This window comes from Salipiger aestuarii, assembly GCF_003259905.1.
Taxonomy (GTDB): Bacteria; Pseudomonadota; Alphaproteobacteria; order Rhodobacterales; family Rhodobacteraceae; genus Salipiger; species Salipiger aestuarii.
Map to the genome: position 1 here is coordinate 1 of NZ_QLMG01000024.1, position 55487 is coordinate 55487.

The 55487-nt window shown below is 65.5% G+C and carries 55 protein-coding genes and 5 pseudogenes (1 of these 60 running past the window's edge); 26 read left to right on the top strand and 34 right to left on the bottom strand.

From position 1 onward, the window contains the following. Nucleotides 1–88 precede the first annotated feature (88 nt). Both ATI53_RS13085 and ATI53_RS13090 read right to left on the bottom strand, forming a co-directional pair. Nucleotides 89–481, bottom strand: coding sequence for a hypothetical protein (locus ATI53_RS13085; protein WP_111550591.1), 393 nt, complete (start codon nt 479–481; stop codon nt 89–91). A gap of 534 nt (nt 482–1015) precedes the next feature. Next, the gene (locus tag ATI53_RS13090) at nt 1016–1471 is read right to left on the bottom strand and encodes an NUDIX hydrolase (RefSeq protein WP_009503050.1); all 456 of its coding nucleotides are present in this window, start codon (nt 1469–1471) and stop codon (nt 1016–1018) included. A gap of 174 nt (nt 1472–1645) precedes the next feature. Between ATI53_RS13090 and ATI53_RS13095 the strand changes: the two are divergent. Beyond that, a pseudogene (locus ATI53_RS13095) lies at nt 1646–1974 on the top strand (transposase); the annotation flags it as partial. 91 nt (nt 1975–2065) lie between these two features. Here the strand turns inward: ATI53_RS13095 and ATI53_RS13100 are convergent. After that, nucleotides 2066–2873, bottom strand: a pseudogene (locus tag ATI53_RS13100) (IS5 family transposase); the annotation flags it as partial. Further along, nucleotides 2821–3114 carry a hypothetical protein gene (locus ATI53_RS13105; protein ID WP_111550592.1) on the bottom strand — a complete coding sequence of 98 codons (294 nt, stop codon included), beginning with the start codon at nt 3112–3114 and terminating at the stop codon, nt 2821–2823. The pseudogene ATI53_RS13100 and the gene ATI53_RS13105, both read right to left, overlap by 53 nt. Before the next feature lie 686 nt (nt 3115–3800). Between ATI53_RS13105 and ATI53_RS24400 the strand changes: the two are divergent. The 4 genes and pseudogenes from ATI53_RS24400 to acpS all read left to right on the top strand — a co-directional run. Continuing rightward, nucleotides 3801–4163: pseudogene (locus ATI53_RS24400) on the top strand (phage portal protein); the annotation flags it as partial. A 65-nt stretch (nt 4164–4228) separates the two neighbouring features. Then, nucleotides 4229–4554 (top strand): annotated as a pseudogene (locus tag ATI53_RS13120) (IS5/IS1182 family transposase); the annotation flags it as partial. Nucleotides 4555–5051: 497 nt separating this feature from the next. Continuing rightward, complete coding sequence (locus ATI53_RS13125; protein WP_111550593.1) at nt 5052–5804, top strand: pyridoxine 5'-phosphate synthase; 753 nt, start codon at nt 5052–5054, stop codon at nt 5802–5804. A 19-nt stretch (nt 5805–5823) separates the two neighbouring features. Next, nucleotides 5824–6252 (top strand): holo-ACP synthase, encoded by a 429-nt coding sequence (gene acpS / locus ATI53_RS13130; protein WP_009503042.1) that lies wholly within the window; start codon nt 5824–5826, stop codon nt 6250–6252. On the opposite strand, the gene ATI53_RS13135 is transcribed toward acpS, so the two are convergent. The 4 genes from ATI53_RS13135 to ATI53_RS13150 all read right to left on the bottom strand — a co-directional run bounded on the left by ATI53_RS13135 (nt 6249) and on the right by ATI53_RS13150 (nt 8581). Then, a complete protein-coding gene (locus ATI53_RS13135; RefSeq protein WP_009503041.1) occupies nt 6249–6821 on the bottom strand; it encodes a cob(I)yrinic acid a,c-diamide adenosyltransferase in 573 nt (190 codons plus the stop codon). The two genes, acpS and ATI53_RS13135, sit on opposite strands and share 4 nt — an antisense overlap. Nucleotides 6822–6824: 3 nt before the next feature. Next, a complete protein-coding gene (locus ATI53_RS13140; protein WP_009503040.1) occupies nt 6825–7031 on the bottom strand; it encodes a twin transmembrane helix small protein in 207 nt (68 codons plus the stop codon). 62 nt (nt 7032–7093) lie between these two features. Further along, on the bottom strand, nt 7094–7927 hold the full coding sequence (locus ATI53_RS13145) for an SDR family NAD(P)-dependent oxidoreductase (RefSeq protein WP_111550594.1): 834 nt from the start codon (nt 7925–7927) through the stop codon (nt 7094–7096). Nucleotides 7928–8005: 78 nt separating this feature from the next. Further along, complete coding sequence (locus ATI53_RS13150) at nt 8006–8581, bottom strand: SH3 domain-containing protein (RefSeq protein ID WP_111550595.1); 576 nt, start codon at nt 8579–8581, stop codon at nt 8006–8008. A 183-nt stretch (nt 8582–8764) separates the two neighbouring features. Here ATI53_RS13150 and ATI53_RS13160 point away from each other — a divergent pair, with 183 nt between their 5' ends. From ATI53_RS13160 to ATI53_RS13175, 4 genes are all read left to right on the top strand, one after another. Continuing rightward, nucleotides 8765–11077, top strand: coding sequence for a DNA topoisomerase IV subunit A (locus ATI53_RS13160; RefSeq protein ID WP_111550596.1), 2313 nt, complete (start codon nt 8765–8767; stop codon nt 11075–11077). A 50-nt stretch (nt 11078–11127) separates the two neighbouring features. Next, the gene (locus ATI53_RS13165; RefSeq protein ID WP_111550597.1) at nt 11128–11406 is read left to right on the top strand and encodes a DUF898 family protein; all 279 of its coding nucleotides are present in this window, start codon (nt 11128–11130) and stop codon (nt 11404–11406) included. 271 nt (nt 11407–11677) lie between these two features. Then, nucleotides 11678–12436: an electron transfer flavoprotein subunit beta/FixA family protein gene (locus ATI53_RS13170; RefSeq protein ID WP_009503033.1), complete on the top strand. Its 759-nt coding sequence runs from the start codon at nt 11678–11680 to the stop codon at nt 12434–12436. Continuing rightward, complete coding sequence (locus tag ATI53_RS13175; protein WP_009503032.1) at nt 12436–13362, top strand: electron transfer flavoprotein subunit alpha/FixB family protein; 927 nt, start codon at nt 12436–12438, stop codon at nt 13360–13362. The genes ATI53_RS13170 and ATI53_RS13175 overlap by 1 nt, the downstream gene beginning before the upstream one ends. A gap of 55 nt (nt 13363–13417) precedes the next feature. Here ATI53_RS13175 and ATI53_RS13180 read toward each other — a convergent pair whose 3' ends face one another. After that, a complete protein-coding gene (locus ATI53_RS13180) occupies nt 13418–15028 on the bottom strand; it encodes a BCCT family transporter (RefSeq protein ID WP_009503031.1) in 1611 nt (536 codons plus the stop codon). Nucleotides 15029–15202: 174 nt separating this feature from the next. Between ATI53_RS13180 and ATI53_RS13185 the strand changes: the two genes are divergently transcribed. Then, entirely contained in the window at nt 15203–15766 is a 564-nt protein-coding gene (locus tag ATI53_RS13185; protein WP_009503030.1) for an NADPH-dependent FMN reductase, read from the top strand. A gap of 66 nt (nt 15767–15832) precedes the next feature. On the opposite strand, the gene ATI53_RS13190 is transcribed toward ATI53_RS13185, so the two are convergent. From ATI53_RS13190 to ATI53_RS13205, 4 genes are all read right to left on the bottom strand, one after another. Continuing rightward, on the bottom strand, nt 15833–17599 hold the full coding sequence (locus ATI53_RS13190) for a KpsE/RkpR family capsule polysaccharide export protein (RefSeq protein ID WP_111550598.1): 1767 nt from the start codon (nt 17597–17599) through the stop codon (nt 15833–15835). After that, nucleotides 17577–18236, bottom strand: coding sequence for an ABC transporter ATP-binding protein (locus ATI53_RS13195; protein ID WP_009506496.1), 660 nt, complete (start codon nt 18234–18236; stop codon nt 17577–17579). The genes ATI53_RS13190 and ATI53_RS13195 overlap by 23 nt, the downstream gene beginning before the upstream one ends. A gap of 201 nt (nt 18237–18437) precedes the next feature. Further along, nucleotides 18438–19460, bottom strand: coding sequence for a permease (locus ATI53_RS13200; RefSeq protein WP_009506495.1), 1023 nt, complete (start codon nt 19458–19460; stop codon nt 18438–18440). After that, the gene (locus ATI53_RS13205; RefSeq protein WP_111550599.1) at nt 19453–19809 is read right to left on the bottom strand and encodes an ArsR/SmtB family transcription factor; all 357 of its coding nucleotides are present in this window, start codon (nt 19807–19809) and stop codon (nt 19453–19455) included. The genes ATI53_RS13200 and ATI53_RS13205 overlap by 8 nt, the downstream gene beginning before the upstream one ends. 99 nt (nt 19810–19908) lie before the next feature. Between ATI53_RS13205 and ATI53_RS13210 the strand changes: the two genes are divergently transcribed. Then, nucleotides 19909–20502, top strand: coding sequence for a uracil-DNA glycosylase family protein (locus ATI53_RS13210; RefSeq protein WP_111550600.1), 594 nt, complete (start codon nt 19909–19911; stop codon nt 20500–20502). Continuing rightward, a complete protein-coding gene (locus tag ATI53_RS13215) occupies nt 20499–21293 on the top strand; it encodes an SseB family protein (protein WP_111550601.1) in 795 nt (264 codons plus the stop codon). Before ATI53_RS13210 ends, ATI53_RS13215 begins: the two co-directional genes overlap by 4 nt. A 2-nt stretch (nt 21294–21295) precedes the next feature. Here ATI53_RS13215 and panC read toward each other — a convergent pair whose 3' ends face one another. Both panC and panB read right to left on the bottom strand, forming a co-directional pair. Beyond that, entirely contained in the window at nt 21296–22138 is an 843-nt protein-coding gene (gene panC, locus ATI53_RS13220; protein ID WP_009506491.1) for a pantoate--beta-alanine ligase, read from the bottom strand. Beyond that, nucleotides 22135–22968: a 3-methyl-2-oxobutanoate hydroxymethyltransferase gene (gene panB / locus ATI53_RS13225; RefSeq protein WP_034453370.1), complete on the bottom strand. Its 834-nt coding sequence runs from the start codon at nt 22966–22968 to the stop codon at nt 22135–22137. The genes panC and panB overlap by 4 nt, the downstream gene beginning before the upstream one ends. Nucleotides 22969–23093: 125 nt before the next feature. Here panB and ATI53_RS13230 point away from each other — a divergent pair, with 125 nt between their 5' ends. Further along, nucleotides 23094–24563, top strand: a complete 1470-nt coding sequence (locus ATI53_RS13230; RefSeq protein ID WP_111550602.1) for an ABC transporter substrate-binding protein — start codon at nt 23094–23096, stop codon at nt 24561–24563. On the opposite strand, the gene ATI53_RS13235 is transcribed toward ATI53_RS13230, so the two are convergent. The 5 genes from ATI53_RS13235 to folK form a co-directional block, all read right to left on the bottom strand. Then, nucleotides 24564–25439: a DMT family transporter gene (locus tag ATI53_RS13235; RefSeq protein WP_111550603.1), complete on the bottom strand. Its 876-nt coding sequence runs from the start codon at nt 25437–25439 to the stop codon at nt 24564–24566. A 22-nt stretch (nt 25440–25461) separates the two neighbouring features. Then, on the bottom strand, nt 25462–26106 hold the full coding sequence (locus ATI53_RS13240) for a DUF2062 domain-containing protein (protein WP_009506487.1): 645 nt from the start codon (nt 26104–26106) through the stop codon (nt 25462–25464). A 152-nt stretch (nt 26107–26258) separates the two neighbouring features. Further along, complete coding sequence (locus ATI53_RS13245) at nt 26259–28397, bottom strand: RelA/SpoT family protein (RefSeq protein WP_111550604.1); 2139 nt, start codon at nt 28395–28397, stop codon at nt 26259–26261. Between the two features lie 37 nt (nt 28398–28434). Continuing rightward, complete coding sequence (rpoZ, locus tag ATI53_RS13250) at nt 28435–28788, bottom strand: DNA-directed RNA polymerase subunit omega (protein ID WP_009506485.1); 354 nt, start codon at nt 28786–28788, stop codon at nt 28435–28437. 78 nt (nt 28789–28866) lie between these two features. Next, entirely contained in the window at nt 28867–29433 is a 567-nt protein-coding gene (gene folK, locus ATI53_RS13255; protein WP_111550605.1) for a 2-amino-4-hydroxy-6-hydroxymethyldihydropteridine diphosphokinase, read from the bottom strand. Between the two features lie 134 nt (nt 29434–29567). On the opposite strand from folK, the gene ATI53_RS13260 reads away from it, so the two are divergent. The 6 genes from ATI53_RS13260 (at nt 29568) to ATI53_RS13285 (ending at nt 33417) form a co-directional block, all read left to right on the top strand. Further along, nucleotides 29568–30146 (top strand): LabA-like NYN domain-containing protein, encoded by a 579-nt coding sequence (locus ATI53_RS13260; RefSeq protein ID WP_009506483.1) that lies wholly within the window; start codon nt 29568–29570, stop codon nt 30144–30146. A 50-nt stretch (nt 30147–30196) separates the two neighbouring features. Beyond that, complete coding sequence (locus ATI53_RS13265; RefSeq protein WP_009506482.1) at nt 30197–30643, top strand: YqaA family protein; 447 nt, start codon at nt 30197–30199, stop codon at nt 30641–30643. Nucleotides 30644–30737: 94 nt separating this feature from the next. After that, nucleotides 30738–31688 carry a 4-hydroxy-3-methylbut-2-enyl diphosphate reductase gene (gene ispH, locus ATI53_RS13270; protein WP_009506481.1) on the top strand — a complete coding sequence of 317 codons (951 nt, stop codon included), beginning with the start codon at nt 30738–30740 and terminating at the stop codon, nt 31686–31688. A gap of 19 nt (nt 31689–31707) precedes the next feature. Continuing rightward, nucleotides 31708–32160 (top strand): DUF3429 domain-containing protein, encoded by a 453-nt coding sequence (locus tag ATI53_RS13275; RefSeq protein ID WP_009506480.1) that lies wholly within the window; start codon nt 31708–31710, stop codon nt 32158–32160. 159 nt (nt 32161–32319) lie between these two features. Next, nucleotides 32320–32781: a ribonuclease HI gene (gene rnhA, locus ATI53_RS13280; protein WP_009506479.1), complete on the top strand. Its 462-nt coding sequence runs from the start codon at nt 32320–32322 to the stop codon at nt 32779–32781. Nucleotides 32782–32796: 15 nt separating this feature from the next. Next, nucleotides 32797–33417 (top strand): trimeric intracellular cation channel family protein, encoded by a 621-nt coding sequence (locus ATI53_RS13285; protein WP_009506478.1) that lies wholly within the window; start codon nt 32797–32799, stop codon nt 33415–33417. Nucleotides 33418–33585: 168 nt separating this feature from the next. Here the strand turns inward: ATI53_RS13285 and ATI53_RS13290 are convergent, their stop codons facing one another. Next, nucleotides 33586–34761 carry a MalY/PatB family protein gene (locus tag ATI53_RS13290; protein WP_111550606.1) on the bottom strand — a complete coding sequence of 392 codons (1176 nt, stop codon included), beginning with the start codon at nt 34759–34761 and terminating at the stop codon, nt 33586–33588. Nucleotides 34762–34889: 128 nt separating this feature from the next. On the opposite strand from ATI53_RS13290, the gene def (ATI53_RS13295) reads away from it, so the two are divergent. From def (ATI53_RS13295) to def (ATI53_RS13305), 3 genes are read left to right on the top strand one after another with little or no spacing between them, the layout of a single operon-like run. Then, nucleotides 34890–35411 (top strand): peptide deformylase, encoded by a 522-nt coding sequence (def, locus tag ATI53_RS13295; RefSeq protein ID WP_111550607.1) that lies wholly within the window; start codon nt 34890–34892, stop codon nt 35409–35411. Next, nucleotides 35408–35902 (top strand): peptide deformylase, encoded by a 495-nt coding sequence (def, locus tag ATI53_RS13300; RefSeq protein ID WP_111550608.1) that lies wholly within the window; start codon nt 35408–35410, stop codon nt 35900–35902. Before def (ATI53_RS13295) ends, def (ATI53_RS13300) begins: the two co-directional genes overlap by 4 nt. After that, entirely contained in the window at nt 35899–36396 is a 498-nt protein-coding gene (gene def, locus ATI53_RS13305) for a peptide deformylase (protein ID WP_009506474.1), read from the top strand. The genes def (ATI53_RS13300) and def (ATI53_RS13305) overlap by 4 nt, the downstream gene beginning before the upstream one ends. A gap of 52 nt (nt 36397–36448) precedes the next feature. Here the strand turns inward: def (ATI53_RS13305) and ATI53_RS13310 are convergent, their stop codons facing one another. The 4 genes from ATI53_RS13310 to ATI53_RS23300 all read right to left on the bottom strand — a co-directional run bounded on the left by ATI53_RS13310 (nt 36449) and on the right by ATI53_RS23300 (nt 40674). Further along, nucleotides 36449–37696 (bottom strand): lytic murein transglycosylase, encoded by a 1248-nt coding sequence (locus tag ATI53_RS13310; RefSeq protein ID WP_111550609.1) that lies wholly within the window; start codon nt 37694–37696, stop codon nt 36449–36451. A 245-nt stretch (nt 37697–37941) separates the two neighbouring features. Further along, nucleotides 37942–40146, bottom strand: coding sequence for an NADP-dependent isocitrate dehydrogenase (locus ATI53_RS13315; RefSeq protein WP_111550610.1), 2205 nt, complete (start codon nt 40144–40146; stop codon nt 37942–37944). A gap of 2 nt (nt 40147–40148) precedes the next feature. After that, nucleotides 40149–40439: a hypothetical protein gene (locus tag ATI53_RS13320; RefSeq protein WP_146609919.1), complete on the bottom strand. Its 291-nt coding sequence runs from the start codon at nt 40437–40439 to the stop codon at nt 40149–40151. Nucleotides 40440–40509: 70 nt separating this feature from the next. Beyond that, nucleotides 40510–40674: a hypothetical protein gene (locus ATI53_RS23300; protein ID WP_170134576.1), complete on the bottom strand. Its 165-nt coding sequence runs from the start codon at nt 40672–40674 to the stop codon at nt 40510–40512. 542 nt (nt 40675–41216) lie between these two features. On the opposite strand from ATI53_RS23300, the gene ATI53_RS13325 reads away from it, so the two are divergent. Both ATI53_RS13325 and ATI53_RS13330 read left to right on the top strand, forming a co-directional pair. Further along, nucleotides 41217–41699, top strand: a complete 483-nt coding sequence (locus tag ATI53_RS13325; protein WP_083840706.1) for an acyl-CoA thioesterase — start codon at nt 41217–41219, stop codon at nt 41697–41699. 114 nt (nt 41700–41813) lie between these two features. Beyond that, nucleotides 41814–42014, top strand: coding sequence for a hypothetical protein (locus ATI53_RS13330; protein ID WP_111550612.1), 201 nt, complete (start codon nt 41814–41816; stop codon nt 42012–42014). A gap of 51 nt (nt 42015–42065) precedes the next feature. On the opposite strand, the gene ATI53_RS13335 is transcribed toward ATI53_RS13330, so the two are convergent. The 9 genes and pseudogenes from ATI53_RS13335 to ATI53_RS13375 all read right to left on the bottom strand — a co-directional run bounded on the left by ATI53_RS13335 (nt 42066) and on the right by ATI53_RS13375 (nt 54282). After that, nucleotides 42066–42431, bottom strand: coding sequence for a YbaN family protein (locus ATI53_RS13335; protein WP_240778581.1), 366 nt, complete (start codon nt 42429–42431; stop codon nt 42066–42068). A 68-nt stretch (nt 42432–42499) separates the two neighbouring features. Continuing rightward, entirely contained in the window at nt 42500–44788 is a 2289-nt protein-coding gene (locus ATI53_RS13340; protein WP_111550613.1) for an FdhF/YdeP family oxidoreductase, read from the bottom strand. Nucleotides 44789–46154: 1366 nt separating this feature from the next. Then, the gene (gene fghA / locus ATI53_RS13345; RefSeq protein ID WP_009506463.1) at nt 46155–46979 is read right to left on the bottom strand and encodes an S-formylglutathione hydrolase; all 825 of its coding nucleotides are present in this window, start codon (nt 46977–46979) and stop codon (nt 46155–46157) included. Then, nucleotides 46979–48106, bottom strand: coding sequence for an S-(hydroxymethyl)glutathione dehydrogenase/class III alcohol dehydrogenase (locus ATI53_RS13350; protein ID WP_111550614.1), 1128 nt, complete (start codon nt 48104–48106; stop codon nt 46979–46981). Before ATI53_RS13350 ends, fghA begins: the two co-directional genes overlap by 1 nt. Nucleotides 48107–49147: 1041 nt before the next feature. Next, on the bottom strand, nt 49148–50938 hold the full coding sequence (ggt, locus tag ATI53_RS13360) for a gamma-glutamyltransferase (RefSeq protein WP_111550623.1): 1791 nt from the start codon (nt 50936–50938) through the stop codon (nt 49148–49150). Between the two features lie 1192 nt (nt 50939–52130). Beyond that, a complete protein-coding gene (locus ATI53_RS24405) occupies nt 52131–52556 on the bottom strand; it encodes an efflux RND transporter permease subunit (RefSeq protein ID WP_150281998.1) in 426 nt (141 codons plus the stop codon). 70 nt (nt 52557–52626) lie between these two features. Beyond that, nucleotides 52627–53016 (bottom strand): annotated as a pseudogene (locus ATI53_RS24410) (efflux RND transporter permease subunit); the annotation flags it as partial. After that, nucleotides 53013–53384, bottom strand: a complete 372-nt coding sequence (locus ATI53_RS22985) for a hypothetical protein (RefSeq protein WP_146609921.1) — start codon at nt 53382–53384, stop codon at nt 53013–53015. The gene ATI53_RS22985 and the pseudogene ATI53_RS24410, both read right to left, overlap by 4 nt. Before the next feature lie 25 nt (nt 53385–53409). Then, nucleotides 53410–54282 carry an efflux RND transporter periplasmic adaptor subunit gene (locus ATI53_RS13375; protein ID WP_111550617.1) on the bottom strand — a complete coding sequence of 291 codons (873 nt, stop codon included), beginning with the start codon at nt 54280–54282 and terminating at the stop codon, nt 53410–53412. Between the two features lie 423 nt (nt 54283–54705). On the opposite strand from ATI53_RS13375, the gene ATI53_RS13380 reads away from it, so the two are divergent. Together ATI53_RS13380 and ATI53_RS13385 are read left to right on the top strand one after the other, a co-directional pair. Further along, the gene (locus ATI53_RS13380) at nt 54706–55260 is read left to right on the top strand and encodes a heme oxygenase-like domain-containing protein (protein WP_146609922.1); all 555 of its coding nucleotides are present in this window, start codon (nt 54706–54708) and stop codon (nt 55258–55260) included. A gap of 13 nt (nt 55261–55273) precedes the next feature. Further along, nucleotides 55274–55487, top strand: partial view of an HWE histidine kinase domain-containing protein gene (locus tag ATI53_RS13385; RefSeq protein ID WP_009506451.1) — the 5' portion only. 2378 nt of this gene lie beyond the right edge of the window; 214 of the gene's 2592 nt are visible here — the first part of the coding sequence; it begins with the start codon at nt 55274–55276; its stop codon lies beyond the right edge, outside the window.

Below are 55487 nucleotides of genomic sequence, written 5' to 3' on the forward strand. Positions count from 1 at the left end.
TGGATCAGCAGGGAGCCACGCTTGCGCAGCGCCGCGTTGTCGCTGGACCAGTTCATGGTGCGGTCGCGGGCGGGAGGAGGCTTGCTCATCAGCCCCGTCTAACCGCATGGATTTCCGTTGTGAATCGCCCGCAGTCAGAGGTCTGCAACGACGCCCCGGTGATCGCAAAGCCGGCCTTGGCCTCGTCGGCGTTGACAACGTCGCCGACGTACACGGGGCCTGTCGTGATTTCGATACAGAGCGGGGCGACGTCGACGGTGACGACGACCGAGATGTCATCGTACTGGCCGTCTGCCGGGATGTCACCGCCTTCGATCTCCGTGCCCAAGGTATCGCCGGGATCGTCGGTGGTCGTGGTGATGGGGTCGCCGATGATGATGTCAGCGGTGGAGTCGGGTTCGCCGGTGCCGGTGACCTCGACCACGGGGGTGTCGGTGCCGGCGTTGACGATCGGAACACGCGGGTTATCGGCGGTGGGCACGACGCGTGTATCGGCGCCGCCCGCCGCAGCGTCTCCGCCGGTCGTGTTGTCGTCATCGCTGCCGCCGCTGCTGCGACCCGGCAGTGCGTCCTTCCGATGGTCACAGATAAGTAGACCATCACACGCTGGGACTAAACACCTAAGCACCTTACCCTTGCCACACGCGTCAGCGGCCGATTCACCCGACGAATAATTTTCGCCGGGCGCCCTGCGCCTGTTTTCGAAAAATCACATGAAAATTCACCGCCGGGCATAGCAGGGAACGCACCGTCAAATGGCGCTCCGAGCCCATGAAACAATACCCGGGGCTCGCGCGGAGAGAGGATAGCGCCGGCCGCGCACAGCCCCGCGCGGGACGGCATGGTGACGGCGGCAAACCACGACCGGCAGCCGACGTTAGTTGCGGCGCGACACGTCCGCCCGAGCGTTTTCAATGCCGGTATCTGAGCCGCATCCGGACGCGGCGGCACGGTCCGCCAGGGGCAGGCAGGCCGTCCTATCGCGCGCAGATCGTATCGCCCGACCGCTCAACGCCTAGGATTTCCCGATAAGCTGGCGGATCACCGGCTGCCGCTTGGGTTTGTCGGACAGCCCGCGCAGAAGGTTGGCGAGTTCGGGTTCGTGCACCCGCCTGGCTGCGGCCAAGGGCGAAAACCAGCGCCGTTTTCGTTCGTGCCGTTCCTTCCACTCGCGCAACAGCGTGTCGACGATCATCGGGTAGACACGCACCTGACAGCGCAGCAGCTTGCCACCGTCAAGCACCTTGTCGTAGTGGTAAACGCCCAGCTCATCGCTTGAGATGCGCCCCCTGACGCCAGCTTCTTCAAGCGCCTCGATCTCCGCCGCGGACCAGGGTTTCAGCCCATCCATTTCCCATCCCTTGGGCATCACCCAGCGTCCCGTATCGCGCGACGTCACCATGAGGACCTGAAGTCTGCCCTTCTTGTCCCAGTGAAGGGGCAACGCGGCGATTTGCTCACCCTGCATCATTCTTGAAATACGCAAAATCTGTTACCATTTTCATGCTTTATGCAAATACGATAAACATCCCATGACGATTGTGTTAAAACGTCCAGTGTTGGTGCATTATTTATGCCCACAGCGGTCTTGTTGCGCAAAGCCGAGGGGGGGCATCTCGTGAATCCAGCATGGTAGCTGGTCTGCATGAGCAGACCCATCCCTCCGACCTACACGATCAAGAACTGGCGGTCCTGCAACAAGGCGCTGAAGCGCTGCGGCTCTCTTACGATCCGGTTCGATCCAGGCATGGTGTGGATGCCACCGCCGACAGGCAAGCGAGGCCGACAGCCGCAGTATAGCGATGCCGCGATCCAGACGTGCCTGACGTTGAAAGTCATCTTTGGCATGGCCCTCCGGCAAACCACAGGCTTCGTCGAGAGCCTGCTGCGGCTGACTGGGGCGTGCCGGACTTCAGCGCCCTGAGCCGACGTCCGAAGACCCTGGCCGTAAACATCTCCTATCGCGTCTCAAAGCATGCGTAATTGGGGCAATATTGCACAAATCAGGCGCAGGCGTGGGTCTGGGCTTTCCCGCCGAAATCCACCACCGCATCGCCATCATGAACACCGTCTCGCCGAAGAGCTTCGGGCAATTCATTCTGGCTTCGACGCGCCATTGAACATGAGAGCCGGCGCACGTCTTCCAGAGCGTCCTGGCCAAATGTCGCGTTGCCCGCAAGATATCGTTTCTCGCGATGGCCGCGGGGCAGTCCGTTTTCCAGGCACGCCCGTTGCGGCGGATCGGTATGACCGCATGCACCGCGTTCGATGGTCGCGCGATGACGTCGTCGCGTTTCATAGGCACAGTCGGCGGTCGCCACGCCGGTTTTTTCACCCGGCGGGTTCTGCGCCAGCAACTCTGGCTGCAGGGGGCCGTCGCCCTGCCGGCTCGCCGTGAATTCGCCCGCGCGCACATCGCGCGTGCCTGCATTCAGAGCGATATGGCTTCCTCCATTGCCTCCGGCGCGAGGGGCCATGCTTGCGGGCCAGCCACTCTCGGTCGCCGCGCAACTTGATGCGCGTGCCTTCGATGAGCAGGTTCCGTGGCTTGCCAGATGCCCGATACGGAACCCGAACCGCAATTTCGAAAGAGTGTCGAACGGTCCGGCACCGGCCTAGTCGAGGCCGGCCAGTCGAGGCCGGCCATCTGGTTCAGGCTCTCGACCAGCCCAACCGTCTGGCAAAGCGGACGTCCGAAGAGCACCTTTCGCGTCAGGCATGTCTGGACCGGGGCATCCTCGCTTACCCGATTTCCGTGCATGCCAGACCATGCCGGGATCGAACCAGACCGACAGCGGCCCTCGCTTGCGAAGTGCTGCATCATACTCGGACCAGTTCGCCGTGCGATAGCGAGGAGGTGAGGGTTTCGACATCGGCGTCGGTTACATCACTGGAACCGCAAGGGAAATCCTGCCCGATATTTGCAACAATGCCCGTGTTACTGATCCGCTTCTCGACAATGTCGTGGGGCTTGCCCCGGTCCCGGACGTTGAAGTGGCTGAGCCGCCCGTCGCTGGCGAAGTCCAGAAAACCTTCGGGCACGCGCAACCCGTTCTCAGCCAGCATCATCGCCGTGACGGCATGAGAATGGCTCAGCGGTCTGTCGGCAACCATGCCGACGTGGAAGATGCAGCGGGCAGCCTTCTTGGCAGCTTCGATTTACGTGCAATGGTCCTGCATCGGGTTTCCTCTGGATGGATGTTTGCGGAAACCGCTCACCCCAGAGTTCGCGGCCCCCGCCTTGGGCATGTTCCGCAAACCCTTAACCGGAACACGCCTCATCATATAAGCCAATCTGACCTATCTGTGCGTTGGACCAGATGGAGGCTTTCATGTTCAACATTCGAAACGCGGCCGATGCAATCGCCAAGCTAGATGACATCGACGACACCAAGAAGCTGGATCAATCTCTGCGGCACCTGTCGCAGCGCGCCTGCTTCCCCGCCGAAGGGCGCGGAAGGGCGGGCCGATGTGTATCCGCTGCACCCGATCTGTGCGCTCCGCATTCTTCACGCTGCTAGCTCTGCGGGGTTGGAACGCGCTGAGGTAGGGCGTCTTGCCCGATGGCTCTTAAAGGAACCCGTTGGCCCGTCGATGGACCCGAAGCGCAGGCTTTTGCGAATAGCACCTTCGCAAGCGTCGGTTCGCCCCCCGTAAAAAGCGTTGAACTGGTGCCGATCACGATTCCTGCGTCGATATTAGTTACCGAGCTTTTGGCGGAGCTTGGGGCTTGGGCACGATGGGGCGCATCAACCCGGAAGTCTCCGCCACCGGAGCATCGCTCTGCAGCCGTGCCCGCCATGGGGCCAACAATAACCCGTGGCTGTCTCAGGCTTTCGTCCGCCAACTGGGCTGCGGCGCTGGTGGGGGCGGGCATCGTGCCGACCCCGAAGCACCCGAACCCTGATACCCGGGCAGAGCTGATGGCGTTCTTCCATAACGGGGCCGACGAAGCCGACGCCGATGGCCGAACCGACTTCTGGGGCCTGCAAGGCGACATTGCCCGGGGGCTGGTCATCGACGGCGAAGCTTTCGTGCAGGCGATCACGACTCCGCTGGGGCCGCGCTTGCGCCTCATCCCGCCGGAGATGGTGGACGCGTCGCTCACCCGCGAATTGGCGGACGGGGCTTGCATCGTGCAGGGTGTGGAGTTTGACGCCGATGGCACCCGCGTGGCCTATCAGGTTCGGCCCATCCGCCCCCACGATCAATTCGCCAACTATGCCCCGCCCATGCCATTATCCCTCCCCGCAAGAACGCCAAGCCCTGGAAGCCTTCGTCCGCCGGTGCGATCGCCTGGAACGAAGCACTGCGCGCATCGAAATAACTCGGCCGTGCGATCTGGCGAAAGCGGAGCGGGTACCACCGCCGAAGCCGCGCCGAGACGAGACGAGACGAGACGAGACGAGACGAAGATGCGCTGTATGAAACTGTTGGAACAGCACCTCATGGCACGCGACTTCGATCGTCAGGTCGCCGAAACCCCAGGTCCGCGCCGCCGTGCTGAACGGCGACACCGCGCTTGGCATCCCCGTCACCGAGCCCGTGGGATAAGTGCGTCCGGGGAAAGGGGAACACCGGGCTTTACCTTCTTTGCGCAACAAAGTCCCCCCAGTGGATTTGGTGCACAAAGCTGTCACCGGTCTGACCTTCGCCTTTTCCCCAGGTCACACTTGCCCTGCGGCTTTCAGGCGGGGCGCGCGGCAGATGTTCTTTGCTGTCCGCCATGGTGGTTAACAGGGCCGTCCAGACTTGCCGGGATGAAGAGCCGTCAGGTACTGATCCGTTGGTTCAATTCAGCTCTGAACAAGCGCGGCGGCGGCCCGGCCGCAGATCGCACGGACCCGCGCCGACCGCAGGCCGGCAGCGCCCTCTGCGCGCCTCTGGCCGCGGACGATCCGGCATCCGTGTCCTGTCCACGCCCGGCGTGGCACGCCCTGCCCCGCCACGAAGCCGCCTGACAAACCCCGCCGGGCGCAATTGCGGTTTCCCCCGCCAGGCGTTGCGGTCTAATCTTCGCCCGTCGCCAGTTTCGCGCGCGAGGACCAAGAATGACCGATTTCGCCGGACGCCTGAGGCTGGGCGTCAACATCGACCACGTCGCCACCGTGCGAAATGCCCGTGGCAGCGCCTATCCCGATCCGCTGCGCGCCGCGCAGATCGCCGAAGACGCGGGCGCCGACGGCATCACCGCGCACCTGCGCGAAGATCGCAGGCACATCTCGGACGCGGATATTGACGGGCTGATGGGCAAGCTGACCCTGCCGCTGAATTTCGAAATGGCGGCGACGGATGAAATGCAGGCCATCGCGCTGCGCCACAAGCCGCACGCGGTCTGCATCGTGCCCGAAAAGCGCGAGGAACGCACCACCGAGGGCGGGCTGGACGTGACGCGCGACGAAAACCGTATCGCGCATTTCATCGCTCCGCTGCGCGACGCGGGCTGCCGCGTGTCGCTGTTCATCGGCGCGGACAGGGCCCAGGTCGCCGCTTCGGCCCGGATCGGCGCGCAGGTGGTCGAACTGCACACCGGCCATTACTGCGATCTGCATCACGAAGACCGGTGGGCCGAACGCGACGACGAACTGACGCGCCTGCGCGACATGACCGCCTATGCCCATTCGCTGGGGCTGGAGGTCCACGCCGGACACGGGCTGACCTACGACACCGTCAAGCCCATTGCCGCCTTCCCCGAGCTGGTCGAACTGAACATCGGGCACTTCCTGATCGGCGAGGCGATCTTTCGCGGGCTTGGCCCGTCGATCGCGGAAATGCGCCGCCTGATGGACGAGGCACGGGCGTGATGACGGGGCGCCGCGCGCGATGATTCTGGGAATCGGGACCGACCTTGCGAATATCGACCGCATCTCCGGAACGCTCGACCGCTTCGGTGATCGTTTCCGCAACCGCGTCTTTACGCAAACCGAGCAGCGCAAGGCGGAGGCCCGCGCCGATGTCGCCGGGACCTACGCCAAACGCTGGGCCGCCAAGGAGGCGTGTTCCAAGGCGCTTGGCACCGGGCTGCGGATGGGGATCTCATGGAAGGACATGGCCGTCAGCAACCTACCCTCTGGCCAACCCGTCATGGCATTGACCGGCTGGGCGCAGGAACGCCTGTCGCAGATGACCCCGCCCGGCCACGAAGCCATCGTTCACGTTACCTTGACCGACGATCACCCCTGGGCGCAGGCCTTCGTGCTGATCGAAGCGCGGCCCGTAGCCCCAGACACGGATCAGCGGCACCGCGGCTAGCGGTTGGCGCCCGGAACCCACAGCACATCCGCACGCCCGTCGTCGTTGCAGATGCGCGACGCCACGAAAAACCAGTCGCTCAGGCGGTTGAGATATTTCACCGCGTGCTCGTTCACATCTCCGGCGGCGGCCAGCTCCACCGCGCGGCGTTCGGCGCGCCGCGCGACGGTGCGGCACTGGTGCAGATACGCTGCGGCGGCGGATCCGCCCGGCAGCACGAAACTGCGCAGCGGTTCAAGCCGGGCGTTCATCGCGTCGATCTCGGCTTCCAGCCGGTCGACCTGGGGGGCCACCATGCGCAGAACCGGATAACCGGCCTCGGAATCCTTCGCCATGTCCGGGCGGCCCAGGTCGGACCCCAGATCAAACAGGTCGTTCTGGATGCGCGACAGGTGCTGATCGAGGTCGTCGTCCGAATGCAGCCGGGCAAGGCCGATCACCGCATTCAGTTCGTCGACCGTGCCATAGGCTTCGACGCGGGCGTTGTACTTGGGCACGCGGCTGCCATCGACCAGCGCGGTTTCGCCCGTGTCGCCGGTGCGCGTGTAGATCCTGTTCAGAACGACCATGGGTCAGGCTCCCTTGCGAAGCAGCACGAAGATCACGATGAGCACCACCGCGACGAATTGCGCTATGATGCGCCAGCGCATCGCCTTGTTCGCGTATTTCTTGTTGAATTCCCCCCCGCGGGCGAACGAGCCGATGCCGAACAGCAGAATCGCGACCACGATCAGCATGATCGTTGCGATCACGAGAAACAGCGGATCATCCCTGAGCATCACCTTATCCTCTCCGAAGCTTGCGCCCCTACATAACGCGCCTCGCGCGAAAAGCGAACCGGCTATCGCTGGCTGTCGATCAACAGATCCAGCATCCGCGTCGGCAACAGCCGCCGCAGCGTGCCCATCAGACAGGTCGGCACGGTCACATAATAGCGCGGCGCGGGGGAGCGTTGTTCCAGCGCGCGGACCAGTTTGGCGGTCACCGCCGCGGCGGGCAGTTCGAAGCTGTCGACCGAGGGTGGCGCGTACAACCGCTTGACCAGCCTGGCCTCGTATTGCGCGGCGCGTGCCGAGTTGCGCCAGTCGATCCATTTTTCGAAATGCGGCACGGAATTTTCCCGAATGCGCGAAGTGATCGGACCGGGTTCGATCAGGATCACCTTGATCGGCGTGTCGCGCATTTCCAGCCGCAGCACATCCGTCAGACCTTCGAGCGCGAACTTGGACGCCACATAGGCGCCGCGCCAGTGCAGCGGCACCAGCCCCAGCACGGACGAGCAATTGACGATTCGCCCGTGCCCCTGGGCGCGCATCACCGGAATCACCGCCCGTGTCAGCGTGTGCCAGCCGAACAGGTTGGCCTCGAACACCTCGCGCAGGGCCTGCGTCGGCAGATCCTCGACCGCGCCGGGGCAGGCAAAGGCCCCATTGTTGTAAAGCGCATCCAGCGTGCCGCCGGTCGCGGCCAGCACCTCGGCCAAAGCGGCGTGGATGCTGGCATCGTCGGCATAATCCAGGCGCGGGCTGTCAAAGCTCATCCCGCGCAGGGTCTCGCAATCGGCATCCTTGCGGCACGAAGCGAACACGCGCCAGCCCCGCGCCTGCAATCCCTTTGCGGCGTCCAGCCCGATTCCCGACGAACAGCCTGTCATGAGTATGGATCGTCCGGCCATGCGCGCTGCCTTTCCTGCAAACACCCCCTTTCCGCCTAGGACAGGTGCGGGGGGGTGCGCAAGGCGCGGGCCGCGCGATCAGTTCACGGCGGCGCGCAGGAAATCCCGAGACATCCAGCCGATACGGTCATCGGCGGCGGTGCGCAGCTTGACCCAGCCGTCGTCGGATTCGGCCAGCACCACCACCCTGGCATCCCGGCGCAACTGATCGATCACGGCGTAATCGGTTCCCGGCCCGGTGCGCATGTTGACCACGTTGCCGGTGACCCGCCGCAGGTCGGGTGCGGCGCCTGTGGCGGTATTGTCCGTACCGGAATCCATCACGGCCACCTTGGCGAGAATCGCCTTGGACGGGCGCGCCAGCGGCATCTGCGCGGCAGAGGCCAGCGTCACGCCAAGCTTCGGCGCTGCGACGGCGCCAGCCGCAGGCTGCGCATCGGCCGAGGCAAGCACGATGCCGTCCGGTGCGGTCGGGCGGGCCACCTGGAGCAGGCTGTCGGCGGCGATGTCAGCCCGCGCCACTTCGGGCAGGCGGTTTTCTTCGAACGTATCGGCCCTGGCAAGCTGGTTCGGGTCGTTGAAGTCCGCCCCGCCGGACAGTTCGTACCAGCTCCAGCCCAGAAAGGCGAAGGTAAGGAGAATAAAGCTTTTCATATGGAAACACCGCCCCCCGACGGAAAAAACAACAGGCGTGAAATGACAACAGCAAGCAGACGACGCAGAATTATGTCTGTCTTATAACACAGTTCAGAGCCGCTGATCGCGGTTTCGGAAAAATCGAGTGCCGAAAGGCCGGATCGCTTGTCGGCCCCGCCGCCCGATTGTATCACAACTTCCATGAATGACATCGTCGATGACCCCAATATGAACCCCCGCAACGTGGCCGAGCCTTTGCGCCGCGCCATTGGCGAGCGCTACCTGACCTATGCGCTTTCGACGATCATGAACCGGGCGCTTCCCGATGCCCGCGATGGGCTGAAGCCGGTTCACCGTCGTATCCTTTATGCAATGCGCAGGCTTCGGCTTAGTTCCGCCGGTGGCTTCTTAAAATCGGCAAAAATCAGCGGAGACACGATGGGGGACTTCCACCCCCATGGCGACTCGGCGATCTATGACGCCATGGCGCGGCTGGCGCAGGATTTCACCATCCGCTACCCGCTGGTCAACGGTCAGGGCAATTTCGGCAACATCGACGGCGACAACCCCGCCGCCTCGCGTTATACCGAGGCCCGCATGACCATCATGGCCGAGGCGCTGCTGGACGGTCTGGACGAGAACGCCGTCGATTTCCGCCCCAATTACGATGGGCGCCTCGAAGAACCGGTGGTGCTGCCGGCCTCCTACCCGAACCTGCTGGCGAACGGGTCCAGCGGCATCGCGGTGGGCATGGCCACCAATATTCCGCCGCACAACATCGGTGAGCTTATCAACGCCTGCCTGCATCTCATCAAGCATCCCGACGCGGTGGACGACACCCTGCTGCAACACGTCCCCGGCCCCGATTTTCCCACCGGCGGCGTCATCGTCGAACCCCCCGAGAACATCGCGCAGGCCTACAGCACCGGGCGGGGGTCGATCCGTCTGCGCGCCCGCTGGTATGTCGAGGATCTGGGCCGCGGCCAATGGCAGGTCGTGGTCACCGAGATTCCCTATCAGGTGCAGAAATCCAAGCTGGTCGAACGGCTCGCCGAACTGATCCAGACCCGCAAGGTGCCGATCCTCGCCGATATCCGCGACGAATCCGCCGAAGACATCCGCATGGTGCTGGAACCCAAGTCGCGCAACGTCGACCCCGAGGTTCTGATGAACATGCTGTTCCGCAATTCCGATCTGGAAATCCGGTTCTCGCTGAACATGAACGTGCTGATCGACGGGCTGACGCCCAAGGTCTGCTCGCTCAAGGAAGTGCTGCGCGCGTTTCTGGATTTCCGCCGCGACGTGCTGTGCCGCCGCTCGCAGCACCGGATGGAAAAGATCGACCATCGGCTTGAGGTGCTCGAAGGGCTTATCATCGCCTTCCTCAATCTGGATCGCGTCATCGACATCATCCGCTATGATGACGACCCCAAGGCCGCGTTGATGCGCGAGGACTGGGCGCGCGACTTTACCCGCGCCATGAACGAAAAGGATTACGTCGGTCCCGCCCATGGCGCCGACGCCGAGGTCGCGCTGACCGACGTGCAGGCCGAGGCCATCCTGAACATGCGCCTGCGCAGCTTGCGCCGGCTTGAGGAAATGGAACTGGTGCGCGAACGCGATGCCCTGCGCGACGAACGCGAGGGTCTGGAAACGCTGCTTGCGTCCGGCGATCTGCAATGGAAGCGCATCGCCGAGGAACTGCGCGGGGTCAGGAAAAGCTTTACCAAGGATTACGCGCGCGGCGACCGTCTGACCACGTTCGCCGAAGCGGGCGAAGCCGAAGACGTGCCGATCGAGGCGCTGATCGAACGCGAACCCGTCACCGTGGTCTGTTCGAAAATGGGCTGGATTCGCGCCATGACCGGCCATATCGCGCTGGACCGCGAGCTGAAGTTCAAGGACGGCGACGGGCCTCGGTTCACCTTTCACGCGGAAACCACGGATAAGCTGCTGGTGTTCGCCAGCAACGGGCGGTTCTACACGATCATGGCCGCCAATCTGCCCGGCGGGCGCGGCATGGGCGAACCCCTGCGCCTGATGGTCGATCTCCCCAACGAGGCCGAAATCGTCGATATCTTTATCCACCAGCCGGGGCGCAAGCTGCTGCTCGCCTCGTCGGCGGGCGACGGGTTCGTGGTGCCGGAAAACGACGTGATCGCCCAGACCCGCTCCGGCAAACAGGTCATCAACGTCAAGGATGGCGCCACGGCCAGGGTCTGCAAACCGGTCGATGGCGACGCGGTCGCCGTGGTGGGCCAGAACCGCAAGGTGCTGGTATTCATGCTGGACGAACTGCCCGAGATGGGCCGGGGCAAGGGCGTGCGCTTGCAGAAATACAAGGACGGCGGGCTGTCCGACGCCACCACCTTTACCTTTGCAAACGGTCTTAGCTGGCGAGACCCCGCCGGGCGCACCCGCACCGAAACGGCGCTGGATGAATGGCTTGCCAAACGCGCCACATCGGGGCGCATGGCGCCGCGCGGGTTCCCGCGTGACAACCTGTTTACCTGAACCCGCCCACCGGCGGGGGCAGGCGCCTGCCCCCGCCGAAAGAACCCGGGTTGCACGAGGCCGATTTCGCCGACACCCCGTCTGAAACCCCGCCCAAAACGCCGAACTTTGGCCATGGCGATTATACCGGAGATGGCAAGGCGCTGTTCTGGCACGCACGTCGTACGCCGCTACTAACCCTGCTGAGCTTGGGCATCTACCGGTTCTGGGCCACGACGCGGGTGCGCCGCCATATCCGGTCGTCAGCGCGGGTCGGCGCGTCGCGCCTCTTATGTGGCCCCAGACCGATCTGCGCAGCCTGCCCGCCACCGCCAGCGCCAACCACCTGATCCTCGCACGGCGCGGGGACAGCGGCGATGAACGCCCCGCGCGATCCGTCACGCCCCGACGCTGACCTTGGCCCCGCGCTGGAGGCCGGACAGTGGCAGAGCCTGCGCGCGATCTGCGACGCGCACAGGTGATCCGGCCGGCGACGCGGCGTTCGTTTTACGCGAACATGTCGTATTGGTACTGTTTCGCCCGTCTATCGTTCGTTATCACCCCTGTGAAGAAACGTCCGGGAGTCGCGCCCGTCGCGACGAAATAAGGAGAAACCCGCCGATGAAGGTGCTCGTACCTGTCAAGCGCGTGATCGACTACAACGTGAAAGTCCGCGTCAAAGCGGACGGATCCGGTGTCGATCTGGCCAATGTGAAAATGTCGATGAACCCGTTCGACGAAATCGCCGTCGAGGAAGCCATCCGCCTGAAAGAGGCCGGCAAGGCATCCGACGTGATCGTGGTGTCGATCGGCGTCAAGCAGGCGCAGGAAACCCTGCGCACGGCCCTTGCCATGGGCGCCGACCGGGCGATCCTGGTGGTGGCCGCCGATGACGTTCACACCGACATCGAACCGCTCGCCGTGGCCAAGATCCTTGCCGCCATCGTCAAGGAAGAAGACCCCGGTCTGGTCATCTGCGGCAAGCAGGCCATCGACAACGACCTGAACGCCACCGGCCAGATGCTGGCGGCGCTGACCGGCTTTGCCCAGGCAACCAACGCCAACACGCTGGCGGTCGAGGACGGCGCCGCGGTCGTCGCGCGCGAGGTCGATGGCGGATTGCAGACCATCAAGGTCACGCTGCCCGCGATCGTCACCACCGACCTGCGCCTGAACGAGCCGCGCTATGCCAGCCTTCCCAACATCATGAAGGCCAAGAAAAAGCCGCTGGATGAAAAGACCGCAGCCGATTACGGCGTCGACGTGTCGCCCCGGCTTGACATCGTCAGCACCGCCGAACCTGCCGCGCGTACCGCCGGCATAAAGGTCGAGTCGGTCGATGAACTGGTTTCGAAACTCAAAGATGCGGGGGTCGTGTAATGGCTGTTCTTGTTGTCGCGGAAATCACTGATGGCGCGCTGTCGATGGATGCCACCGCCAAGGCCGTCACCGCCGCCAGGCCGCTGGGCGACGTGACCGTGCTGTGCATCGGGTCCTTGGCCAGGGCGGCGGCTGGCGAAGCCGCGACCATTTCCGGCGTGGCGCGTGTGCTCTGCGCCGAAAATGCGCTTTATGGCCACCGTCTGGCCGAGCCGGTCGCGGCGCTGATCGTATCGCTGGCCGGAGAGTATGCGCATATCGTCGCCCCCGCCACGACCGACGCCAAGAACATCCTGCCCCGCGTTGCCGCGCTGCTGGACGTGATGGTGCTGACCGACGTCACCGCCGTGGTCGATGCCGATACGTTCGTACGCCCGGTCTATGCGGGCAATGCCATGCAAACGGTCCGCTCGAAGGATGAAAAAAAGGTCATCACCTTCCGCACTTCGACGTTTGAGGCCGCCGGTACCGGCGATCCCGTAACGATCGACGACGTTGCCGCGGCCGATGCCCCCGGCCTGTCCGAATGGCTGGAAGACAGGGTTGCCGAATCCGACCGCCCCGAACTCACGAGCGCCAAGATCGTGGTGTCCGGGGGGCGCGGCGTCGGGTCCGAAGAAAACTTTGCCATCATCGAGGCGCTGGCCGACAAGCTGGGGGCCGCCGTCGGAGCGTCTCGCGCGGCGGTGGACAGCGGCTTTGCCCCGAACGACTGGCAGGTCGGCCAGACGGGCAAGGTCGTGGCGCCGGACCTGTACGTCGCCTGCGGCATTTCCGGAGCGATCCAGCACCTTGCGGGTATGAAGGACAGCAAGATCATCGTCGCGATCAACAAGGACGAAGAGGCGCCGATATTCCAGGTCGCCGACTACGGACTGGTCGCGGACCTGTTCCAGGCCGTCCCGGAACTGACCGAAAAGCTCTGAACATCTTCAAAAACGCCGGAAAGGAAGGCCCGCGCGATGCGGGCCTTTCGCGTTTTCAGATGTCTTCCAGGGCCGGATCGTCCTTGATCCGCACATGCGCAATCTCTTCCGCGCCAAGCCCCTTGATCAGTGACGGGATCATCATGAACACCAGCAGAAAGATCGGCAGGCCGATCACCGTAATCACCTGTTGCAGCGCATTCAGCCCCGCGTCCCCCGCCAGCCAGATCAGCATGCCGGCGATGGTGCCTTCGGCGACGCCCCAATAGACGCGCTGATGCACCGGGCCGGGCTTTTCCTCGCCCGTGCACAGCATGTCAACCACCAGCGAGGCGCTGTCGGACGAGGTTGCGAAAAAGATCGCCACGATAACCACTGCGAACCCCTGCACCAGCGTCGTAAAGGGGAAATGTTCAAAAAACGCGAACATTGCAAGCGGCACGGACTCTGCCACCGCGCGGCTCAGCTCGCCTGCGCTGTCGCCCATCGCGGCGCGGGCGGTTTCGCCGATGCCGTCGATCTGCATCGCCTGCCAGCCGAAGATGGCGAACCAGATCAGGGTAAAGCCCGACGGCGCCAACAGCACCCCCATGACAAATTCGCGGATCGTGCGCCCGCGCGAAATGCGCGCGACAAATATCCCGATAAACGGCGACCACGTCACCGTCCACGCCCAGTAGAACACCGTCCAGCTGCCCTGCCAGCCCCAGCCCTCGCCGCTGGGATGGGCATAGGCCAGCATGTCGTTCCAGAACGCCAACTGCGGCAGGTTGCCGAAGTAGATGCCTACCGTCTGCACGATGCCGCGCAGCAGGAACAGCGTGGAGCCGGTGACCAGCACGAACACCATCAGCCCGACCGCCAGACCGATGTTGATGTTCGACAAAAGCTTCACGCCGCTGTCGAGGCCGGCCACGATGGACGCGACCGCGACGCAGGTCAGTACCGCAATGATGCCGATCCGCATCCAGGTGGTGTTTTCCAGCCCCGTCAGTTCCGACAGACCCGCGGCGATCTGGCTGGATCCAAGGCCCAGCGACACCGCGACGCCGAACAGCGTGCCAAGGATCGCCGCCACGTCGATGGCTTTGCCGGCGGGCCCGTGAATACCCTCTTTCAGCAGCGGATAGAACACCGAACTGACCCGCACCGGCAGATCGTAACGGTGGATGAAATAGGCAAAGGCCAGCCCCGGCAGCGTGAAAATCGTCCAGGTGTGCAGGCCAAGGTGATACAGCGCAAAGGCCATCGCGTCCTGCGACGCCTCGATGGAATAGGGCTCGACCCCTTCGCGCGGCGGTGCGCTGAAATGCGAAATCGGCTCGGCGACGCCCCAGAACATCAGCACGGTGCCGATGCCCCCCGCGAACAGCATGGTAAACCACGACAGGTTGCCGAAATCCGGCTTCATGCCCGTTCGCCCCAGGACGATATGCCCGTGCCGGGAACAGGCCACCCAGATCAGGAACCCCAACCAGACGTTCACGCCCAGAATGAAAAACCAGCCCAGATTGGTCACCACCCAGGCCCGCCCGGTTTCGAAAAACGCCCCGATGGCGGTGGGCGCGATCACCAGCGCCGCGAGGAAAAGCACCATCAGGCCAGAGGCGCTGAAGAAAATCGTCGTGTCGGTGCGCAGGCGTAGCGCGCGTGCCAATCCGGTCATGACTGTCCCTGTTTTTTTTATGCGATTTCACTTCAACGCGAGGTTGCGGATGCCGTTCCAAAACTTTTGGCTGTGCGCCGCCGCATGGCGGCTGTGCGGCACCAGAGATTGCCGCGGTGCGGCAGGGGGTTAGGATGCCGAACAATCAAACGTCATCATACCAAGGATATTCTCATGGTTCTCAAGCTCAAGATCGTCACCGCCTCGACCCGCCCCGGCCGCATCGGGCCGATCATCTCGAACTGGGTGGCCGAGCAGGCCAAGCGGCATGGCAAATTCGACGCTGAGATCCTCGACATCGACACCTTCAACCTGCCGCTGCTGGATGAACCGAACCACCCCGCGATGCAGACCTATTCGCAGGATCACACCAAGGCGCTAAGCGCCGCCGTGGCCGAGGCGGACGCCTTTGTGTTCGTGACCCCGGAATACAATGGCTTTCCGCCCGCTGCAGTCGTCAACGCGATTCAGGCGCTGGTGGTGGAATGGGACCGCAAGGTCGCGGGCGTGGTGTCCTATGGCGGCATCTCGGGCGGTCTGCGGTCCGCTCAGGAACTGCGTATCCTGCTGGCGAACATGGGGGTCATGCCGTTGAAACAGGCGGTGCCGATGCCGATGGTGTTTGGCGATCTGACCGAAGACGGCAAGCTGGCCCCCAACGCCGAAGTTGCCAAGGGCGCCGCGGGGATGCTTGACGAACTGCACCTCTGGGCCGGTGCGCTCAAGACCATCCGCTGAGCCGTTCCAGCGGACCGAACGAAGGGCGAGGCCACCCGGCCCCGCCCTTTCGTTTTTGTCGCCCGCCTAGCTCGACACCTGTTCGCGCAGGATCGACGCGGTCAGCGAGATCATCAGATACACCCCGGAAAAGATCAGGAACGCCAGGATCGTGTTTTCGAACTTGCGCGGATAGCTCGGGTCTTCGGATGCGACCGGCACCACAGATGTCGTCAGATACCGCGCCTGGCTGTCGGCATCGCGCCGCGCCTGTTCCAGCCGTTCCAGCGCCGTCTGAAGCATCAGGTCACGGGTCGACAGGTCGGCCTCGGCCAGCTTGATCTGCACCGCGATCTCGGCCAGGGAATTTTCGCCCGTGGTGGCGGTGGTCATCTGCCCGTTCAGATCCGCCAGCAGCGCCTCCAGCCGCCGCACGTCGCCGCGCGCGCCGTCGACCTTGGCCTGATTGGGGCGGGAATTGTCCAGAAGCGCCTGTAGCGCAAGGCGTTTTTCCTGCAACTGGATCTCGATGTTGTTGACCTGCCCGCGCAGGGCGGCGATGCGGCCTTCGGGGTCGATGACGGCGCCTTCCTGTTGCAGGCGCACCAGCTTTTCCTGCGCCTCGGCACGAGCGTTCTGCGCGTCGATCAGCCCGGCAGCCGCATCGTCGACCGCGTTGGACCGCTTGCGCATGGACAGGTTGTCGACGCGGTCCTCGGCATAGCCGATCAGCGCCTCGCTGAACCGCGCGGCGGTGCCGGGATCGGCGGCCTGGATTTCCATCTTGATAACGCCCTCGGTCGGATCGTAGCCGATTTCGATGTTGCGCTTGTAAAGCGCATAGGCAGTTTCGTTCGACGCCTCTGCATCCAGCCGCTGAATCGGGTCGATCCAGTCCTGTTCGTAATGCGCCTTGAACCCTTCATCGGCATCCAGACGCAACATCGCGTCCTTGGACAACAGATAGCTTTGCACCGCGATGGCGTCCTGATTGGTCGCGAACTGCGTCCCCGAGAACATCGACCCTATGGACGACCCCGAGCTTTCGGCCTTGAGGATCAGAAATTCGGATTTGGTCGCGTACATCGGCGTGGCGACGACATAGAAATAATACCCCGCAAGGATCGTCGGCAGCGCCACGAAAAACGCCAGCCGCGTCAGCAGCAGCCACATCTTTCTGCGGCGACGCGCGGCCAGATCGCGCTGAATCTGCATGATCTCGGCGGCGCGGCGTTCGGCGGGGCTGGCGATCTGGGTCGAGGGCAGCTGCGACTTTGCCTCCGGGGTTGTCTGGGGCAGGTTCACCTTGCCACCGGGCACGGGCAGTGGGGCCGATTTCCCGACCGGGGCCCGGTCGTCGTCGCCGGTGCTGTCGGGCACCACCAGTTCCAGCATGTTGGCGCGCTGAAAGGGATCAATGCCGCGAACGCGCAACAGGCGCACCGCGTCGAAATCCGACGTCGGCGCCAACCCGTGTTTCTGCGCGACGCGCCGGGCCATGCGCAACTGGCGCCCTGTCAGCCCCTCGGCCCGGATCGCGTCCATGTCGGTATCGCCAGCGCCCGGCCCGCCTGGATCGGCGGCGGCGTCGCGGACGGGCGGCTGCACCGGCGGGCGCATGCCGGCGGGGGCCTGCACCCGCGCCGGCTGGGCGGGTTGCGCCGGTCCGCGCGGGGCGTCTGGCCGGGTCGCCCCGGTGCCGTCGGCGGGGGTGCGGGCATCGCCCGCCAACGGCCCGGCGGGCGGGTCGCTGCGCGCAATGTCATTCTGCGGAGCCTGCGGCGCCGCGCTGTCGGAAGCCATCTCGCCGCTGCGGCGAATGCGGAACTTCCTAGCCTTGGGTTTCGTAGTCATAAAGCCGCTTCGCCTCTTCCAAGGTTTCAAACATGTGCAGTTTTCCGTCCATCAGGACCGCCGCCTTGCGCGCGAATTTTTCAAGGATCGGCGGCTGGTGCGACACGATCACGATGGTCGTGGTGCGCAACCGCTCGGCAAGGATCTCGCCCGCCTTCTTGTTGAATTCGACATCGGTGCTGTTAGGCATGCCCTCGTCGATCAGGTAGATATCGAAATCCAGCGCCAGCATCAGCGCAAAGGTGAACCGGGATCGCATGCCGCTGGAATAGGTGCCCAGCGGCTGGTCGAAATATTCCCCCAGCCCGCACAGCCAGCGGCAGAAGCTTTCGACGTAATCCGGGTCGATCCCGTACATCCGGGCAATGAACCGGGCATTTTCCCGCGCCGAGATCTTGGCCACGACGCCGCCCATGAACCCCAGCGGAAAGGACACGCGGCTGGTGCTGCGGATTTCGCCCTCGTCCGGCTTTTCCAGCCCTGCCATCATCCGGATCAGCGTGGTCTTGCCGGTACCATTGGGCGCCAGAATGCCAAGCGACTGGCCAAGATCCACCCGGAAAGAGACGCGGTCAAGGATCACCTTGCGCTGCGTGCCCGTCCAGAAGGACTTGCTGACCATGTCGAATTCCAGCATCCACCTTGCCCCGCACAAACGCCCCCTACGGTCATACCGGGGGCAGATTAAGCATGTCTTAGGCGCGGAATCTGGTGATATTATGTCCCGGACCGGAAACAAAGAACAATCGTCGCGCATGTTTTGCGGCGATTGTCAGGGTTTCGCGCCCAAACGCGGCGGCGCGGGCCACAGCGGCGCCGGAAACCTTAAGACGCAGACTCAGGCAAGCGCCCCCCAGGCCAGCCCCGCCGCAAAGGCCCCGATCAGAGCATAGCCAAGATAGGCGGCAAAGACCCGTGGCTTGACCAGCGCCCAGACCGCGACCGCCGCCGGGATGCAGCTGACGCCGCCTGCCACCATAAAGCTCATGGCGGCGCCGGGGGCCATGCCCTGCGCCAGCAGCGCATCCACCAGCGGCACCGCGGCGTAGCCGTTCAGATAGGCCGGCGCCCCGATCAGCGCGCCCAGCAGGATCGGCCAGATGCCGTCGCCGCCCAGCAGGCCTGCGATGGTGTCGGCGGGGATGTAGCGCAGCATCACCGCTTCAAGCAGGTAGGCCAGCGTCAGCCATTTCAGCAGGAAGACAAGGTTGGTCAGCGCCGCGTCGCGAAACGTCTCGCGGCGCGGCGCCTCCTGCCAGAATTTCCACCGGGGCGTGCCCTGAAAGGGTTTCCTGACGCCGCAGCAGCCCCCGACACTGGGCTTTTCGCGCAGCGGAGCGGTGAACACGGGCGTGGATTTCAGCGCCATGGTGCCAAAGCCGCCCAACAGGCCGATCGCCACGGCGGCCGCGGCCTTGCCCAGCGCGAAATCCACCCCTAGCGTGCCGGAGGTCACGAAGAACATCGCCGGGTCCATCAGCGGCGAGGCCAGCCAGAACGCCATGACCGCGCTGAGCGGGGCGCCCACGGCCAGCAGCGCCGCAATAAAGGGGATGACCTCGCAGGAACAGAACGGGGACAGCCCGCCCAGCAGGGCGGCAAGCGCGATCATCCGCGTTTCGCGCCCCTCGAACGCCTTGGCCAGCAAGGTTTCCGCCCCCGCCGCCTTGACGTAGGCCACCGCTGCCACGGCGAAGAGCACGAAGGGCAGCGTGTGCCACAGCGCGCCGATAGCGAAACCCAAGGTGGGAAAGACCTGCGGCGGCTCGACGATGGCGACGGCGACCAGCACCAGCGCGCTGGCCGCCCAGGCCTTGTCGATCCGGGGCCGGCGCGGCGCGGGGTCAGAGGTTTCAGCCATGGTGGTGGTCCTCGTGTTCGTTGCATCCCGGACATTCGGCGCAGCACTCGGTCAGCAGGAAATCGCAAAGCGCCTGCACCTCTTCATAGGCGGCAGCGGCGCAAATGATGCTGCGCCCCTGCTTTTCCTGGCGGACCAGACCGGCCTGCGTCAGGATACGCAGGTGGTGGGTCAGGGTCGATCCGGTCACCCCGGCGCGATCGCCCAGCGCGCCGATACTCAGCCCCCCGGGACCCGAGCGCACCAGCGCCCGGAGCACGCTCAGCCGTTGTTCGGACCCCAGGGCTGCGAATTTGGACGCGGCGATTTCCAGAGGGAAATCTTCGGTCTGAAGGCAATCATGTTTCATGTTTCTAGCATTGTCGAAATATCAGAATCACGCAAGCCATATTTCTACAAATATAGAAACGTAGCTGGCAATTCCGATCGGGGTTCCTATCTGACAGGCATGAACACCCTGACGGATCTTGCCAGCCAGGTGCGCGCCTGCCGCCTGTGCGCCGGACGTTTCGCCGCCACGAAAACCCGCCATGCCCCGCGTCCGGTGGTCTGGTTCGACCCCGGTGCGCGTCTGCTGATCGCCAGCCAGGCACCGGGCATGCGCGCGCATGCCAGCCAGACGCCGTTCGACGATGCGTCCGGAAAGCGGTTGCGCGACTGGCTGGGGCTGGACGAGGCGACATTCTGGGACCGCTCGCGCGTGGCGATCATGCCGATGGCCTTTTGCTTTCCGGGCTATGACGCGGCGGGGGCCGACCTGCCGCCTCCGCCGATCTGCCGCGCCACCTGGCATGACCGGCTGTTCGACGCCCTTGGGGACGTGCGCTTGCGCCTTTATATCGGCGGCTATGCACATCGCTATCATCTGGGCGCCAGGACTGGCGTTACCGAAACGGTCAGCGGCTGGCGCGACCACCTGCCAGGCGCAATTCCCTTGCCTCATCCGTCGTGGCGCAATACCGCATGGCTCAAACGCAACCCGTGGTTCGAGACCGAGCTTCTGCCCGTTCTGCGCACCCGCGTCCGCGAGGCGATGACATGACCGACCTGCTTACCCCGATTGACCACGCCCATGCCGCGATGGAGGCCACGCCGCTGGACGATACCGCCCGGCTGCGGTTCTACGAACGCCTCGCCGATGGCGAGATGTTCATCCTGCTGGCCAGGGAAGCCACCGGCGACACCGTCGAACCCGAAATCTTTGCCCTGCCCGATGCCAGCTTCGTGCTGGTGTTCGACCGCGAGGAACGCCTGTCGCAATTCGTCGGACTGGCCGCGCCCTACGCGGCGCTGTCGGGGCGCGCGGTGGCGTCGATGCTGGCCGGTCAGGGCATCGGCCTTGCGCTGAACCTTGATGTCGCGCCGTCGTCGATCCTGTTGCCGCCCGAAGCGGTGGACTGGCTGAACGACACGCTGGGCCATGGCCCGTCCGAAACCCATGGCACCGTCGAAGAAGTGTCGCCTCCCGGTGGTCTGCCCGAGGCGCTGATCACCGCGCTGGACACGAAACTTGCCACGGCGGCGGGGTTCGCGCGCTGTGCCTGGCTGGCCGGTGTGCGGTATGAGGACAGCACCCGCAGCCATCTGCTGGCCTTTGCCGGCACCGCGCCGGGGGCCGAAACCGCGCTGGCCCGCGCGGTGAACGAGGCGCTGGTGTTTTCGGGGATCGAGGCAGGCTCTCTGGACGTGGTGTTCATCGGCGATCACGATCCGCTGGCTGCGTCGCTGACGCGGGTAGGGCTGCGATTCGACCTGCCCGAGGTCGAATCGCCTGCGCGGGTGGAGCGTATCGCGCCCGGCTCGGACCCGGACAGCCCGCCGATCCTGCGCTAGAGTCAGCCCACCGCGATATTGTCGATCAGCCGCACGCCACCGATCCATGCCGCGGCCAACAGCCGCGCCGGACGATCAGCCCGGTCCAGCAGCGCCAGCCCATCCGCGGCGCGCAGTTCCAGATATTCGACCTTGTCAAATCCCGCCTGCGCCAGCGCAGCGCTGGCATGCGCGGTCAGTTCGGCCATGGACCGCCCGGCGGTCAGCGCCTCGGCCATGCCACGCATTTCGCGACCCATCGCCGGCGCCCTGGCGCGCGCGTCCGCCGGCAACAGCAGGTTGCGCGACGACAGCGCAAGCCCGTCCGGTTCGCGCACCGTGGGGCAGCCGATCACCTCGATGGGGATGTCCAGATCGCGGGCCATGCGGCGCACCACCTGCAACTGCTGGTAGTCCTTTTCCCCGAACCACGCGCGATCCGCCCCGGTTTGCAGGAACAGCTTGGACACCACCGTGGTCACCCCGTCGAAATGACCGGGGCGAAAGGCGCCGCACAGGATTCCCGTCAGCCCCTCCACATGCACCGACGTGGCAAACCCGTCGGGATAGATTTCATCCGGGCCGGGCACATAGACCGCGTCGACACCGAACGGCACGAGCTTGTCCGCATCCGCATGTTCGGTTCGGGGGTAATTTTCCAGATCGGACGGTGTGTTGAACTGCTTGGGGTTCACAAAGATCGTCACGATCACCCGGTCCGCCCCAGCCGTGGCCGCCTGCACCAGGCTCAGATGGCCCTGATGCAGCGCACCCATGGTTGGCACCACGCCAACGGTCTCGCCGGCGCGTTTCCAGGCCGTTACACGGGCGCGCAGGGCCGCCTTGTCGCGAAGGATCTCGGTCATTTCAGGGCCTCTGGCTGGGTGTCGGCAAAGATGTGCTCGGGCGCGGGAAAGGCGCGGGCGCGAACCTCGGAGGCATAGGCGGCAATCGCCGCCTCGGCCTGTGCGCCCAGGGTGGCATAGCGTTTCACGAATTTCGGCTTGAAGGCGGTGAACAGGCCCAGCATGTCGTCTACAACCAGGATCTGGCCGTCGCAGCCCGCCGATGCGCCAATGCCGATGGTGGGAATCGCGATGTCCTGCGTGACCCGGTCGGCCAGCACGGCGGGCACCTTTTCCAGTACCACCGCAAAGGCCCCCGCATCCGCCACGGCGCGGGCATCGCCCAGCAGCGCATCGCCCGCAGCCCCCCGGCCCTGCACCTTGTAACCGCCCAGCGTGTTGATTGATTGCGGCGTCAGGCCGATATGGGCCATCACCGGAATGCCCCGCCCCACCAGAAAAGCGATGGTGCCGGCCATGCCGACCCCGCCTTCCAGCTTCACCGCCCCGGCGCCGGTTTCGGCCATGATCCGCGCGGCGTTGCGGAACGCCTGCTCACAGCTTTCCTCATAGCTGCCAAAGGGCATGTCGACGACCATCATCGCATGGTTCAGCCCGCGTTTGACCGCGCGTCCATGCAGGATCATCATGTCCAGTGTCACGCCAAGCGTGCTTTCCAACCCGTGCAGCACCATGCCGACGGAATCCCCCACCAGCACGAAATCGCACTGCGCGTCCATCAACTGGGCCATGGGCGTGGTATAGGCGGTCAGGCTGACAATCGGCACCCCGCCTTTTCGGGCGCGGATGTCATCCGGCAACGGGGCTGTCTTGCGAGCGTTCGCACTCATGGGGTCCTCCCTCCAGGCACGCGCGCCATCTAGCAGGCCCGGCCCCGCCTTTCCAGTGTCTTGGCCTTGCACCTTGGCGGGAATCCGGCACACTCGGGCCAGACTGCCCCCACAGGAGACCCCGGATGCCCCGCCTTGCCCTTGTCGCCGCCCTGCTGTTCGCCGCCCATGGCGCGGCGGCGCAGCAGACCGACCTGACCGTCGCGCTGCAACTGGAACCGCCGCATCTGGACCCGACGTCTGCGGCCGCCGGGGCCATCGACAGCGTGCTTTATTCCAACGTCTTCGAAGGGCTGACGAAATTCACCGAAACCGGGGCCGTGGTGCCGGGCCTTGCGCAAAGCTGGGAGATTTCGGACGACGGAAAAGTCTACACCTTTCATCTGCGCGAGGGCGTGACCTTTCACGACGGCACCGCCTTTGATGCCTCCGACGTGGTATTCTCGCTGGACCGCGCCCGCGCCGACGACAGCCAGAACGCACAAAAGGCGCTGTTTGACGGCATCGCAGAGGTGACGGCGGCAGATCCCCAGACCGCAACGGTGACGCTGGCCGAACCGGATGGCGATTTCCTGTTCAACCTTGCCTGGGGCGACGCCGTGATGGTCGCGCCCGAAACCATCGACGGCATCAAGCAGACCCCGGTGGGCACCGGGCCGTTTCGCTTTGCCCGCTGGGTCACCGGCGACCGGATCGAACTGGCCCGCCACGACGGCTACTGGGGCGACGCGCCCGCGCTGAGCGACGTCACCTTCCGGTTCATCGCCGACCCGACGGCGGCCTTTGCTGCGATGATGGCGCAGGATATCGACGTGTTCGCGAGTTTTCCCGCCCCGGAGAACCTGCCGATGTTCGACTCCGACCCGCGCTTTCAGGTGCTGCACGGCACGACCGAGGGCGAAACGATCCTTGCGATGAACAACGCCCAGCCGCCGCTTGACGACCCGAACGTGCGCGCGGCCGTGGCCCATGCCATCGACCGCCAGGCCATCATCGACGGCGCCATGTTCGGGCAGGGCACGCCCATCGGCACCCATTTCGCGCCGCATAACCCCGACTACGTCGATCTGACGGACCTGTCCGCCCATGACCCCGACGCATCGCGCGAGCTGCTGGCCGGCGCGGGCTACCCCGAGGGCTTTACCACAACGCTCAAGCTGCCACCGCCCTCTTACGCGCGGCGCGGAGGCGAGATCATCGCCGCCCAGCTGCGCCAGGTCGGCATTTCCACCGAGATCGTCAATCTGGAATGGGCGCAATGGCTGGAAGAAGTGTTTCGCGGCAAGGACTTCGGCATGACCATCGTGTCGCATACCGAACCGTTCGACATCGGCATCTATGCACGGCCCGACTATTACTTTCAGTACCGCAACGCCGGCTTTCAGGACCTGATGACCACGCTGACCGCCACCACAGATCCTGCGGCGCGGTCGGATCTGATCCGACAGGCGCAGCGGATGATCGCCGAGGATCATGTGAACGCGTTTCTGTTCCAGCTGGGCTTTGCCACCGTGGCGGATGCGCGGGTGCGGGGGCTTTGGACCAACCAGCCGACGCAGGCGACCAATCTGACCGCCGTGCACTGGGCGCAATAATCAGCGGCGCAGCGGCAGCACGGACACGGCGACTCCGCCGAGAACAAGGGCGCTGGCCAGCGCAAAGCGCAGGGTCAGCGGCTCGCCCAGAAACAGCATACCGCCCGCCATGGCGATGATCGGCACCGTCAACTGCGCCACGGCGGCGACCGATCCGGGCAGGCGCGGCAGCACCGCGTACCACACCGCATAGCCCAGCCCCGACATCACCGCCCCGGACACAACCGCCAGTGCGATGCCGCTGCCCGTCCAGCCCCCAATCCAGGCCCCAGGCCAGCCCCCAGTCCCGGCATTAATGGCAAACAGCCCGGCCTGCACCAGCAGCCCGACCCCGGCGGCAATGGCGAAATTCGTGGCGGTCGAGTCCAGCGGCGCCTTTGCCAGCCTGCCTGCCAGCGAATAGACGCCCCAGCCGAAACCTGCCGCCAACATGACCAGCGCATGGGGCAGGCTGGTGGCCGCACCCCCCGAGGGCAGCAACAGATAGGCCAGCCCCGCGAACGCCAGCCCCGCCCCGGCCCAGCGTTGCGCGGGGATCGACTCACCCGATAAAACCCCGGCGGCGAACATGGTCACCTGCACCATGCCGAACAACAGCAGCGCGCCAAGTCCCGCGGGCAGCGCATCGTACGCTGCGGAAAACCCGTAGATATACAGCAACAACCCGGCAACGCCGGCCACCCGCCCCGGCCCGGCGATCGTCATCCGCGCCCGCGTGGCCAGCACAAGCACGGCCAGCATGACCGCCCCCGACATCAGCCGCAGCGTGGCGAAACTGGCCGCGTCCATGCCCCCCTGCGTCAGCGCCGCCCGGTTGAGCAGCGAATTGGCGGCAAAGGCGCACATGGTCAGGGCGATCAGGCCGAATGTTTTCACGACATCTCCAAACCCGGTCGAATCAGTCAGAGCGCGCTCCGCCTTCCGCCTTTTTCTTTTTCAGCGCCGCCAGCTTGGCATTCAACGCACCGCGCCGCCGCTTCTGGTAGGCGCGGATCACCGGCACCGTCAGGTAGTAGCATACCAGCGCGGTGATGATGCCGGGCAGGATGCCCCCGATCATGTAGGGATAGAACACCGAATGATAAAAGCCGATCAAGGCCGACCAATCGGTGGGATCGTCCCTGATCCAGGCCAGGGCATTGGTCCACAGATCCGTGCCCGCGCTGGAGAAGCTGGCGACCAGGGATTTGTGATGCGGCTCGTGCCGGTCGATGCCCAGCAACCAATACCCCGTGCGCAGTGACGCGATGCCGATGGGCACATAGGTCAGAGGGTTGCCAAAGAACGTGCCCAGCAGCGACGCGATGATATTGCCGCGCAAGATCCACGCCAGAGTGCCCGCGACGACGAAATGCAGCCCATAAAACGGCGTGAACGTGGTAAACACCCCGGCGAACACGCCCCGCGCAATGGTTTCGGGGGAATCGGGCAGCCGGTGCAGCCGATGCTGGACGTATCGCGCCGCCCGCGCCCAGCCGCCGCGGGGCCAGAAAAGCTCGAGCACGAGTCTCAGGAATGGCCGTCTGTCGCGGCGTTTGAACACGCGTCCCGTCCGTTCGTTTTGCAGTGGCCCGCGCCGGCCCTGCGCTTCAAGTTTCGGCGGCGATCCGGCCGCCGGCCTGTGCCAGGCCCCCCGACGTCGTCCGCCGCAGCGCCTTTGCGCTGACCCTAGCGCCCCGGCGCCCGGAGACCAGCCTATTCGGCGGCGCTGGACACCGCACCCAGCGCCGCATCCCTGCGCCGGTACACCGAGGCCACATCGCTTTCCGCCTCAAGCGCCGAAATCACCGAATGCAGGTGTTCGACATCGCGAAATTCAACGTCCATGTGGATTCGGAAGAAATCGGGCTTGCGATCCACGAAATCAAGGTTGGAAATATTGGCCAGACGTTCACCGATCAGCGAGCAGACCCGCCCGAGCACCCCCGCATCGTTGCCGATGGTCAAATCGAGCGTCGCGTCATAGGCCGCCGGGTGGGCGCCTTCTTCCCAGCGCAGATCGACCCAGCGATCCGGCTGATCCTCCCAGGTGGCAAGCGAATCGCAGTCGATGGCGTGGACATACACGCCCTTGCCACGCTGCGTGATGCCGATGATCCGTTCGCCCGGCAGCGGCTGGCAGCAGCGCGCGCGGGTGAACCCCTGCCCCGGCTCCAGCCCGACAACGGCGCGCTGCGCATCGACTTCGGCCCCGCGCGCGTTGTCCAGTTCGGGATAGACCGCGTGCACCACCTCGCGCGTTGTGATCTCGGCGCTGCCAAGCCGCGCCAAAAGCTCTTGGCGATCTTCGATCCGCAGCGTGCGGGCGGCCTTTTCCAGCACCTTGTCGGTGGCTTTCTTGCCCAGATGTTCAAAGGCCGACCGCGCCAGTTCCGCGCCCAACCGCATGAACCGTTCACGCCCCGCCTCGCGCAGGGCGCGGCGGATGGCGGTGCGGGCCTTGCCGGTGGTGGCGATATCCAGCCAGGTGGCCTGCGGCGTCTGACCTTCGGCGGTGATGATCTCGACCGACTGGCCGTTCTTCAGCCGGGTCCAGAGCGGCACGCGGATGCCGTCAACCTTGGCGCCGACGCAGCCCGACCCGATGCGCGTGTGGATCGCATAGGCGTAATCCAGCGGCGTCGCCCCGCGCGGCAGCTTGACCACGTCGCCCTTGGGCGTGAAGCAGAACACCTTGTCGGAATACATCTCTAGCTTGACCGCTTCGAGAAATTCGTCGTGATCCTGTTCTGAATCGAATTGTTCGGTCAGCGAGGCGATCCAGCGCGCCGGATCGACGGCAAAGGGGTTTTCGCTGCGTTCGCCATCGCGGTACGACCAGTGGGCGGCGACGCCGGTTTCGGCCACATCATGCATCTGGCGGGTGCGGATCTGCACCTCGACCCGCTTGCCGTCGCGGCCCGACACGGTGGTGTGGATGCTGCGATAGCCGTTGGATTTGGGCTGGCTGACGTAATCCTTGAACCGCCCCGGCACGGCGCGCCAACGCTGGTGGATGACGCCAAGCGCCCGGTAGCAATCCATTTCGCTGCGGGTGATGACGCGAAAGCCATAAATGTCGGACAGCCGGGAAAACCCGACCCCCTTGTCCTGCATCTTGCGCCAGATCGAATAGGGTTTTTTCGCGCGCCCGAACACCTCGGCGTCGATATCGGCCTTTTCCAGTTCATCGCGCATGTCGCCGGTGATGCGGTGGATCACATCGCCGGTTTCCTTTTGCAGGTTGATGAACCGGCGGATGATGCTGGCGCGACCCTCGGGATTGAGCACCCGGAACGCCAGGTCTTCGAGCTCTTCGCGCATCCATTGCATGCCCATCCGGCCCGCAAGCGGCGCATAGATATCCATGGTTTCACGGGCTTTTTGCACCTGCTTTTCGGGGCGCATCGCCTTGATCGTGCGCATGTTGTGCAAACGGTCGGCCAGCTTGACCAGGATGACCCGCAGATCCTTGGACATGGCCATGAAAAGCTTGCGGAAATTCTCGGCCTGCTTGGTTTCCGAGCTGGACAGCTGAAGATTGGTCAGCTTGGTGACGCCGTCCACCAGTTCGGCCACATCCGAACCGAAGCGCTCGGCGATGTCCTTGTAGGACGCGCGCGTGTCTTCGATCGTGTCGTGCAGCAACGCGGTGATGATCGTCGCATCGTCAAGCTGCTGCTCGGTCAGGATGGCGGCAACAGCAACGGGATGGGTGAAATAGGGTTCGCCGGAATGGCGCATCTGCCCGTCATGCATCGCGCGACCGAAATCATAGGCCGCGCGGATCAGGGTTTCATTCGTCTTGGGATTGTAGTTGCGGACCAGCGCAACCAGGTCTTCCGACGCGATCATGGGCGTCTTTCCTTAATCAGGCCCGCAACAACGAGCCTTAGCTCTCTCCTTGCGCCTCCATGAGCGCGCGCAGCAGTTTTTCCTCGGACATGTCGTCTTCGGCGGGCTTGTCCTGCTCGGCACCCATCAAAAGCGCCATGCTGTCGTCTTCGGGTTCGTCGATTTCGATCTGGGTCTGGTGCGACTCGATCAGACGTTCGCGAAGCTCATCCGCCGACTGGGTTTCTTCGGCGATCTCGCGCAGCGAGACGACCGGGTTCTTGTCGTTGTCGCGGTCCACCGTAATCGGGCTGCCAGCGGCGATTTCGCGCGCGCGATGCGCGGCGAGCATCACCAGCTCGAAGCGGTTGGGAACCTTGTCGACGCAATCTTCTACCGTCACGCGGGCCATGTGCGTATCACCTATCCGGTTAGCCGTCAGAAAGGCGACACCTAACTTGGATGCCGGGGGATGACAAGCGCGATTCGCTCAAACGGGCTTGACTTCGCCGCGCGCTTCGGCAGGCAGCGCGTCGTGCATCTGACGCACGGTCAGGCCGATGACAGGGTGGCGCCAGTCCGGCGCCACGTCCATCAGCGGCACCAGAACAAAGGCCCGCTCGTGCAGCCTTGGGTGGGGCAAGATCAACCGGTCCGGGGCGCGGGCGGTTTGCGCATCCAGGGGCAGGGTGCGCCATTTTTCATAGCTCGGCAGATCCGGCACAATTTCGTGCCCCACCGCGAGCAGATCGAGATCAAGGCTGCGCGCCGCCCATCTGACGGCGCGAATTCGGCCATGATCCGCCTCGACCGAATGCAGCATCTCAAGCAGGGATTCGGGGCCAAGATCCGAACACAGCGCGGCACATGCGTTGACGTAATCCGGCCCGGCATCTTTAGGAAAACATGGAGTCTTGTAAAACCTCCCGACCTTGCGGACCGACACCCCCCGCGCCTGCAAACCGGCCAGTGCGCTGCGCAGCGTTTCAACCGGGCCGTCACCACCGAAAGGCGTATTCGCGCCTAGGGCGATCAAGATTTCTTGTCCGACAGGCATCAGTGAACTATCCTTTTGATCAGGCCTGCCGGGTTGAAGCCGCCGGCGAAAACAATAATATTCTTGGATCGGCCTCGCGGCCCTTTTCACACTCACGGTTTATTCCGCGCGGCCAATTGCTGAAAGGACATTTTATGTTTTACAAGGACGAACGGCTCGCGCTGTTCATAGATGGCTCGAACCTGTATGCCGCCGGAAAGGCGCTTGGGTTCGACATCGACTACAAGCTGCTCCGACAGGAATTCCTGCGCAGGGGAAAGATGGTGCGCGCGTTTTACTACACGGCGCTTCTGGAAAACGATGAGTATTCGCCGATCCGCCCGCTGGTCGACTGGCTGCACTACAACGGCTTCACCATGGTGACCAAACCGGCCAAGGAATACACCGACAGCCAGGGCCGCCGCAAGGTCAAGGGCAACATGGACATCGAACTGGCGGTCGATGCCATGGAACTTGCACCGCGCGTCGATCACATCGTGCTGTTCTCGGGGGACGGTGATTTCCGCCCGCTGGTGGAATCGCTTCAGCGGCAGGGCGTCCGGGTGTCGGTCGTATCGACCATCCGCAGCCAGCCGCCGATGATCGCCGATGAACTGCGGCGGCAGGCGGATAATTTCATCGAACTCGATGAACTGCGCGACGTCATCGGCCGCCCGCCCCGCGAACAGCAGGCCGAGCGCAATTTCGAGGTCGCCACAAGCGCGACACGCTGATGGAACCGATGGCAGGGCGGTGGCCTTCATGGGGATGAGGCCCCGCGCCCATGCTGTCTGAGGCCGCCGCTCTCGGCGGCCTTTTCCTTGCCGCCTTCGGCGCGGCGACCATCCTGCCGTTCCAGTCCGAGGTGGTCTTTGTCGGGATGCAGCTGGGGCAGGCGGCTCCACTGCCGCTGATCGTTCTGGTCGCCAGCGTGGGCAACGTGCTGGGCGCCGTGGCGAATTATCTGCTGGGGATCTGGCTGGAGCACTATCGCCACAGGCGCTGGTTTCCCGTGACGCAAGCGCAACTGGACAAGGCAAAGCGTGTTTATGCCCGCTGGGGAGTCTGGACGCTGCTGTTCAGCTGGGCGCCCCTCGGGGATGCCTTTACCGTCGTTGCGGGGGTCATGCGCACCCATTGGCTGGTGTTCCTGATCCTCGTCACGCTCGCCAAGACCGGGCGCTACGTCGCGCTGGCCTGGGCCACCGCGCTTGCCTCCGGCGGCAGCTGAGCGGGCACCGCGTCGCGCGCCCTGCGCAATTGCAACGCCGCACTGGATTCAGGCGCGATTTGCGCCTAGGTCTGGACCTGCACAGGAGACCCCGATGACCGCTCAGAAGCTGACCCTTTACCTTGCCGCACCGCGCGGTTTCTGCGCCGGCGTGGACCGCGCCATCAAGATCGTCGAGATCGCGCTGCACAAATGGGGCGCGCCGGTCTATGTCCGCCACGAGATCGTGCACAACAAGTTCGTCGTCGACAGCCTGCGCGACAAGGGCGCCGTTTTTGTCGAGGAGCTGTCGGACTGTCCGCCCGATCGCCCCGTGATCTTTTCCGCCCATGGTGTGCCCAAGGCCGTCCCGGCCGAGGCCGCCCGGCGCAAGATGGTCTATGTCGATGCCACCTGCCCGCTGGTCAGCAAGGTGCATATCGAAGCCGCCCGGCACCATGAAAACGGGCTGCAAATGATCATGATCGGCCATGCGGGCCACCCCGAAACCATCGGCACCATGGGCCAGCTGCCCGATGGCGAGGTGCTGCTGGTGGAAACCGTCGCCGACGTGGCGCAGGTGCAGGTGCGCGATCCCGAACGTCTGGCCTTTGTCACCCAGACCACACTGTCGGTGGATGATACCGTTGACATCGTCGCCGCGCTGCGCGCCCGCTTTCCCGCCATCGTCGGCCCCCACAAGGAAGACATCTGCTACGCCACCACCAACCGTCAGGACGCGGTCAAGGTCATCGCGCCCGATTGCGACGCGCTGCTGGTGGTGGGCGCGCCCAACTCGTCCAATTCGCGCCGCCTGGTCGAGGTCGCGCGCAAGGCCGGCTGCACCTATGCCCAGCTTGTCATGCGCGCCAGCGACATCGACTGGCGCGCGCTGGAGGGCATCAGGACGGTGGGCGTGACCGCCGGTGCCTCGGCCCCCGAAGTGCTGATCGACGAGGTCATCAACGCCTTTTGCGACCGCTACGACGTGGATGTGCGCACCGTCGAAACCGCCACCGAGAATGTCGAGTTCAAGGTGCCCCGCGTGCTGAGGGAACCCGCATGACCCGCGGACTGCGCGCCTGATGGGCCAGGTTCCGCGCTCTGCCCTGCTGCTGGCCATCGCCGGGCTGATCCCCCTTGGCTGGAGCGTCGCGACGCTGGTGTCCGACCCCGCGTACGAGGTCAGCTATTCGGTGCTGGGCGGTCGCTTTGTCGGCCCCTACCTGCACCTGTCCTGGGGCGCGGTGATCCTTGCCTTCATGTCCGGGGTGCTCTGGGGGTTTGCCACCAAGGCGCCACGCGACCAGGCGGCGGTGTGCTACGCGCTGTCGGTGATTCCGGCGCTATGGGCGTTCTTCATGGCGGGCGGCGGGCCGGTGTCCGCAGGCATGAACCTGATCTTCGGCTACCTCGGGTTGCTGGCACTGGACTGGCAGTTCTGGCGCTGGGGCCTGGCCCCCGGCTGGTGGCTGCACCTGCGCCTGCCGATGACCGTCGGCGTGGTGGCCCTGCTGCTGTTCGGTGTGATGGCGTGACTGATGCGCCGAGGCCCCAGGCCCCTGCCCGACACCGCCCGCACCATTGTCCCCGGCGCGCCCCGCCCTCTGGTCGGCACCGGCCTTGCCGACCCCGGCGTGCCCGCTGCGGTCGGGGCCTTGACGGCGGCGGCGCGACAGGGATATGCGTCCTCGCCCATGACTGACCTGTTTGCATATACCGACGGAGCCTGCTCCGGAAATCCCGGCCCCGGGGGTTGGGGCGTGCTGTTGCGCGCCATGGACGGCGCGACCGTATCCAAGCAGCGCGAATTGTCCGGCGGCGAGCCCGATACCACCAACAACCGAATGGAACTGATGGCGGCGATTTCGGCGCTGGAATCGCTGACCCGCCCATCGAGCATCACGGTCATCACCGACAGCGCCTATGTGAAGAACGGCGTCACCGGCTGGATTCACGGCTGGAAGCGCAACGGCTGGAAGACCGCCGCCAAGAAGCCGGTCAAGAACGCCGAACTGTGGCAGCGCCTGGACGCGGCGCAACACCGCCACGACGTCACCTGGAAATGGGTCAAGGGGCATGCCGGTCACCCGGAAAACGAACGCGCCGACGAACTGGCGCGGGCCGGAATGGCCCCCTTCAAGCCCGGCAAGGGCTGAAATCCGGCCCCGCGCATGACCCCGCTCGCCATGCTGGATTATGCGTCAGTGCTGGTCTTTGCCCTGACCGGGGCGCTGGTGGCCAGCCGGGCGCAGCTGGACATCGTCGGGTTCTGTTTCATGGCCTGCCTCACCGCTCTTGGCGGCGGCACCATGCGCGACCTTCTGCTTGACCGCGAGGTGCTCTGGATCGGCAACCCCGCCTATCTTGCCGTCGCCAGTGCGGCGGCGGTCACGGTGTTCTTTGGCGCGCATCTGCTGGAAAGCCGGATGCGCGCGATTCTCTGGCTGGACGCCGCTGCGCTCAGCTTTGCCGTGCCCGCCGGTGCCGGGATCGCCTATGGCGCCGGGCTCGGCTGGCCGCTCGTGCTGGTGATGGGGGTGATGACCGGCTGCCTTGGGGGGCTTATGCGCGACGTCGTCGCCAACGAAGTCCCCCTTCTGCTGAAACAGGGCGAACCCTACGCCACCTGCGCGCTGATCGGCGCCGGAGCGCTGTTGCTTGCCGAAGGCACCGACATGCTCCCCGGACGCGGCGCGCTGATAGGGGCGATAATCACCTTTGTCGCGCGTGCCGGAACGCTGGCGTTCGGCTGGCAGCTTCCGGTCTACAAAAGCCGCCCGCCACGCAGCTGACACCCCCGGACCTTGCGCCCGGCCGCGCTGTCCGGCCTGCCTCCGGAGGGAGTTTTCCTGGCACGATGAAGTCCAAGGTGCCGCGCCCCGGCTTCATCTTGCCCCTTAAACTCCGGGGGGCTGCAAAGCAGCGGGGGCAGCGCCCCCTTTGTTCTTTTCGCCCTTGCGCTATTGAAGGTCGGAAAACGCCGCCTGAAGCCGTTCGCCCGCCTCGATCACCCGCGCGCGCGGGGTGGCGATGTTGAAGCGCAGAAAGCTTTCGCCGCCGGTGCCGAAGGTGCGGCCCTGGTTCGGCGCGATGCGGGCCTCTTGCTGGACCCGGCGGGAGATTTCGGCCTCGTCCATGCCGGTGCCGCCGAAATCCACCCAGGACAGGTAGGTTGCCTCAAGCGGCATTGCGCTTACGCCCGGAATCGCGCTTATCGCGGCATCCAGAACCTTGCGGTTGCCGTCAAGATAGACGGTCAGTTCGTCCACCCAGGCCGCGCCTTCGGGCGAATAGGCCGCCGTGGCCATGACGAGCCCGAAGCTGTTGGGCGAAAGACCCAGCCCCGCCATCCTGGCGGCGAATTGCGCGCGCAGTTTCGGATCCGGAATGATGACGTTGCCGGTGTGCGATCCGGCGATGTTGAAGGTCTTGGTGGAGGCCGTCATCATCACCAGCCGATCCGTTACGCCGTCGATCAGCGCCATTGGCGTGTGGACCTGCCCCGGCATCAGCAGATCGTGGTGGATTTCATCCGACACCAGCACAAGGTCGTGCTTGCGGGCAAATTCCGCCAGTTGCTGCAACTCGTCCCGCGTCCAGACGCGCCCGCCGGGGTTGTGCGGCGAACACAGCATCAGCAGCTTTTCCGATCCGGTCATCAGCGCGTCATAGGCGCTGAAATCCATCTCGTAGCGCCCGTCTGTCAATGCCAGGGGCAGTTCGCGAACCGTGCGCCCGGCGGCTTTGATCACCCGCGAAAAGGCGTGATAAACCGGTGTGAACAGTACCACAGCATCGCCCGGATCTGTCCATGTGTCGACGCAGATCGCCGTTCCGTTGACAAGCCCGTGCGTGGTGAACACCCATTCGGGCGACACCTCCCAGCCGTGTCGGTGCGACATCCACCAGCGGATTGCACCCAGATAATCCGAATCGTCGCCGAAATAGCCATAGACCCCATGATCGACCATGCCCTGCAGCGCCACCTGAACGCAGTCGGGCGGGCGGAAATCCATGTCCGCAACCCACATCGCAAGCCCGTCGTCGGGCGAGACCCCGTAAAGCGCTTCCATCTTGTCCCATTTGGCACAATGGGTGCCGACGCGGTCGATCACTTCGTCGAAACGGCTGGTCATGAGCAAAGATCCTAAGGTTTGTTCGCGGGCGAACGGTACCCTTATGATCGGCGGACGCAAGCCCTGCCGCTTGCGCAACGAGCCGGTTTTTCCTACATCACCTTGGTGAAATCTCTTAGAGGAGCCGCATGAAACGCCCGATCCTCATCCATCCGGACCCGCGCCTGAAAAAGCTGTGCGACCCCGTGCCCGACATGTCGGATGCGCTGCGCGCGCTTGCCGAGGACATGCTGGAAACCATGTATGACGCGCCCGGCATCGGCCTTGCGGCGCCCCAGGTCGGCGTGATGTCGCGGATGATCGCGCTGGATTGCGCCAAGCCCGACAATGGCGAAGAGGCCCGGCCGCTGGTCATGGTCAACCCCCGGGTCATCGCCAGTTCGGACGAACGCAACGTCTATGAAGAAGGCTGTCTGTCGATCCCCGACCAGTACGCCGATGTCGAACGCCCCAAGCTGGTCGAGGTCGAATGGATGGATCTGGACGGGAACGCGCAGCGCGAAGAATTCGACGGGCTGTGGGCGACCTGTGTGCAGCACGAAATCGACCACCTGGACGGCAAGCTGTTCATCGACTACCTCAAGCCGCTGAAGCGCCAGATGATCACCCGCAAGATGGTGAAGCTGAAGCGCGACAGGGCGCGCGCATGACCGTTCGCCCCATCCTGCTTTGGCCCGACCCCAGGCTGTCGCAGCCCTGCGGGCCGGCAGACCCGGCGCGGATCGACGCCTTGGTCACCGATCTGTTCGAAACCATGTATGACGCGCCGGGGCGCGGCCTGGCGGCACCGCAGATCGGCGTGCTTGACCGGGTTTTCGTGATGGACGCGGGCTGGAAGGACGGCGAGATGACGCCGCTCGCCTGCATCGACCCCGAGATTGTCGAAATGTCGCCAGACACGGCCAAAGGCCCCGAAGGCTGCCTGTCGATCCCCGGCGTCACCGCGCAGGTCGCCCGCCCGGTCCGGGTGCGTATGGCCTTCACCGACCTCGCCGGCTCCCGGCAGGAGCGTCTGTTCACCGGCGCCGAAGCCATCGTCGCGCAACATGAATACGACCACCTCGAAGGCCGGGTGCATTTCGACCGCCTGTCGCCGCAAGACGCCGAGGCGCTGAAAAGCGACTACAGGGCCCTGGCGTGACCGCGCGGCGCTGCATCCCCTGGCCCGACAAGCGCCTGCGCACCCCCGCCGCCCCGGTCGAGACCATCACCGACGACGTCCGCGACATCTGGCGCGACATGATCGACACGATGGAGGCGATGCCCGGCGTGGGCCTTGGGGCGCCGCAAATCGGCGTGATGCTGCGGCTCGCGGTGGTCGATGCGTCGGAGGAACGGGGACAGGCCGTGCGCATGGCCAATCCGGAAATCCTGCACGCCAGCGTCAAGCTGCGTTCCCACGACGAGGCCAGCCCCAACCTGCCCGGCGTCTGGGCCACGATCGAACGGCCGCGCGGCGTGACGGTGCGGTTTCTCGACGAATCGGGCAAGACCGCAGAGCGGGACTTTGTCGGGCTGTGGGCGACCAGCGTTCAGCATCAGATCGACCACCTGAACGGCAGGATGTATTTCGACCATCTCAGCAAGACCCGGCGCGCCATGCTGATCAAGCGCGCCGGTAAGAACCGTTCCTGACAGCGGCCCGGGGGCCAAATTTTTTAGCTAAAAAATTTTCCCAGCCCGACCGTCAGCCTTGCCGCAACCGGACGAGCAGCGCGCGCGATGGCGCTGCGGTGACGCCCAGCCCTTCGCGGGACTGATAGGCGGAAATCGCCGCTTCGGTCTTGCTGCCGAACACACCGTCGGGCGTCCCGAGGTCATAGCCCTTTCGCGACAGCAGCGTTTGCAGCTCGACCCGCTCGTCCTTGGTAAAGCCGTAGCGATCCGGCGGGAAGGTGCCGCGCAACGGCCCTGCCCCGGCGATCCGGTCCGACAGATGCCCGACGCCCAGCCCGTATTTCTCGGCGTTGTTGTAGCGCAGGATCGCGCCGAAATTGCGAAACACCAGAAAGGCCGGACCGCCGATGCCCGAGGGCGCAAGGATCGACCCCGCCCCGCCCGGCAGCCGGTCGCCACCGGCCGGAGTGACGCCCAGCGACGCCCAGTCGGACCGCGTGCTGCCGCGCCCCGTGAGCGACGGCGCGAACCCGGCGGGCAGGCGCACCTCCAACCCCCATGTCTCGCCCCTGCGCCAGCCGCTTTGCGACAGGTAGCTTGCGGTCGAGGCCAGCCCGTCGGTCGGATCGTCGGACCAGATGTCACGGCGCCCGTCGCCGTGGAAATCCACCGCATAAGCCTGGAACGTGGTAGGGATAAACTGGGTGTGGCCCATTGCCCCGGCCCAGCTGCCGGTCAGGCGCGGCGCCGCAATATCGCCCCGCTGAATAATCCCCAGCGCCGCGATCAACTGCTTTTCAAAGAACGCGCCGCGCCGGCCGTCGAACGCCAGCGTCGAGGTCGCGGACACCACCGGGATGTCGCCGCGCCGCGCGCCGTAGTTGCTTTCCATACCCCAGATCGCGGTAACCACCTGCGCGGGCACACCGTAGCGCGATTCGATCTCGCGCAGCAGGGCGCCATGGCGAGCCAGCATCGCCCGCCCGGTCGCGACCTTGGTATCAGAGGCGGCGATGGCGAAATAATCTTCGAGCGAACGGGTAAATTCGGTCTGGCTGCGGTCGCGCGTCACCACGCCGGGCAGATAGCCCGCGCCCCTGAACCCCGCGTCCAGCGTCGCCGCCGAAATCCCCTGCCCCATCGCGCGCGCCCGGAAATTCGCGACCCAGGCGCTCCAGCCGGGGTTGGGCTGCGGCAGAAGGTCGGGATCAAGCCCGCGCCCACCACCCGAGGGCGCCAACGCGGCACCGCCCGCGCATCCCGACAGCAGCATCAGCGTGCCGCCTCCCAAAAGCGCCGCGCGCCTGTTCATGTGCATTCCGACGTGCATCCTGCCCTACCCCCTGTTCGTTTTCGGGTGTTTTATCTGCGCGCCACTGTGCCCCGGCGCACGGGAACCGGCAAGCGGTGCAAGCGCCTTTCCGCGCAGACGACGCGCGGTTCAGGGACCCGACGGCGATGCCGGCCACCGCTTCGGGGATGTCGATGAAGGGCGCAACCCGCATGCCCCCGCCCGGCGCTGTGCCGGACGGGGGCAATTCTGGCGTCGAGCGCGGCCGCGTCTTAGCCGAACACCGCATTCAGCGTGGCCGAGGGGCGCATCACGGCGGCGGTCTTGTCCGCGTCGCCGTGGAAATAGCCGCCCAGATCGACGGCCTTGCCCTGCGCGGCGGCCAGTTCGGCCAGGATCGCCGCCTCGCCTTCGGTCAGCGCCTTGGCGATGGAGGCGAAATGCGCCGACAGCTCGGTATCCGCGGTCTGCGTCGTCAGCGCCTCGGCCCAGTAGCGGGCGAACCAGTAGTGACTGTCGCGGTTGTCCGGCTCACCGACCTTGCGCGAGGGCGAACGGTCGTTGTCCAGAATGCCCTGGGTCGCCTTGTCCACCGCATCTCCCAGCACGCGGGCCTTTTCGTTGCCGGTCTGGTCCGCGAGGAACTTGAAGCTTTCCCCCAGCGCGCAGAATTCGCCAAGCGAGTCCCAGCGCAGGTGGTTTTCTTCCATCAGCTGCTGGACATGTTTGGGGGCGGACCCGCCCGCGCCGGTTTCAAACAGCCCGCCGCCGTTCATCAGCTTGACGATGGACAGCATCTTGGCGCTGGTCGCCAGTTCCAGAATGGGGAACAGGTCGGTCAGGTAGTCGCGCAGCACGTTGCCGGTGATGGCGATGGTGTTTTCGCCCTTGGTGATGGTTTCAAGACTTGCCACGGTGGCTTCGCGGGGGGCCATGATCTCAAACTTGTCGGCAACGCCGCGCGCGTCGAGGATCGCCTTGACGTAGACGATGAGCTCGGCGTCATGGGCGCGGTTTGCGTCCAGCCAAAAGATCGCGCGATAGCCGGTCGCCTTCTGACGGTCGATGGCCAGGTTCACCCAGTCTTCGATCGGGGCCTTGCGGGCCGAGGCCGAGCGCCAGATGTCGCCCGCTTCGACGCTGTGCGAATGCAGCACGGTGCCATCGTCCAGGATCATCTTGACCGTGCCCGCGGCGGGCAGTTCGAACGTGGTGGGGTGGCTGCCGTATTCCTCGGCCTTTTGCGCCATCAGGCCGATGTTCTGAACGGTACCGGCGGTGGCGGGGTTCAGCTTGCCGTTGGCCTTGAAAAATTCGATGGCCGCGTCATAGACCGGCGCATAGCTGTTGTCGGGGATCACGCAGTTGGTGTCGTGTTCCTTGTTGTCCGGGCCCCAGCCCTTGCCGCCGGCGCGGATCAGCGCGGGCATGGACGCGTCGATGATGACGTCCGAGGGCACATGCAGGTTGGTGATGCCCTTGTCGGAATTCACCATGTACATCGGCGGGCGTTCGGCGCGCACCTCTTCGATGGCCTTCAGGATCTCGGGTTCGCCCGACACGCGGTCCAGCAGCGCGCCAAGGCCGCCGTTGGGGTTCACGCCAAGCTCGGCCAGCTTGTCGCCGAATTTCTCGAATACCGGGGCCAGCCACACCTTGACCGCGTGGCCAAAGATGATCGGGTCCGAGACCTTCATCATTGTGGCTTTCATGTGCAGTGAGAACAGCGTGCCCTCGGCCTTGGTCTTTTCGATCTCATCCGCAAGGAAGCTGTCCAGCGCGGCGACCGACATGAAGGTCGCGTCCACAACGGTGCCCTCGGGATAGGCGACGCCTTCTTTCAGCACGGTTTCGCCATCGGCGGTTTCCAGCACGATTCTGGCGGTTGCGGATTTCGCCAGCGTGGCCGAGACTTCGTTGGAAAAGAAATCGCCGCCCGACATCGACGCAACGCGGGTCTTGCTGTCGGCACCCCATTCGCCCATGCGGTGCGGGTTGGACTGGGCATAGCTTTTCACCGCGGCGGCGGCGCGGCGATCAGAGTTGCCTTCGCGCAGCACCGGGTTCACGGCGGACCCCTTCAGCGTATCGTATTTGGCACGGGCGGCTTTTTCGGCGTCTGTCGCGGGCGCATAGGGGTAATCGGGCAGCGCATAGCCCTGTTCCTGCAACTCTTTGACCGCCGCCACCAGCTGGGGTTCGGATGCCGAGATGTTGGGCAGCTTGATGACGTTGGCCTCGGGTTTTTTCACCCATTCGCCCAACCACGCCAGATCGTCGGATTGCTTTTGCGCGTCGCTCAGCACCTCGGGGAAGGTGGCGATGATGCGCCCGGCGAGAGAAATGTCACGGGTGCCCACCGACACGCCGGCGGCCTTTGCAAAGCTCTGGATGATCGGCAGCAGCGAGGCCGAGGCCAGCTCGGGCGCTTCGTCTACCTTGGTATACACAATGTCGGGCGTGTTCTGGTCTGCCATGTTCACTTCGATCCTCCGGATGTAGTGGGGGAGATGCCGTTGGGCGGCGGAATGTCTGCGCGCATGGGCTTACCATCCCTGCCACAGGGCAGAAAGCCCCTATTGCAGGTGTTTGCGCCGACCCGCCCGAACGACACCGCCAAGCTCGGGCCCACCCAGACCGGCGCCCGGCGCGCCCGTTCCAGTTGCAGCGCAGCACGGATCGGTTCGAACGCGCGGGTGACCGGGTTCCAGGCACAGATGTCGCGCAGCGCGACGAAATAGCTGCGGCGTGTCCGACATGCCTGCGACATGCCAAGGTCCAGCCCGCGCTTTGGCCGCTGGGAATCGCCAGGGCCGGTCACCGCCGGCGTCAGGTCCGCGTCAGGTCTGTGTCCGGCGGCGGGCACGGCGTTGCACCGGGTGCGGTGCCAGCCAGTTCACCGCCAGCATCGCCGCGATGACGCTGATAGCGCAGACCAGCGGCATGACCACATCGAAGGGCTGGAATGCCACGCTGTTGGCCCCGCCCGCAATGACCACCGGCACGCTTTTCCAAGGGGGGCGCCCTGGGTGGCCTATGTGCGGCCCCCGGACTGGATACGGCGTCTGATGGCAAGGCATCTCTCTTCCTGCGAAGGGGATGCCGAAGCGAAGCGGGGAAACGGTCAGCCGATGCCAGAGGGGGTGCCCTGACGCACTCCGCGCGCGGGACAATCGACGGGGAAATGCGCGAAAAAACAGGCGGGACATCGGCGCTGAAGACGCTGGGCCAAAGGCGGACAGACACCCGGATCACCGGGGGCGGTCCGTGCGGCATGTGCTGCCAGAGACGGTGCAGCCGGGGGCGGCAGGGCGCCGCCCCTTGCCGTCGACCAAGGCGCGCGCGGAACCGGCGGCTGGCGTGCGTCGACGTCACCGGCCATGGCCCCGGCATCCCTGAACAGGATCAACGCCGGATCCGGCACCGCGAAGTGCGTCGGCAAGGGCGTTGTCCTTGCCGACGGATGACGCAGGCGCCGGGCTTTTCAGCTTGCCCGTCAGGGGGGTGCGGCCTATCGCAAGGAATGACCCCAAGCCAGGAGCCCCGCATGGACCCCCGCCAGCTAGAGATGACCGTTCTCATGACGCCGGACATGGCCAATTTCAGCGGCAAGGTGCACGGCGGTGCGCTGCTGAACCTGCTCGACCGGGTGGCGTTCAGCTGCGCCTCGCGGTTTTCCGGACGCTATGCGGTGACGTTGTCGGTGGATCAGGTGACCTTCAAGCAGCCCATCAACGTGGGCGAACTGGTGACCTTTCGCGCCAGCGTGAACCACGCGGGCCGCACCTCGATGGAAGTCGGCATCCGGGTCGAAGCGGAAGACATCCGCAAGGGCACCCGCCGCCACACCAATTCGTGCTATTTCACCATGGTCGCCGTCGATGACGACGGCAAGCCCGCCGAGGTGCCCACGCTCAGGATCCTGACCGAGACGGAGGCCAAGCGCAACCGCTCGGCCGGGGTGCGCCGCAGGCTGCGCCGCCAGTTTTCGCAAGAGCTGGCCCGCGCGGCCGAAGGCCCGCACCCCTGAGCGCGACCAGGGACCTGGCCGTTTTCACGATATGGGACAGGCCCAGCCCACTCCGCTGGCAGTGTTCCAGACACCGAAGACGACCCCGCCCCGCCTTTCGAAGGCGGAAACCAAATGGTCCGCACCAGACCTGCCGCGACGCTGGACGACATCGCTCTTGCGATCCCGTGCCGGGGGAGTGACGCCACCATGCAGTCGCGTGGCCGGGGGCTGAGAATCCGCGACGTGCTGATGCCAGACCGCGAACAGGCCGCCGAGGCGGATTATATGCATCGCGCGGCGCCCGGCAGGGCCGCGACGAAACCGGCGGAATAAGGGGGCTGCGCCCTCCCGGATATGTTCGCGACAGGAAACCGCCGCGGCGCCTTAGCCGTCGCGCGCGGGCAGCGGGCGGGTCAGCACATAGGACGCGGCGCCGCCCATGGCGATGCCCTGAAACAGCAGCGCCTGCCACGGCAGCCCCATGGCAAGACTGATGGCAAAAACTCCGGCCATGCTGCCCACCGCAAGCGTGCGGGCGCGGGCGGAAACCGCTCCCTCAGCCTGCCAGTCGGCAATCATCGGGCCAAACACGCGGTTGCGCAACAGCCAGGCATGCATGCGGTCCGACCCGCGGGCGTAACAGAACGCAGCCAACAGGACGAAGGGCGTCGTGGGCAGCACCGGCAGCGCGATGCCAAGCACGCCCAACCCCAGCGCGATTGACCCGAAAATGATCCAGAAGATACGCAAGATGCCTCCGCCGGGGCGCATGTCGCCCCCGCGCAAAATAGCGCCTGGCCGCACCGGAGGGAAGGCGGTCATGCAACGATGCGCACGGGGGTGCCCTTGTAAGCTGGCGTGGCCGAGTTCTTTTCGTGATAACCCAACGGCACCAATGGGTTAAGCTCTGGATAGTACCCTGCGATGCAGCCATCGGGCAGGTCGTATGGGGTGACTGTCAGCCCATCGACACGGCGCGCGACACCGTCATCGACCAAGGTTTCCAGCGCGACGACCTGGCCTTCGCTCAGCCCGAGCCGCTGCATTTCGCCCCGGTTGACCAGCACCACCATGCGCCCGCCCTTCAGCCCTCGCAGACGATCGGAAAAGCCGTAGATGGTGGTGTTGAACTGGTCGTTGGACCGCAGGGTGATGAGCGTCATTCCGGTGGTGCCGGGGGCCTGCCCCAGAGCCGACATCGTGCTCGGCGTGGTGAACCGCGCCCTGCCGCTATCGGTCTTCCAGATGCGATCACGCGCGGGATTGCCACGATAAAAGCCGCCCGGCTGCATCAGTCTTTGATTGAAATCGGCGAAATCGTCGGGATAGGTCTGTTCGATCAGATCGCGCACCAGATCGTAATTTGCCGTCCAGTCGCGCCAGCGCAGCGCCGGATTGGCGGGCAACGTCGCCTCGGCCATGCCTGCCACGATGGCCAGTTCGGATCTGACCCGATCCGAGGGCGGCTCTGCGTGTCCGAGCGAGCCGTAGATGTGGCTGAACGTGTCCTCCATCGACACCGCCTGCGGGCCGCCCGCCTGAACGTCGCGATCGGTGCGCCCGAGGCAGGGCAGGATGTAGCTGACCGCGCCCGGCACCAGGTGCGAGCGGTTGAGTTTGGTCGCGACATGCACTGTCAGGCGCAGCTTCGGCCAGGCGGATTCCATCCGTTCGCGATCGGGAAGCGCACGCACGAGGTTGCCGCCCAGCGACACCATCGCGCGGACGGTTCCGTCCAGAATGCCCTCGCAGGCCTGGACCGCATTGCGCCCTTCACGAGTGGCGGCGTCGATGCCGAATAACGCGCGCAGCTTGTCCGGTGGCATATGGGCGGATTTCTCGCCCACACCGACAGTGCGCTGGCCCTGCACGTTGGAATGCCCGCGCACCGGAGAAATACCCGCCCCCGGCTTGCCGATATTGCCGCGGGTCATCAACAGGTTGACCAGCATCCCGAGGTTCAGCCAGCCATGTACATGCTGGGTCAGGCCCATGCCATAGATGCCGATGGCACGCCCGGCCGACAGATAGACCCCGGTCGCTTCGTCGATCATGGCGCGGGTCAGGCCGGATTCAGCCTCGATCTCATGCCAGGTCACGGCGCGTACGGCCGCCGCCATCTCGTCGAAACCCTCGGTGTGGCCAGCGATGAAGTCGTGGTCCAGAACCGTGCCGGGGGCGGCGTCCTCGGCGGCGAGCACCCCCTTTATCAGCCCCGCCATCACCGCGATGTCGCCGCCGGGCTTCACCTGGTAGTAATGCTCCGAAATCCGGGTGGGTTTGCCCACCGTCATCTGCGCCGGGCTTTGTGGGTCGGCAAATTCGATCAACCCGCGCTCGCGCACCGGGTTGAAGGTCACGACCCGGCAGCCGCGATCCACCGCCGCCTTGAGCGTGTGCAGGAAGCGCGGCGAATTGGAACCGGTGTTCTGCCCGAAAAAGAAAATCGTGTCGCAATGGTCGAAATCCTCCAGAGTGCAGGTCCCGACCGCAGTGCCAATGAACGACAGAAGGTTCACGCTGGTCGTTTCGTGGCACATGTTCGAACTTTGCGGCAGGTTCTGGTGCCCCATGGCGCGGGCGAACAGCGCGTAAAGATAGGAAGCCTCCAGCCCGGCATGACCCGAGGCGTAAAACACCGCCTGTTCGGGGACCATCGCGCGCAACTCGGCGCCGATTTCGGCAAAGGCCGCGTCCCAGGCGACCGGCATATAGCGATCCTGCTCCGGATCGTAGCGCAAGGGTTCGCTCAGCCGACCAGCGCTTTCCAGATCGTGATCGTGCCACCCCCGCAGCGCGCCGACTGTGTGCCGCGCAAAGAAATCGGCCCCCGCGCGGCGCCGGTCCAGTTCCCACAGCGTCGCCTTGGCGCCGTTTTCGCAAAACTCGAACGCGGCGGGCTCGGCGGGCTTGGCCCAGGCGCAGGACGAACACATCACACCGCCGGGCTTGTTCATCTCGCCCAGAATCCTGATCGCCACCGCCGATGGCCGCGCCGCGCCGGTGACGTGCGCGATGCCCGCAAGCGATCCCCAGCCGCCCGAAGGCGCATCGTCGAACGGAGTGTCCGGGTCCTGATCGGTAGCATGATGGGGGTGATCGTCCATGGCGAGGGTCCTCGTAGCGGCCTGCCTCTTCAACGCGCGCCCGCGCCCCGGGTTCCGCACCACCCCACAGCCGCGCCGGCCACAGCGCCCCGCCTGTCTCCGGCAGGAGTTTATCTGGCAAGACGAAGACCGGCCGCCCCAGGCTTCATCTTGCCCTTAAACTCCGGGGGGAGTCGCCGATCAGGCGGCGGGGGGCAGCGCCCCCTCTTGCAACATCGGAAATCAATGGCCCGCCATATCAATTCCCTCACGGCGGGCCGTGTCGGACACGTCCGTCATCGTCGCGCCCAGGCGGGCGGACCCCGCAGAGACGGACAGGCGGACGTGCGGTTTTCCGACAGCAAAATGCTACACGCCGACGTCGATTGCCAGGCTTTCGGCTCAGCGCATCGGAATGAACAGAAACGCGGTCTGGCCTATCTCTCGGGGCAGGTTCGAGAGTCGCATCCGAGAACTGGAAACTGGCGGATGGCGACACCACGCCGTAGGCCGCTACAGGGCCAGTGCAACGAACCGGCGACTCCCTTCGCCAAGGCCGCGCTTCGCCAGCAGGTCGCTGTCCTGGAAAAGCAGGTGCCCGAGCTCGCCCGGGGCGATCCAGTCTGCGCCGGGGTCCGGTGCGGTCGTGCGCTGACCTGCCGTTCGACCGTGGATGACCTGCTCGTTTCCTCTCCTCGAAGGGGCGTGGCCCTTGGGTCGGACTGATGCCCGTACGCAACCAGTGCGGTGAACGCGATGTCTCTGGCGGCATCACCAGGACCGGCGACGCCCACCCAAGGAGGGGCGCTGTGCCAGGCAGCTTCGGTCGTAATGAACCGCGGTCATCGACATGGCTGAAAACAGGGGGGCCCAACTTGCGCAACGCCTGGGCCGCAAGCGCGCCATGGTCGCCCTGGCGCGCCGTATCGCAGCAACCCTCTATCGGATCCGGGTCGATGGTAGAGGCGTCGATGATCGCCTCGGCCTGCGCTGCCGCCTTGAGCCAGCGTGGCAATAGCCCCCACCATCGCGATGGCATCGCCGGAGTTTACCGAAAACACCACCGGCGGCGGGCCGTCGTGGCCGCGCAGAACCCCAATCGAAAACGTCCGCGCGGCCTGCCGGTCACCGACGGTTTCGGCGCGGGCCTGCTACAGCCCCAGGATACCGCCGGTTGGCGCAATCCCGCCGCTTTTCGGGAAAATGCCCAAGCTCATCGGGGGCCAGGGGCCGGACTTGGCCCTGGCATCGTCTTCCACCGCGTGGCAGGCCATGCATTTGCGAAGCACCGGTTCTCCCCAGCGGGATCGGTGTTGGCAGACAGGATGGTCAGTCAGACCGTAGCGCGCAGTTTGTCGACCATATACGACGCCGTCTTTTCAGGATCTCATGTCAGCCGGGCGGCGTGCCACGCAACATGATCGCCGGCAAAACTGTTCACGAAGAAATACGAATGATCGTATCCCGCCTGCATCCGAAAGGCGCCGGGCTGGCGTTTGGCGGCCATCGTCTGCGCCAGCGCCTCGGGCTTGAGCAGATCCAGAAACTGGTCCGATGTGCCCTGGTCGATCAGCATGTCGCCTTTCCAGCCGCGTTCTTCCAGCAGCAGCGTGGAATCATGCCCCGCCCAACAGCCTTCGTCATCGCCCAGATAGGCGCTGAACTGCTTGCGGCCCCAATCCGACCGGGTCGGATTGGCGATGGGCGCAAAGGCCGACAGGCTGTCGAACATGTCGGGATTGCGCATCGCGATGGTCAGCGCGCCGTGCCCGCCCATGGAATGGCCGGTGATGCCATGGGCCGTGCCGATCCCGTCCATGCCCTGAACGATGCCGCGCAGTTCCGTGACGATGTAGTCGTACATCCGGAAATGCGGCTTCCACGGGTCACGCCTCGCATTGACGTAGAACCCCGCGCCCTGCCCCAGATCATAGGCATCGTCATCGGCCACACCGTCGCCACGCGGAGACGTGTCGGGAAACACGACAGCGATGCCGTGTTTCGCCGCATGTTCCTGAAAACCGCCCTTGGTCATGGCGTTGTCGTGGGTGCAGGTCAGCCCCGACAGGAACCACAGCACCGGCACCGGTCGCAGATCGGCCTGCGGCGGCAGATAGACAGCAAAGGTCATATCGCAACCGCAGGCTTCAGAGCGGTGCTTGTAAACGCTTTGGACACCACCGAAAGATCGGTTCTTCGCGAGTGTTTCCATCAGAATTCCACCACCGCGCGGATCGACTTGCCCTCGTGCATCAGGTCGAATCCGTGGTTGATTTCGTCCAGCGTCAGCTTGTGGGTGATCATGGAATCGATCTCGATCCTGCCGTCCATGTACCAGTCGACGAACTTCGGCACGTCGGTGCGCCCCTTGGCCCCGCCGAACGCCGTGCCCTTCCACACCCGACCGGTGACCAGCTGGAACGGGCGGGTCGAGATTTCGGCACCCGCCGGCGCCACGCCGATGATGACCGACACGCCCCAGCCGCGATGCGAACATTCCAGCGCGTCCCGCATCACCTGGACGTTGCCGGTGGCGTCAAAGCTGTAATCCACGCCGCCGATCTGATCCGCGCCGCGCTTGGTCAGGTCCACGATCGCCTGAACCGTGCTGTCCACCTTGGACGGGTTCACGAAATGGGTCATGCCGAACTTGCGGCCCAACGCTTCCTTGTCATCGTTCAGATCGACGCCGATGATCATGTCCGCGCCTGCCATGCGCAGGCCCTGGATCACGTTCAGCCCGATTCCACCAAGCCCGAACACCGCCGCCGTTGCGCCGATTTCAACACCGGCGGTGTTGATCACCGCGCCGATGCCGGTGGTCACACCGCAACCGATGTAGCAGATCTTGTCGAACGGCGCGTCATCACGCACCTTGGCCAGCGCGATTTCGGGCATCACCGTGTGATTGGCGAATGTCGAACACCCCATGTAATGATAGATCGGCGTGCCATCCAGCATCTTGAACCGGGTGGTGCCATCGGGCATCAGGCCCTGCCCCTGGGTGTTGCGGATCGCGGTACACAGGTTGGTCTTGCCCGACAGGCACGACGGGCATTCGCGGCATTCCGGCGTATAAAGCGGAATAACGTGATCGCCGGGCTTCAGCGTGGTGACGCCCTCGCCCACCTCGATCACGATGCCTGCGCCCTCATGCCCGAGGATGCAGGGAAACAGACCTTCGGGGTCGGCACCCGAACGGGTGAATTCATCCGTATGGCACAGGCCGGTGGCCTTGATTTCAACCAGAACCTCGCCGGCCTTGGGGCCTTCAAGTTCCACGTCCATGATTTCGAGCGGTTTGCCGGCTTCCAGAGCCACGGCTGCACGGGTTCTCATCCAGGTTCCCTCTTTAACTGAATATTTCCTGACGCACTCCGGCGCTGGGTCCGGAGTATGGGTGGGCGGTCGCATACCGAACAATACAGCCAATGGCGGGTATTTGTCGAAAGAGACTTCGCATCCACCCTGTCTCACAGTCGATCATCGGAGGAAAGTGTATGTATACACATGGGATTCACATTCTGGACGCTTTGGTCACCGTCGGGCGATGCCCGGCCTCGCGGCGGATATCCCGGACCGGACATGGCCCTGCGTGCCGCGCAGGGCGGAAACGCATGTTTTCATCCCGCCGCGACGCGGCCCGGTTGGTTTTCAGGCCGACCGGCCCAGCGGTTATCTCGCTCAGCGGATCGGCCGATTGCGATGGTCGGCGCGCGTGTGTGGTCGGTCGGGGTCCGGTAACCCAAGGCCGAATGCGGGCGCTCGAGCCCGGCGTCCAAGGCCCCGGACCAGCGCTGCACGGGCCTGACCAGCTGAAGCCGCGGCTGTATGCCAAGGCCCCCGTCGCAATGTCGCCTGTCAGGCGCAAGGACAGCACGGTCTCGGCCCCGACATGGGCCTCACGGGGCGGATGGCGGCAATCCCGTCGATCAAACCGGCGCAGCGTCACGGTCTGCATGGCATGGGCAGGGCCTGCCCGCCCGCCCGCGCCCGCCTGGCCAAGGGTGATCTCGGGCGGCATCGTCAGCGGCCCCTTCACCCGGTTGCGGATATGAAACGCAAACCCCGCGTTTTCGCCATGAAGCGGATCACGCTTTAACAAATTGCGACGATCATGGGATGCCCGCCGCTGCCTGGAAAACCGCCGAGGCTGTGACGCTTGCCATCCTGTTGGAATTGCAAGCTTGCCATCGCGTCGGCAAAGGACATCGCCACCGCGCCGCCGCCTCGGGGTTGGCCGCGTTGGTCGCATCGCGCGAATGCCGCGCCCATGGGGGCCGTCGGGTCAGGCCTGCGTCGGTGCCGGGGGGCTGCGCGAGGGTTTCCCGGCGCTGAACATCCCCCGGGGAATGCACGGGGCCGCGCGCTCTTCCGCCGTCAGTCGCCCAGCGCAATGCCTTCCCGCCGGGGATCTGCCCCGCCAAGCAGCCCCTCCCCCAGCACAATCGCATGCAGCCCCGAATTCAGAGCGCGCACCGAGGTTTGAAAACCCATTTTCCGCAGGGCCCCGTCCAGCGCCACCGCTTGCGTGTCTTGCTCCAGATCGAAGGTACCGAAACGGTTGACCAGATGCGGCATCGCCACCGCCTGCTGCGCGTCCATCCCCCAATCCAGATGCGCGATCACCGCCTGCGCCACATAACCGATGATCCGGCTGCCGCCGGGCGACCCGACAACCATCACCGGCGCCCCGTCCCGCATCACGATGGTCGGCGCCATCGAAGACCGCGGCCGCTTGCCCGGCTCGACCCGGTTGGCGATGGGCACGCCATCCGCGTGGCTGCGAAACGAGAAATCCGTCAGCTCGTTGTTCAACAGAAAGCCATGGGTCATCAGCCGCGACCCGAACCCGTTCTCGATCGTGGTGGTCATCGACAGCGCGTTGCCCGCCGCATCGACGATCGAGATATGCGAGGTCGACGGAAACTCGATGCTGTCGTCATCCGCCCACAGCTGCGCGTGGTCCCAGGCGGGGTCGCCCGGCGCGACCTCTGGCAGCGCGTCATCGCCTGCCAGCAATTCGGCACGCGCGGCCAGGTAGTCGGGCGCGACCAGCCCTTCGGTCGGCATTGGCACGAAATCGCTGTCGGCCATGTACCGTCCCCGGTCCGCAAAGGCGAGCCGAGACGCGTCGCCGATCAGCCGCCAGGCCTCGGGGCTGTCCGGCCCCAGCGCGGCGAGATCGTAGCTGTCCAGCATCCCCAGGATCTGCCCGACGCTCAGTGCGCCCGACGACGGCGGGCCCATGCCGCAAACCTCATGGGCGCGATAGGGCGCGCAGACGGCGGGGCGTTCGATCACCTTGTACAGCGCCAGATCCGCCTGCGACAGCACGCCGGGGGCGTCGCCCGCCCCGCGCACGGTGGCCACGATGTCCGCCGCAATGTCTCCGGTGTAAAACGCCTGCGCGCCGCCCTGGGCGATGGTCCGAAGCGTCCGGGCGTAGGCGGCATTGGCCAGCGTGTCGCCCGCCGCCAGCGGCACGCCGCCGGGATGGAAATAGGCGGCGGTGTCGTCGAATCGCTGCAGGCGCGCGCTGTCGTCCGCGACCAGCGCCGCCAGCCGGGGCGACACCTTGAAACCGTCCGTCGCCAGGCGGATGGCCGGGTCGAACAGCCCGGCCCAATCCGCCTTGCCCCAGCGGTCATGCGCGGCCTGCATCAGCGCAGGCGTGCCTGGCGTGCCGACCGACCGGCCCCCGACCACCGCGTCAAAAAAGGCCAGCGGTTCGCCCGCCTCGTCCTGGAACAGCCGCGGGGTGGCATCCAGCGGCGCGGTTTCGCGCCCGTCCAGCGTGGTCAGCCCACCCGAGGCCGCGTCGTACCAGACCAGGAACGCGCCGCCCCCCAGTCCGCTGCTTTGCGGTTCGACCAGCCCCAGCACCGCCTGCGCGGCGATCATCGCATCCGCCGCCGATCCCCCCGCGCGCAACACCTTCGCCCCGGCCTCGGCGGCCAGCGGATTTGCCACCGCGATCATCCAGTCTTGCGCCCGCACCGGCGTGCCGTCGGCCTTGGCGCCCAGGGCTGCCCGCGCCGCCTTGGGCAATCCACCGAAGACCGCCGTTTCGGGCACCGCTTTCAGCCCCCGTTCCGGCGCCACCGCATCGGTGGCCTGCTGGGCAAATGCGGGGCTTGCCGCAAGCAGCATCAGGGCGAATAGGCGCATGATCGGTCTCCTGTCGTTACAACCGGCAGGCGACCATGCCCCGGCGCGCGGGTCAACCCCGCGGCGTTGCGTGGCGCGGATGATCGCCCTCCCCCCTGCTTGACACGGAACACCGCCAGATAAAGCGCGGGCACGACCGCCAGCGTGATGGCCGTCCCCGCGATGATCCCGCCCATCATGGGAAAGGCCATCGGATCCCAGAAGATCTGCCGCGAAATCGGGATCAGCGCCAGCGATGCCGCCGCCGCCGTCAGCAGGACAGGCCGGGCGCGCGCCGGAGGCTTCGAACACCGCGTCGCGGGCAGGCCGCCCGTCGGCGCGCAGAGGCTGGATCTCGTCGAGCAGAATGATGGCGTTGCGGATCAGAATGCCGATCAGCGCCAGCACCCCCAGGATCGCGACGAACCCCGGCAAAGCCCCGACGGCAACAGCGCCACCACCCCGATCAGCCACATCGACGCCAGGCACAGCATCGCCGCCACGATGAGCGCCTGGCTGTCGCCCGAGGTTTCCACCGTGCCGCCGGCCTCGGCCGGAGAGCCCGCCGGCAAGGTCGCGGCTAAATCGTCGATTTGCGGCGACAGATCGGCCACGATGGTCGCGCGCGCGCCCCTCGATGGCAGCGGTGACCGTGGGCCGCCGGTCGCGCTGATGCACCACCGGCTGCTCCACATCCCAGTCGAACCGGACCACCGCCCGCAGCAGGGTTGCCCGCCCGTCGCCAGCGGACAGCTGAAGGCGGGGCAGGCATTCGGCCGTGCACGCGACGCCGCGTCGCCGCGCGCCACGATGTCCACCAGAAACCGCCCGTCATACTGCCCGTCGCGCAATTCGGTGATGGCGGCGCCTTCGTAGATCGTCGCCAACGCCGAGCCGATGTCGGATTGTGAAATTCCCGGTCGCCGTGCCTGATCCCCCGGGATCTCGACCCGCACCGCGCGGATCGGTTCGTTGCAGTCCATCACGATGCTGTCCAGCCGGTCGTCGCCCGCCATCACCGCCGCAAGCCTGCGCGCGGGATCGCGCAGCGCGTCGATGCCCGTTCCGTTGATGCGGAATCGTACCGGCCGCCCCACCGGCGGGCCGATGTCCAACAGTTTGACAAAGATGTCGGCCCCCGGAAAGCCGCGCCGCGGCAAGGCTTTCCTGTCGACACGCAATCCGTTGCGCGCCTCGACCGAGGGCGTCTGGATCACGATCTGCCCCATGTTTTCCGCCCGGGTTGGCACGTCATAGCTAAGCAGGAACCCGGGCGCCCCACATAGGTTGACCACAGCACCACACGCTCGTCGCCGCCCAGCGCCTGCGCGAACCGCGGCATCTGCTCGGACGTTTCGGCGATGGACGCGTTCTGCGGCAGGAAGGTCACTCTCAAAAGCCGCGCGAACAACACCGCCACCACCCAGCTGAACAGCAGCGATACTGCGACCACCACGAACCGCGAAAAGGTGAATTTCCCCGCCGCGCTGTCGTTCCGCCCGATGGGAACGAACCCCGCCACGGTCACCGACGTGCCCGTCAGCATCGGGAATGCGATGGAGGTCCAGGCATAGCTCGCCGCGCGCGCCAGCGACTCGCCCTTTTCCAGGTGCGAGATCATCGTCGCGGTGACGATCATCGCATCGTCCACCAACAGCCCCAGAGCAATAATCAGCGCCCCGGGCGAAGGTCGGCTGCAAGGTGAACCCCAGCTCGCTCGTCATCACGAAGTTGATCGCCAGCATCAGCGGAATCGCGACCGCGACAACCAGCCCCGCCCGCAACCCCAGCGACATAAACGACACCGCCAGCACGATCACCACCGCCTCGGCCAGTGCCTGCAGGAAATGCCCCACCGCCTCGTCCACCACATGCGGCTGATCGGCCACCTGCGCAATGTCGATGCCGATGGGCAGCCACGCCTGCGCGCGCTCGATCACACCCGCGAGGTCTTTGCCAAGGGTCAGAATGTTTGCGCCCTCGCGTATCCCCACCGACAGGCCGGTCGCTTCGCGCCCGTTGTAGCGAAACAACTCGGAGGGCAGGCTTCGTTCCACAGCCGGATGTCGGCCAGATCCGCCAGACGAAGGAACCGTCATCCACCCGCAACGAGATGCCGCGCAGGCTTTGCCTGCCCTCGAAGGCGCCGGACACGCGCACCTGCACCTGCTCTGGCCCCGCCTTGTCGCCCTCGTCGATGACCGTAGCGATGCCCATTCGCCGCGTCGCCCCGGTCCCCCGGCGACACCGGCCGTTCCGCCACCGTGCCAATCATCGGAAAGCCCAGATCGACGGCGATCCGCGCCGCGACAGCCCCGACGAAATCAAACTGCGGCAGGCTTTGCCGTCGCGCGATGACCGACACCAGCGGGCGGGGCGGTTTGGACCCGTCAACCGTTTGCTGCGCAGATGGGGGACGGGCGGCCAGTTGGGTCGCGATCACAAGCAGAAGCGCCAGCAGTCTCATTCCCCCGCCTCCCTGGCCATTGTCGTCACATCAACGGCGTTTCGACCGGGAAACAGCAGATGCGCCCCCTGCCCACGATCCGGTCGCCCGGCCTTATTCTATCGCTGACGAACATCCGTTCCGTGGCAAAACTGTCGACCGTGACCTGCACCAGGTCCACGGCGCCGCTGTCGAAGACTCGCCAGACCGCCGGCTGCCCGGCCTGCGCGCTCAGTGCGGTCCAGGGCAGACCGACCAGCGCGTCCGCGAAGCTGATCGTACCGCGCACCGCCTCGGCAGGGTCAAGCCTGTCGGGCGGCGCGTCGATGGCCATCTTCACGGTCATGGTGCCCGTGTCCGGCGACACCAGCGGCGACACTTCGCTGACCGTGCCGCTGGAAGCCGCATCGGGATTGTCGAGCGTGCAGAGCAAGACCGCCACGGGGCCATGCACGTCGGCCAACAGCACTTCGGGCACATCGAAAATCGCCCCGACGCCCGTGGCGAGTGCCCGGTCAAAGACAGGCTGCGCGGCGCCCACGACCTGCCCTTCCTCCGCCAGGCGGTCGATGACCGTGGCGTTCTGCGGCGCACTCGGCGTGGTGTCCCGCAGCGCCTTGTCCGCCTGTTCCATCCGGGCCTGCGCGCGCGCAAGAGCCCCTGACGCGGCCTGAAAACTGTCTTCGGCGGCATCGCGGTCGGTGCGGATGGCCGCCCGCCGTTCGAGCAGCGCGTCGAGACGGGCGAAATCCGCCTGCCCCTGGCTGCGCTCGGCCCGCGCCGTTTGCCGCCCGGTCCGCGCGGCACCCGGCGCCTGTTGCTGCTGAACGGGATCAAGCCGCGCCAGCACATCGCCCGCAACGACCCTGTCGCCTTCGGGACCGCACCTCGATCCGCGCCCCCGCGACCGAGATTTCATCCCGCACGGCAAGCTCTGCGGTCAGGGCATAGCTGACGGTCGGCGGCGCGCCCGGCAGAGGCGGACAGCACAGCGGCGGCAAGGCGCGGCCAGGGCAAGGCGCGGCCCGGCAACCTTCTGTGACGGTTTCCTCGTCAGTCATCGTCCGGCATCCAGCGTGGGGAGTCTTGTTGGGAACGGGGGATGTAGCGCGTCATCCCGGCCCGCCCCGCGACATCATCAGCGCCTTGGCGCACACAGGGCCGGCCATGCTGCAACAACCAGAGCCGCGCCGCCGATCGGTGAAAGGGTCTGACAAACACGTCGGTCGAACGGACCGCCGGAAATATATTCTTCCCCCACGGGAACCCGGATGGCGCGCCGGTCGTTATGTCTTCTTTACCGGCGGAACCTTCGGTTCGGCGACACAAGGACAACACTGGCTTGAGAACTCCGCAAGACAGGGTGGGGCCGGAAGGGTTCCGCCATGCGTTGCGTCTTGCGACGCGCGCGGCCCATGACGACAGCGAAGTGCTGTTTCTGCGTTTTACCGACTCTCCGGGCGATACGATGCGCTGGTTTCTGGCCGCGCAAAGGGCTGCCCTTGCCGCGATTTGTGACAGCACCGAACCGGCGCGGATGGCATCGCGACCGCTTGCCCGGGCGCTACTGACGCGGCTTGACGCGGACCTGTCGGCACTGGGGGGCGATGCGCGGCCCGTGGTGCCCGCCCGCACGCTGCACCCGATGGCCGCCGATTACCTCGTTCTGGGGTCGCGGCTGGGAACCGAGGTTCTGCGCCGCGCGCTGATCGGCAGCGCGCCGCCCGTGCCCGTACCTTCATATTTCCATGCTTGCCACGGTCCTGCGATGTGGCGCGATCATTGCGCCCTGCTGAACGCCGTCGATCCCGCGTCCGACCTCGCCGACGACTTGACCCGCGACGTGATAGCCGGATACGACCTGTTCCATGCTGCGGCCGTTGCGCAACTCGACTGACAAGGATCGATAAATGGCACCCGCCGAAGGCCGTCCGGCCCCCACTCCCCAAGTGGATCTGACCAATTGCGACCGTGAGCCGATCCACCGGCTGGGACGGGTGCAATCTTATGGGGCGCTTGTCGCCGTATCGGCGGACCTGATCGTGCAGCACGCGTCGGAAAACCTGGGCGACATCCTTGGGGTGAGCCAGGAGGCGGCGCTTGGCCGTCCCCTGACCGATCTGA

Bases quoted from the DNA above. Each gene is read 5' to 3' on its own strand.
- rnhA (WP_009506479.1), top strand. From the start codon at position 32,320: ATGACTGACCTGTTTGCATATACCGACGGAGCCTGCTCCGGAAATCCC.
- ATI53_RS13140 (WP_009503040.1), bottom strand. From the start codon at position 7,031: ATGCTCAGGGATGATCCGCTGTTTCTCGTGATCGCAACGATCATGCTG.
- ATI53_RS13310 (WP_111550609.1), bottom strand. From the start codon at position 37,696: ATGCACATGAACAGGCGCGCGGCGCTTTTGGGAGGCGGCACGCTGATG.
- ATI53_RS13215 (WP_111550601.1), top strand. From the start codon at position 20,499: ATGACCGACCTGCTTACCCCGATTGACCACGCCCATGCCGCGATGGAG.
- ATI53_RS13170 (WP_009503033.1), top strand. From the start codon at position 11,678: ATGAAGGTGCTCGTACCTGTCAAGCGCGTGATCGACTACAACGTGAAA.
- ATI53_RS13195 (WP_009506496.1), bottom strand. From the start codon at position 18,236: ATGCTGGAATTCGACATGGTCAGCAAGTCCTTCTGGACGGGCACGCAG.
- ATI53_RS13145 (WP_111550594.1), bottom strand. From the start codon at position 7,927: ATGGCCGGACGATCCATACTCATGACAGGCTGTTCGTCGGGAATCGGG.
- ATI53_RS13160 (WP_111550596.1), top strand. From the start codon at position 8,765: ATGAATGACATCGTCGATGACCCCAATATGAACCCCCGCAACGTGGCC.
- ATI53_RS13320 (WP_146609919.1), bottom strand. From the start codon at position 40,439: ATGTCGCAGGCATGTCGGACACGCCGCAGCTATTTCGTCGCGCTGCGC.
- ATI53_RS13260 (WP_009506483.1), top strand. From the start codon at position 29,568: ATGTTTTACAAGGACGAACGGCTCGCGCTGTTCATAGATGGCTCGAAC.
- ATI53_RS13265 (WP_009506482.1), top strand. From the start codon at position 30,197: ATGCTGTCTGAGGCCGCCGCTCTCGGCGGCCTTTTCCTTGCCGCCTTC.
- def (WP_111550607.1), top strand. From the start codon at position 34,890: ATGAAACGCCCGATCCTCATCCATCCGGACCCGCGCCTGAAAAAGCTG.
- ATI53_RS13150 (WP_111550595.1), bottom strand. From the start codon at position 8,581: ATGAAAAGCTTTATTCTCCTTACCTTCGCCTTTCTGGGCTGGAGCTGG.
- fghA (WP_009506463.1), bottom strand. From the start codon at position 46,979: ATGGAAACACTCGCGAAGAACCGATCTTTCGGTGGTGTCCAAAGCGTT.
- folK (WP_111550605.1), bottom strand. From the start codon at position 29,433: ATGCCTGTCGGACAAGAAATCTTGATCGCCCTAGGCGCGAATACGCCT.
- panC (WP_009506491.1), bottom strand. From the start codon at position 22,138: ATGACCGAGATCCTTCGCGACAAGGCGGCCCTGCGCGCCCGTGTAACG.
- ATI53_RS13180 (WP_009503031.1), bottom strand. From the start codon at position 15,028: ATGACCGGATTGGCACGCGCGCTACGCCTGCGCACCGACACGACGATT.
- ATI53_RS13210 (WP_111550600.1), top strand. From the start codon at position 19,909: ATGAACACCCTGACGGATCTTGCCAGCCAGGTGCGCGCCTGCCGCCTG.
- ggt (WP_111550623.1), bottom strand. From the start codon at position 50,938: ATGCGCCTATTCGCCCTGATGCTGCTTGCGGCAAGCCCCGCATTTGCC.
- ATI53_RS13175 (WP_009503032.1), top strand. From the start codon at position 12,436: ATGGCTGTTCTTGTTGTCGCGGAAATCACTGATGGCGCGCTGTCGATG.
- ATI53_RS24405 (WP_150281998.1), bottom strand. From the start codon at position 52,556: ATGATCGTCACCGCGACGATGATCTCGCACCTGGAAAAGGGCGAGTCG.
- ATI53_RS13245 (WP_111550604.1), bottom strand. From the start codon at position 28,397: ATGATCGCGTCGGAAGACCTGGTTGCGCTGGTCCGCAACTACAATCCC.
- ATI53_RS13190 (WP_111550598.1), bottom strand. From the start codon at position 17,599: ATGACTACGAAACCCAAGGCTAGGAAGTTCCGCATTCGCCGCAGCGGC.
- ATI53_RS13205 (WP_111550599.1), bottom strand. From the start codon at position 19,809: ATGAAACATGATTGCCTTCAGACCGAAGATTTCCCTCTGGAAATCGCC.
- ATI53_RS13375 (WP_111550617.1), bottom strand. From the start codon at position 54,282: ATGAAATCTCGGTCGCGGGGGCGCGGATCGAGGTGCGGTCCCGAAGGC.
- ATI53_RS13340 (WP_111550613.1), bottom strand. From the start codon at position 44,788: ATGGACGATCACCCCCATCATGCTACCGATCAGGACCCGGACACTCCG.
- ATI53_RS13285 (WP_009506478.1), top strand. From the start codon at position 32,797: ATGACCCCGCTCGCCATGCTGGATTATGCGTCAGTGCTGGTCTTTGCC.
- ATI53_RS13230 (WP_111550602.1), top strand. From the start codon at position 23,094: ATGCCCCGCCTTGCCCTTGTCGCCGCCCTGCTGTTCGCCGCCCATGGC.
- ATI53_RS13350 (WP_111550614.1), bottom strand. From the start codon at position 48,106: ATGAGAACCCGTGCAGCCGTGGCTCTGGAAGCCGGCAAACCGCTCGAA.
- ATI53_RS13200 (WP_009506495.1), bottom strand. From the start codon at position 19,460: ATGGCTGAAACCTCTGACCCCGCGCCGCGCCGGCCCCGGATCGACAAG.
- ATI53_RS13125 (WP_111550593.1), top strand. From the start codon at position 5,052: ATGACCGATTTCGCCGGACGCCTGAGGCTGGGCGTCAACATCGACCAC.
- ATI53_RS13135 (WP_009503041.1), bottom strand. From the start codon at position 6,821: ATGGTCGTTCTGAACAGGATCTACACGCGCACCGGCGACACGGGCGAA.
- ATI53_RS13325 (WP_083840706.1), top strand. From the start codon at position 41,217: ATGGACCCCCGCCAGCTAGAGATGACCGTTCTCATGACGCCGGACATG.
- ATI53_RS13185 (WP_009503030.1), top strand. From the start codon at position 15,203: ATGGTTCTCAAGCTCAAGATCGTCACCGCCTCGACCCGCCCCGGCCGC.
- def (WP_111550608.1), top strand. From the start codon at position 35,408: ATGACCGTTCGCCCCATCCTGCTTTGGCCCGACCCCAGGCTGTCGCAG.
- ATI53_RS22985 (WP_146609921.1), bottom strand. From the start codon at position 53,384: ATGAGACTGCTGGCGCTTCTGCTTGTGATCGCGACCCAACTGGCCGCC.
- ATI53_RS13275 (WP_009506480.1), top strand. From the start codon at position 31,708: ATGGGCCAGGTTCCGCGCTCTGCCCTGCTGCTGGCCATCGCCGGGCTG.
- ATI53_RS13105 (WP_111550592.1), bottom strand. From the start codon at position 3,114: ATGGTTGCCGACAGACCGCTGAGCCATTCTCATGCCGTCACGGCGATG.
- panB (WP_034453370.1), bottom strand. From the start codon at position 22,968: ATGAGTGCGAACGCTCGCAAGACAGCCCCGTTGCCGGATGACATCCGC.
- ATI53_RS13090 (WP_009503050.1), bottom strand. From the start codon at position 1,471: ATGATGCAGGGTGAGCAAATCGCCGCGTTGCCCCTTCACTGGGACAAG.
- acpS (WP_009503042.1), top strand. From the start codon at position 5,824: ATGATTCTGGGAATCGGGACCGACCTTGCGAATATCGACCGCATCTCC.
- rpoZ (WP_009506485.1), bottom strand. From the start codon at position 28,788: ATGGCCCGCGTGACGGTAGAAGATTGCGTCGACAAGGTTCCCAACCGC.
- ATI53_RS13315 (WP_111550610.1), bottom strand. From the start codon at position 40,146: ATGGCAGACCAGAACACGCCCGACATTGTGTATACCAAGGTAGACGAA.
- ATI53_RS13330 (WP_111550612.1), top strand. From the start codon at position 41,814: ATGGTCCGCACCAGACCTGCCGCGACGCTGGACGACATCGCTCTTGCG.
- ispH (WP_009506481.1), top strand. From the start codon at position 30,738: ATGACCGCTCAGAAGCTGACCCTTTACCTTGCCGCACCGCGCGGTTTC.
- ATI53_RS13290 (WP_111550606.1), bottom strand. From the start codon at position 34,761: ATGACCAGCCGTTTCGACGAAGTGATCGACCGCGTCGGCACCCATTGT.